Annotated in this window: 49 protein-coding genes, 2 pseudogenes and 2 riboswitches (2 of these 53 cut by a window edge); of the genes and pseudogenes, 20 read left to right on the top strand and 31 right to left on the bottom strand. The window is 70.9% G+C overall.

The annotated features are described in order from the left end of the window. The 7 genes from gatA to ACZ5XS_RS32475 all read right to left on the bottom strand — a co-directional run. Positions 1-469: the 5' end (the start) of an Asp-tRNA(Asn)/Glu-tRNA(Gln) amidotransferase subunit GatA gene (gene gatA, locus ACZ5XS_RS32445; RefSeq protein ID WP_468657362.1), read on the bottom strand. 1,034 nt of this gene lie to the left of the window's left edge; the window shows 469 of its 1,503 coding nt (coding positions 1-469); the start codon lies at positions 467-469; its stop codon lies beyond the left edge, outside the window. A 5-nt stretch (positions 470-474) separates the two neighbouring features. Beyond that, positions 475-771 (bottom strand): Asp-tRNA(Asn)/Glu-tRNA(Gln) amidotransferase subunit GatC, encoded by a 297-nt coding sequence (gene gatC, locus ACZ5XS_RS32450; protein WP_007384860.1) that lies wholly within the window; start codon positions 769-771, stop codon positions 475-477. A gap of 142 nt (positions 772-913) precedes the next feature. Further along, entirely contained in the window at positions 914-3,169 is a 2,256-nt protein-coding gene (locus ACZ5XS_RS32455) for a putative bifunctional diguanylate cyclase/phosphodiesterase (protein WP_468657364.1), read from the bottom strand. 279 nt (positions 3,170-3,448) lie between these two features. Beyond that, positions 3,449-5,641 carry an NAD-dependent DNA ligase LigA gene (gene ligA, locus ACZ5XS_RS32460; RefSeq protein ID WP_468657366.1) on the bottom strand — a complete coding sequence of 731 codons (2,193 nt, stop codon included), beginning with the start codon at positions 5,639-5,641 and terminating at the stop codon, positions 3,449-3,451. Between the two features lie 15 nt (positions 5,642-5,656). Then, complete coding sequence (locus ACZ5XS_RS32465) at positions 5,657-6,658, bottom strand: methionine synthase (RefSeq protein ID WP_468657368.1); 1,002 nt, start codon at positions 6,656-6,658, stop codon at positions 5,657-5,659. A 282-nt stretch (positions 6,659-6,940) separates the two neighbouring features. Beyond that, complete coding sequence (locus ACZ5XS_RS32470) at positions 6,941-7,639, bottom strand: SDR family oxidoreductase (protein ID WP_468657370.1); 699 nt, start codon at positions 7,637-7,639, stop codon at positions 6,941-6,943. Positions 7,640-7,656: 17 nt separating this feature from the next. Continuing rightward, entirely contained in the window at positions 7,657-8,196 is a 540-nt protein-coding gene (locus ACZ5XS_RS32475; protein WP_468657372.1) for an LOG family protein, read from the bottom strand. Between the two features lie 50 nt (positions 8,197-8,246). Between ACZ5XS_RS32475 and ACZ5XS_RS32480 the strand changes: the two genes are divergently transcribed. Together ACZ5XS_RS32480 and ACZ5XS_RS32485 are read left to right on the top strand one after the other, a co-directional pair. Continuing rightward, complete coding sequence (locus tag ACZ5XS_RS32480) at positions 8,247-8,570, top strand: DUF427 domain-containing protein (protein WP_468657374.1); 324 nt, start codon at positions 8,247-8,249, stop codon at positions 8,568-8,570. A gap of 37 nt (positions 8,571-8,607) precedes the next feature. Then, on the top strand, positions 8,608-9,387 hold the full coding sequence (locus ACZ5XS_RS32485; protein WP_468657376.1) for an alpha/beta fold hydrolase: 780 nt from the start codon (positions 8,608-8,610) through the stop codon (positions 9,385-9,387). 486 nt (positions 9,388-9,873) lie between these two features. Here ACZ5XS_RS32485 and mnmA read toward each other — a convergent pair whose 3' ends face one another. Then, entirely contained in the window at positions 9,874-11,004 is a 1,131-nt protein-coding gene (gene mnmA, locus ACZ5XS_RS32490; RefSeq protein ID WP_468657378.1) for a tRNA 2-thiouridine(34) synthase MnmA, read from the bottom strand. Between the two features lie 60 nt (positions 11,005-11,064). Here mnmA and ACZ5XS_RS32495 point away from each other — a divergent pair, with 60 nt between their 5' ends. Continuing rightward, positions 11,065-11,748, top strand: coding sequence for an N-acetylmuramoyl-L-alanine amidase (locus ACZ5XS_RS32495; RefSeq protein WP_468657380.1), 684 nt, complete (start codon positions 11,065-11,067; stop codon positions 11,746-11,748). Between the two features lie 30 nt (positions 11,749-11,778). Here ACZ5XS_RS32495 and ACZ5XS_RS32500 read toward each other — a convergent pair whose 3' ends face one another. From ACZ5XS_RS32500 to ACZ5XS_RS32510, 3 genes are all read right to left on the bottom strand, one after another. Continuing rightward, positions 11,779-12,948 carry a cysteine desulfurase family protein gene (locus ACZ5XS_RS32500; RefSeq protein ID WP_468657382.1) on the bottom strand — a complete coding sequence of 390 codons (1,170 nt, stop codon included), beginning with the start codon at positions 12,946-12,948 and terminating at the stop codon, positions 11,779-11,781. A gap of 96 nt (positions 12,949-13,044) precedes the next feature. Then, positions 13,045-13,311, bottom strand: a complete 267-nt coding sequence (locus ACZ5XS_RS32505) for a DUF4190 domain-containing protein (RefSeq protein ID WP_468657384.1) — start codon at positions 13,309-13,311, stop codon at positions 13,045-13,047. 43 nt (positions 13,312-13,354) lie between these two features. Next, positions 13,355-13,519 (bottom strand): hypothetical protein, encoded by a 165-nt coding sequence (locus ACZ5XS_RS32510; protein WP_217234760.1) that lies wholly within the window; start codon positions 13,517-13,519, stop codon positions 13,355-13,357. Between the two features lie 178 nt (positions 13,520-13,697). Here ACZ5XS_RS32510 and ACZ5XS_RS32515 point away from each other — a divergent pair, with 178 nt between their 5' ends. Further along, positions 13,698-14,324: a TetR family transcriptional regulator gene (locus ACZ5XS_RS32515; protein ID WP_468657386.1), complete on the top strand. Its 627-nt coding sequence runs from the start codon at positions 13,698-13,700 to the stop codon at positions 14,322-14,324. 45 nt (positions 14,325-14,369) lie between these two features. Here the strand turns inward: ACZ5XS_RS32515 and ACZ5XS_RS32520 are convergent, their stop codons facing one another. Together ACZ5XS_RS32520 and ACZ5XS_RS32525 are read right to left on the bottom strand one after the other, a co-directional pair. Continuing rightward, complete coding sequence (locus ACZ5XS_RS32520; protein WP_468657388.1) at positions 14,370-14,657, bottom strand: hypothetical protein; 288 nt, start codon at positions 14,655-14,657, stop codon at positions 14,370-14,372. Between the two features lie 327 nt (positions 14,658-14,984). Then, positions 14,985-15,836, bottom strand: a complete 852-nt coding sequence (locus ACZ5XS_RS32525) for a thioesterase family protein (RefSeq protein WP_468657390.1) — start codon at positions 15,834-15,836, stop codon at positions 14,985-14,987. 157 nt (positions 15,837-15,993) lie between these two features. Between ACZ5XS_RS32525 and ACZ5XS_RS32530 the strand changes: the two are divergent. Beyond that, a pseudogene (locus ACZ5XS_RS32530) lies at positions 15,994-17,345 on the top strand (alpha/beta hydrolase). On the opposite strand, the gene ACZ5XS_RS32535 reads toward ACZ5XS_RS32530, so the two are convergent. The 9 genes from ACZ5XS_RS32535 to ACZ5XS_RS32575 all read right to left on the bottom strand — a co-directional run bounded on the left by ACZ5XS_RS32535 (position 17,254) and on the right by ACZ5XS_RS32575 (position 27,119). Further along, complete coding sequence (locus tag ACZ5XS_RS32535; protein WP_468657392.1) at positions 17,254-17,910, bottom strand: trimeric intracellular cation channel family protein; 657 nt, start codon at positions 17,908-17,910, stop codon at positions 17,254-17,256. The pseudogene ACZ5XS_RS32530 and the gene ACZ5XS_RS32535 overlap by 92 nt on opposite strands. 64 nt (positions 17,911-17,974) lie before the next feature. Next, positions 17,975-19,186 (bottom strand): ABC transporter ATP-binding protein, encoded by a 1,212-nt coding sequence (locus tag ACZ5XS_RS32540; protein ID WP_468657459.1) that lies wholly within the window; start codon positions 19,184-19,186, stop codon positions 17,975-17,977. 17 nt (positions 19,187-19,203) lie between these two features. Continuing rightward, the gene (locus ACZ5XS_RS32545; RefSeq protein WP_468657394.1) at positions 19,204-20,301 is read right to left on the bottom strand and encodes an ABC transporter ATP-binding protein; all 1,098 of its coding nucleotides are present in this window, start codon (positions 20,299-20,301) and stop codon (positions 19,204-19,206) included. Beyond that, a complete protein-coding gene (locus ACZ5XS_RS32550) occupies positions 20,298-21,296 on the bottom strand; it encodes an ABC transporter permease (protein ID WP_468657396.1) in 999 nt (332 codons plus the stop codon). Before ACZ5XS_RS32550 ends, ACZ5XS_RS32545 begins: the two co-directional genes overlap by 4 nt. A 110-nt stretch (positions 21,297-21,406) precedes the next feature. Continuing rightward, positions 21,407-23,209, bottom strand: a complete 1,803-nt coding sequence (locus tag ACZ5XS_RS32555; RefSeq protein WP_468657398.1) for an ABC transporter substrate-binding protein — start codon at positions 23,207-23,209, stop codon at positions 21,407-21,409. A gap of 84 nt (positions 23,210-23,293) precedes the next feature. After that, on the bottom strand, positions 23,294-24,301 hold the full coding sequence (locus ACZ5XS_RS32560; protein ID WP_468657400.1) for an ABC transporter permease: 1,008 nt from the start codon (positions 24,299-24,301) through the stop codon (positions 23,294-23,296). A 309-nt stretch (positions 24,302-24,610) separates the two neighbouring features. Beyond that, a complete protein-coding gene (locus tag ACZ5XS_RS32565) occupies positions 24,611-25,423 on the bottom strand; it encodes an enhanced serine sensitivity protein SseB C-terminal domain-containing protein (protein ID WP_468657402.1) in 813 nt (270 codons plus the stop codon). Between the two features lie 149 nt (positions 25,424-25,572). Then, positions 25,573-26,376, bottom strand: a complete 804-nt coding sequence (locus ACZ5XS_RS32570) for an enhanced serine sensitivity protein SseB (protein WP_468657404.1) — start codon at positions 26,374-26,376, stop codon at positions 25,573-25,575. 68 nt (positions 26,377-26,444) lie between these two features. Then, positions 26,445-27,119 carry an AAA family ATPase gene (locus ACZ5XS_RS32575; RefSeq protein WP_468657461.1) on the bottom strand — a complete coding sequence of 225 codons (675 nt, stop codon included), beginning with the start codon at positions 27,117-27,119 and terminating at the stop codon, positions 26,445-26,447. 173 nt (positions 27,120-27,292) lie between these two features. Then, positions 27,293-27,392, top strand: a riboswitch (glycine riboswitch). Then, positions 27,393-27,505, top strand: a riboswitch (glycine riboswitch). Positions 27,506-27,542: 37 nt separating this feature from the next. On the opposite strand from ACZ5XS_RS32575, the gene gcvT reads away from it, so the two are divergent. The 6 genes from gcvT (at position 27,543) to ACZ5XS_RS32605 (ending at position 33,174) form a co-directional block, all read left to right on the top strand. Beyond that, positions 27,543-28,661 carry a glycine cleavage system aminomethyltransferase GcvT gene (gene gcvT, locus ACZ5XS_RS32580; protein WP_468657406.1) on the top strand — a complete coding sequence of 373 codons (1,119 nt, stop codon included), beginning with the start codon at positions 27,543-27,545 and terminating at the stop codon, positions 28,659-28,661. Positions 28,662-28,771: 110 nt separating this feature from the next. Next, positions 28,772-29,149 carry a glycine cleavage system protein GcvH gene (gene gcvH / locus ACZ5XS_RS32585; RefSeq protein ID WP_468657408.1) on the top strand — a complete coding sequence of 126 codons (378 nt, stop codon included), beginning with the start codon at positions 28,772-28,774 and terminating at the stop codon, positions 29,147-29,149. A gap of 15 nt (positions 29,150-29,164) precedes the next feature. After that, on the top strand, positions 29,165-30,427 hold the full coding sequence (gene glyA, locus ACZ5XS_RS32590; RefSeq protein ID WP_468657410.1) for a serine hydroxymethyltransferase: 1,263 nt from the start codon (positions 29,165-29,167) through the stop codon (positions 30,425-30,427). Positions 30,428-30,505: 78 nt separating this feature from the next. Further along, positions 30,506-31,888 (top strand): L-serine ammonia-lyase, encoded by a 1,383-nt coding sequence (locus ACZ5XS_RS32595; protein ID WP_468657412.1) that lies wholly within the window; start codon positions 30,506-30,508, stop codon positions 31,886-31,888. Between the two features lie 164 nt (positions 31,889-32,052). Then, positions 32,053-32,610, top strand: a complete 558-nt coding sequence (locus tag ACZ5XS_RS32600) for a glycoside hydrolase family 25 protein (protein ID WP_468657414.1) — start codon at positions 32,053-32,055, stop codon at positions 32,608-32,610. A 21-nt stretch (positions 32,611-32,631) separates the two neighbouring features. Continuing rightward, on the top strand, positions 32,632-33,174 hold the full coding sequence (locus ACZ5XS_RS32605) for an MOSC domain-containing protein (RefSeq protein ID WP_468657416.1): 543 nt from the start codon (positions 32,632-32,634) through the stop codon (positions 33,172-33,174). Positions 33,175-33,286: 112 nt separating this feature from the next. Here the strand turns inward: ACZ5XS_RS32605 and ACZ5XS_RS32610 are convergent, their stop codons facing one another. Together ACZ5XS_RS32610 and ACZ5XS_RS32615 are read right to left on the bottom strand one after the other, a co-directional pair. Further along, positions 33,287-33,499, bottom strand: a complete 213-nt coding sequence (locus tag ACZ5XS_RS32610) for an EF-hand domain-containing protein (RefSeq protein ID WP_468657418.1) — start codon at positions 33,497-33,499, stop codon at positions 33,287-33,289. A 50-nt stretch (positions 33,500-33,549) separates the two neighbouring features. Further along, a complete protein-coding gene (locus ACZ5XS_RS32615) occupies positions 33,550-34,464 on the bottom strand; it encodes a helix-turn-helix domain-containing protein (protein ID WP_468657419.1) in 915 nt (304 codons plus the stop codon). A 66-nt stretch (positions 34,465-34,530) separates the two neighbouring features. Between ACZ5XS_RS32615 and ACZ5XS_RS32620 the strand changes: the two genes are divergently transcribed. Continuing rightward, complete coding sequence (locus tag ACZ5XS_RS32620; RefSeq protein WP_468657421.1) at positions 34,531-35,202, top strand: GNAT family N-acetyltransferase; 672 nt, start codon at positions 34,531-34,533, stop codon at positions 35,200-35,202. On the opposite strand, the gene ACZ5XS_RS32625 is transcribed toward ACZ5XS_RS32620, so the two are convergent. From ACZ5XS_RS32625 to ACZ5XS_RS32650, 6 genes and pseudogenes are all read right to left on the bottom strand, one after another. Beyond that, entirely contained in the window at positions 35,156-35,758 is a 603-nt protein-coding gene (locus ACZ5XS_RS32625; protein WP_468657423.1) for an ADP-ribosyltransferase, read from the bottom strand. The genes ACZ5XS_RS32620 and ACZ5XS_RS32625 overlap by 47 nt on opposite strands. A 77-nt stretch (positions 35,759-35,835) precedes the next feature. Next, a pseudogene (locus ACZ5XS_RS32630) lies at positions 35,836-36,024 on the bottom strand (YncE family protein); the annotation flags it as partial. Positions 36,025-36,468: 444 nt separating this feature from the next. Then, entirely contained in the window at positions 36,469-36,972 is a 504-nt protein-coding gene (locus ACZ5XS_RS32635; protein ID WP_217234790.1) for an ATP-binding protein, read from the bottom strand. A gap of 264 nt (positions 36,973-37,236) precedes the next feature. After that, positions 37,237-38,004: an enoyl-CoA hydratase/isomerase family protein gene (locus tag ACZ5XS_RS32640; RefSeq protein WP_468657425.1), complete on the bottom strand. Its 768-nt coding sequence runs from the start codon at positions 38,002-38,004 to the stop codon at positions 37,237-37,239. 82 nt (positions 38,005-38,086) lie between these two features. After that, on the bottom strand, positions 38,087-39,349 hold the full coding sequence (locus ACZ5XS_RS32645) for a L,D-transpeptidase (RefSeq protein ID WP_468657427.1): 1,263 nt from the start codon (positions 39,347-39,349) through the stop codon (positions 38,087-38,089). A 177-nt stretch (positions 39,350-39,526) separates the two neighbouring features. Further along, positions 39,527-40,771 (bottom strand): L,D-transpeptidase, encoded by a 1,245-nt coding sequence (locus ACZ5XS_RS32650; protein ID WP_468657429.1) that lies wholly within the window; start codon positions 40,769-40,771, stop codon positions 39,527-39,529. A 151-nt stretch (positions 40,772-40,922) separates the two neighbouring features. Here ACZ5XS_RS32650 and glgX point away from each other — a divergent pair, with 151 nt between their 5' ends. From glgX to ACZ5XS_RS32690, 8 genes are all read left to right on the top strand, one after another. Further along, the gene (gene glgX / locus ACZ5XS_RS32655; protein WP_468657431.1) at positions 40,923-43,157 is read left to right on the top strand and encodes a glycogen debranching protein GlgX; all 2,235 of its coding nucleotides are present in this window, start codon (positions 40,923-40,925) and stop codon (positions 43,155-43,157) included. Positions 43,158-43,278: 121 nt separating this feature from the next. Beyond that, positions 43,279-45,087, top strand: a complete 1,809-nt coding sequence (locus ACZ5XS_RS32660) for an ABC transporter ATP-binding protein (protein WP_468657433.1) — start codon at positions 43,279-43,281, stop codon at positions 45,085-45,087. Continuing rightward, positions 45,084-46,943, top strand: a complete 1,860-nt coding sequence (locus ACZ5XS_RS32665; RefSeq protein ID WP_468657435.1) for an ABC transporter ATP-binding protein — start codon at positions 45,084-45,086, stop codon at positions 46,941-46,943. Before ACZ5XS_RS32660 ends, ACZ5XS_RS32665 begins: the two co-directional genes overlap by 4 nt. Before the next feature lie 52 nt (positions 46,944-46,995). Then, positions 46,996-48,753 (top strand): ABC transporter ATP-binding protein, encoded by a 1,758-nt coding sequence (locus ACZ5XS_RS32670; RefSeq protein WP_468657437.1) that lies wholly within the window; start codon positions 46,996-46,998, stop codon positions 48,751-48,753. Then, positions 48,750-50,531: an ABC transporter ATP-binding protein gene (locus ACZ5XS_RS32675; RefSeq protein WP_468657439.1), complete on the top strand. Its 1,782-nt coding sequence runs from the start codon at positions 48,750-48,752 to the stop codon at positions 50,529-50,531. Before ACZ5XS_RS32670 ends, ACZ5XS_RS32675 begins: the two co-directional genes overlap by 4 nt. 254 nt (positions 50,532-50,785) lie before the next feature. Next, positions 50,786-52,849: a M4 family metallopeptidase gene (locus tag ACZ5XS_RS32680; protein WP_468657441.1), complete on the top strand. Its 2,064-nt coding sequence runs from the start codon at positions 50,786-50,788 to the stop codon at positions 52,847-52,849. 227 nt (positions 52,850-53,076) lie between these two features. Then, positions 53,077-54,744, top strand: a complete 1,668-nt coding sequence (locus tag ACZ5XS_RS32685) for a M4 family metallopeptidase (protein WP_468657443.1) — start codon at positions 53,077-53,079, stop codon at positions 54,742-54,744. Positions 54,745-54,814: 70 nt separating this feature from the next. After that, positions 54,815-55,333: a DUF1990 family protein gene (locus ACZ5XS_RS32690; protein WP_468657445.1), complete on the top strand. Its 519-nt coding sequence runs from the start codon at positions 54,815-54,817 to the stop codon at positions 55,331-55,333. Positions 55,334-55,339: 6 nt separating this feature from the next. Here ACZ5XS_RS32690 and ACZ5XS_RS32695 read toward each other — a convergent pair whose 3' ends face one another. Next, positions 55,340-57,671, bottom strand: the 3' portion of a protein-coding gene (locus ACZ5XS_RS32695; protein WP_468657447.1) for a glycosyltransferase family 1 protein. The gene runs 287 nt beyond the window's last position; 2,332 of the gene's 2,619 nt are visible here — the last part of the coding sequence; its start codon lies off the right edge, out of view — the gene reads right to left on this strand; it ends in the stop codon at positions 55,340-55,342.

Consider the following 57,671-nt stretch of genomic DNA (forward strand, 5'->3'; position numbering starts at 1 on the left):
CGCCGGGGATCCTGGTGAGGTCCCAGGGGTTGCCGGTCGGGCCGTAGGCGCTGTTCTCCGTCGACGACCCCATGGCGAACTCGTCCATGTTGGTCTTGCCGAGGATGACGACGTCGGCGGCCTTCAGCTTCTTCGTGACGGTCGCGTCGTACGGCGGGATCCAGCCCTCGAGGATCTTCGAGCCGACGGTCGTCGGGATGCCCTCGGTGGTGAAGATGTCCTTGAGCGCGAGGGGAACGCCGGCCAGCGGACCGAGCTTCTCCCCCCTGGCCCGCTTCTCGTCGACGGCACGCGCCTGGGCGAGAGCGCCCTCGCGGTCGACGTGCAGGAAGGCGTGCACCTTCTCGTCGACGGCCTCGATGCGGGCCAGGTGGGCCTCGGTGACCTCGACCGCGGTGAGCTCGCCGGAGGCGATCTTCGCGGCGGTCTCGGCGGCCGTGAGCTTGATGATGGTGACGTTGTCCGTCATGGCGGTTAGTCCTCCCCCAGGATCTGCGGCACCTTGAAACGCTGCTGCTCCTGGGCCGGGGCGCCGGAGAGCGCCTGCTCGGGGGTGAGCGACGGACGGACCTCGTCCGCGCGCATGACGTTCGTCAGCGGGAGCGGGTGCGAGGTCGGCGGTACGTCTTGGTCGGCGACCTCACTGACGCGGGCGACCGCGCCGATGATGTCGTCCAGCTGTCCCGCGAAGTGCTCGAGCTCTTCGGGCTTCAGCTCCAGACGCGCCAGCCGGGCGAGGTGGGCGACCTCCTCGCGCGTGATGCCAGGCATGCAGCGATCCTCAGGGGTGAGTGAGTGTGGTTTGGGGCCAATCCTATGCGGCGGCGGCCTGTGGCCGTTAAACGGTTACGCGAGCGCTCGTCACCCGCCGTCTGCCGCCGACTTCCTGTGGCCGCCGAGGGTGCTCAAGAAGCTACTCCGCGGCCGGCAACGCCGCCCGCGGCCGCTGCCACCCCCGCGACCCCCGCGCCCGCAGCCACGCCGTCGTCTCCCCCGGCGGCATCGCGGCCGCGACCAGCCAGCCCTGTACGGCGTCACAGCCCATGTCCCGCAGCCGCTCCCAGGTCTCGTCGTCCTCGACGCCCTCCGCGACGACGAGCAGGCCCAGGGAGTGCGCGAGGTCGACGGTGCAGCGCACGATCTCCGCGTCCTCGGTGTCGACGGCCAGCCGGGCGACGAACGAGCGGTCGATCTTCAGTTCGCTGACGGGGAGCCGGCGCAGGTGGACCAGCGAGGAGTAGCCGGTGCCGAAGTCGTCCAGGGACATCTTCACGCCGTGGCCGGTCAGCGCGGCGAGGGTGTCGGCGGCGCGCTGCGGGTCCTCCAGGAGGACGTGTTCCGTTATCTCCAGTTGGAGCGCTCCCGCCGGGACGCCGTGTCGGGCCAGCCGGGCGGCCACCGAGCCCGCGAAGCCGGGCGTGTGGACGTCGCGCGGGGAGACGTTGACCGCGACCGGGACGAACAGCCCCTGTGAGCGCCACTCGGCGACCTGGGCGAGGGCCGTGTCCAGCACGTACTCGGTGAGGTGGGGCATCAGGCCGGACGACTCGGCGATGGCGATGAACTCGTCCGGCGGGACCTTGCCACGCTCGGGGTGCACCCAGCGGACCAGGGCTTCGAGTCCGGCCACCTGTCCGTCGAAGCGGACCTTGGGCTGGTAGTGCAGTTCGACCTCGCGCGCGTCGAGGGCCCGGCGCAGATCGCCCAGCAGTCCGAGCCGGTCCGGGGTGTTGGAGTCCCGCTTGGACTCGTAGACCTCGACGCCCGTACGGTCCCGCTTCGCCTGGTACATCGCGACGTCCGCCCGGCGCAGCAGCCCCTCGGCGTCCAGGGCGTGGTCCGGGAAGACGGCGACTCCGGCGCTGGCCTCCAGGACGAGGGTGAGGCCGTCGAGGTCGAGCGGGGAGCTGAGGGCGGCGACGAGGCCGCGGGCGACCCGGGTCGCGGAGGTCGTGGAGTCGGCGACCGGCAGTAAGACGGCGAACTCGTCGCCGCCGAGCCGGGCGGCCTCCGCACCGCGCGGCAGAGCCAGCCGGAGCCGGTCGGCTATCTGGAGGAGCAGCCGGTCACCGGCGAGGTGACCCAGTGTGTCGTTGACCGACCGGAAGCGGTCCAGGTCGATCAGCATCAGGGCGGAGCGGGCGCCGATGCGTTCGGCCTCGTCCAGGGCCGTCCAGATGCGTTCCAGCAGCCACTGGCGGTTGGGAAGCCCGGTCAGCGGATCGCGCAGCTGCTCCTCCGCCCGGGCCCGGGCTATCCACAGGGTGGAGTCGAGGGCGACGAGGGGAATGGCGAACATCGGCAGCAGGATGGGCTTGGCGCTGGCGACCACGCAGACCAGGGGGGCGATACCGAGCAGCGCGACCGCGACCAGGCCCTGCCTGACCAGGGCGGTGCGGGCGACGGTGGGCAGTCCGCCCGAGCGCGGGGCGTTCAGGTACCAGCCCAGGGTGCGGGTGACCGCGAGGTAGGCGACCGCGACCAGCACCACCTCGGGGGCGGTGTAGAGGGTCCAGGTCTCGGGGTCCCAGGGGTGCTCGACGGACGGCACCCGGCCGAACGCGCCCAGCACCAGCGCTCCGGCGCCGATGCCGAGGATGTCCACCGCGCCGTGCAGGACGCCCTCGCGCCAGCGTCCGCGGCGGGCCACGCCGACCAGCAGGACGACGGTGAGGCTGACCATTCCGGACGGCACCCAGCCGTAGAGCAGCAGGACGGCGAGGGTGAGGGCGGCGCCGGATCCGGTGCCGCCCCACCAGCGGGCCCGGCCGAGTGCGACCAGGTGGCCGACGATGACGCCGGTCAGCACGGCCAGCGACCAGCCGACGGTGCCGGACGGGAAGAGCGCGTGGCCGTCGGTGAAGGCCCGGTAGAAGCCGGCGCCCAGCACGAACCCGGCCGCCGCGACGACCGCCGTGGGCAGCGCGGGCCACGCCAGGTGCCGTTCCCCATCGGCGTCCCGCTGCCCGGATGTGTGTTCGCCGGCGTGCTGTGAGGGGCTGGGGCCGTCGGTCTGCGTGTAGGGTCCGGCCGGGTAGTGTCCGGCAGGGCGCCCCTCCGCGCCGGGACGCTCCGCGGGCCGCCCGCTCCGCATGCCCTCTCGCCATGCGCCGACCATCCGGCGCAGGCGCAGCCGTGAGTCCGGGGCGGCGCTCTCGCTCGGTTCCATTCCCGTCCCTCTCACAGCCGGCGGTGCCCACGCCACGCGGCCCGATGCCCGACAACACTCGACGGTGCCGCGTTGGAAAACCCTTCCCCGTGCTCTTCATGACTCTTCAAGAGCAAAGGGATGCCCCGACCGCAGCTGGGCACGGCAGGCGCACATCTCAACAGTAGGCCGCAGAAGGCTTCCACGGGCACCGGTCGTCGACGGTTGCCCGAATGCGCCCCGGCCACCCGTATGCATCTGGTATGCGCCGATCGGGTGGCCTTCAACCGCTGCTCCTCGCTACTCCTGAGCCGGAAGGGCGACTTCCGCCGCCGCCTCCGGTCCCTGTTCCAGCAGGACGTCGAAGCCGTCCTCGTTCAGCACGGGCACCTTGAGCTGCATCGCCTTGTCGTACTTCGAACCTGGATTGTCACCCACTACGACGAAAGACGTCTTCTTCGAAACAGAACCGGTCACTTTCGCGCCAAGAATTTGCAACGCCTCCTTGGCGCCATCGCGGGTGAAGCGTTCGAGTGTGCCGGTCACGACGACGGTGAGCCCTGCGAGCGGACGAGGGCCCTCGTCCTCGCCGGAGCCCTCCTCCTCCATCCGGACGCCGGCGGCCTTCCACTTGCGCAGGATCTCCTGGTGCCACTCCTCGGAGAACCACTCTTTGAGTGATTTCGCGATGATCGGGCCGACGCCGTCGGTGTTCGCGAGCTCCTCCTCGGAGGCCTGCTCGATGCGGTCGACGGAGCGGAACTCGCGGGCCAGCGCCTCGGCGGCGACCGGGCCCACGTGACGGATCGACAGGCCGGTGAGGACGCGGGCGAGCGGGCGCTGCTTCGCGGCCGCGATGTTCTCCAGCATGGCGAGCGCGTTCTTCCTCGGCTCGCCCTGCTGGTTGGCGAAGACGGTGGCGACCTTCTCCTCGCCGGTCTTCGGGTCACGCTTGGGCAGGCCGCTGTCCTGGTCGAGGACGTACGCCTTGATGGGCAGCAGCCGCTCGATGGTGAGGTCGAACAGGTCGCCCTCGTCGGACAGCGGCGGCTCGGCGGGCTCCAGCGGCTTGGTGAGGGCCGCGGCGGCGACGTACCCGAAGTGCTCGATGTCCAGCGACTTGCGGCCCGCGAGATAGAACAGACGTTCGCGCAACTGGGCGGGGCAGGTGCGGGCGTTCGGACAGCGGAGGTCGATGTCGCCCTCCTTCATCGGCCTCAGCGGTGTGTCGCACTCAGGGCACTTCGACGGCATGACGAAGGGCTCCTCGCTGCCGTCGCGCAGGTCGACGACCGGGCCGAGGATCTCCGGGATGACGTCACCTGCCTTGCGCAGCACCACGGTGTCGCCGATCAGCACGCCCTTGGCCTTGACGACGTCCTGGTTGTGCAGGGTCGCGAACTCCACCTCGGAGCCCGCGACGGTGACCGGTTCGACCTGGGCGTACGGAGTGATCCGGCCCGTACGGCCCACGCCCACGCGGATGTTGATGAGCTTGGTGTTCACCTCTTCGGGCGCGTATTTGTATGCGATCGCCCAGCGCGGGGCGCGCGAGGTGGAGCCCAGCCGGCCCTGGAGCGGGATCTCGTCGAGCTTGACCACGACCCCGTCGATCTCGTGCTCCACGGAGTGCCGGTTCTCGCCGTAGTACGCGATGAACTCCCGTACGCCGTCGAGGCCGTCGACCACCTTGTTGTGGCGGGACGTGGGCAGGCCCCAGGTCTTCAGCAGGTCGTAGCCCTGGGAGAGGCGGGTCATGCCGTCGAAGCCCTCCAGGGCTCCGATGCCGTGCACGACCATGTGGAGGGGGCGGGTGGCGGTGACGCGCGGGTCCTTCTGACGCAGTGAACCGGCCGCCGCGTTGCGCGGGTTGGCGAAGGGCTTGTCGCCCGCCTCGACCAGGCGGGCGTTGAGCTCCTCGAACTTCTCCATCGGGAAGTAGACCTCGCCGCGGATCTCCACCAGGTCCGGGACGCGGTCGCCGGTCAGACGGTCGGGGATCTCCGCGATCGTACGGACGTTGGGCGTGATGTCCTCGCCGGTGCGGCCGTCGCCTCGGGTCGCCGCGCGCGTGAGGCGGCCGTGCTCATACGTCAGGTTGACGGCGAGCCCGTCGACCTTGAGCTCGCACAGCAGGTGGTAGCCGGGCGCGCCGACGTCCTTGGCGACGCGCTCGGCCCAGGCCGCGAGCTCCTCGTCGCTGAAGGCGTTGTCGAGCGAGAGCATGCGGGAGCGGTGCTGGACCGCCGTGAACTCCGTCGCGTACGCCCCCGCGACCTTCTGGGTCGGCGAGTCCGGCGTGCGCAGCTCGTGGTGCTCCTCCTCCAGCGCCTCGAGGGTGCGCAGGAGCTTGTCGAACTCCGCGTCGCTGACGACCGGAGCGTCCTTCACGTAGTACCGGAAGCGGTGCTCCTCGATCTGCTCAGCGAGCTGCGCGTGCTTCTCCCGTGCCTCGGCGGGCACCGTCGTCTCCGCTTGCTCTTCGCCGGCCACCGTGTTGTCCTCCCGTTACTCTGGGTTGTCCGCGAGGGACCTCGCCGCCCGGACGCAGTGGGCGAGGGCCTCGCGCGCATACGCGGGGGACGCCCCCGCGAGTCCGCACGACGGCGTCACCGTGACCGCCTCCCCGAGAAGCCCCGGATGCAGCCCCAGCCTGCGCCACAACGTCCTGACACCCATGACGCTACCGGCAGGGTCTGACAACGAGCCGTCCGTGCCCGGCACGACACCGGCGAAGAGCCGGGTGCCGCCTTCCACCGCCTCGCCGATCACGTCGTCGTCACGCTCGGTGAGAAGCGAGAAGTCGAAGGAGACGGCCGCCGCGCCCGCCCGGCGCAGCAGGGCGAACGGGACGTCCGGTGCGCACGAGTGGACCACGACCGGCCCGCCGCCGTGAACCCCGATGACCTCCCGGAGCGTGGCCTCGACGGCCTGGCGGTCGGGGACGCGGTAGGTGCGGTAGCCGCTGGCCGTCCTCACCTGACCGCGCAATACGGCGATGAGGGAGGGTTCGTCGAGCTGCAGCACGATCTGGGCGCCGGGTACGCGGCGTCGCACGTCCGCGAGATGCTCGCGCAGTCCCTCGGTGAGCGAGCCGGCGAGGTCGCGGTAGGCGCCTGGGTCGGAGAGGACCGCCTCGCCGTTCTTCATCTCGAGGGCCGCGGCGAGGGTCCACGGCCCGACGGCCTGCACCTTCAGCTGCCCCTCGTAGCCCTGGGTGAACTCCTCCAGTGCGTCGAGGTCCTGGACGAGCCACGACCGGGCTCGCCTGGTGTCCCGTCCCGGGTGGTCGCCGAGCCGCCAGCCACTGGGCTCCACGCGCGCGTACAGCTCGACGAGCATCCCGGCGGTCCGGCCGATCATGTCCGCGCCGGGGCCGCGGGCGGGGAGCTCGGGCAGGAACGGGAAGTCGTCGAAGGATCCGGTGGCGGTCCTGGCGGCCTCCAGGGCGTCGCCGCCGGGGAGGGAGCCGATGCCGGTGGCGGGGGCGAAGCTGAAGGTTGCGGTCACGTGCAGAAGCCTACGTAGGTGGTGGTGGGGGGTGGTGCTCCGGTGCGGGGCGGTTTCTCGCCCCCGCCGCCCCTACCCGTCCCATCCTCCAGGGTCGCTGCCCCTTCGACCCCGTACCAGGGGGCTCCGCCCCCCAGACCCCCGGCCTTCGCCCACCCACCACCCGTCTCGGTGGGTTGAAAGGGTGACCTCTGAACCCACCGAGACGGGTGGTGGGTGGGCATAGGCCGGGGGTCCGGGGGCGGAGCCCTCAGGGGCGCGAACCCCCACGGCCGTCAGCCGTCAGCGGCCCGGGCGGACCGTCAGGTCGTTGATCTCCGCGTCCCTCGGCAGGTCCACGGCCAGCAGGATCGTCGCCGCCACCGACTCGGGGTCGATCCACTGCGACGGGTCGTACTCCTTGCCCTCCTGCTGGTGGACCTTGACCTGCATGGGGCTGGCCGTGCGGCCGGGATACACCGAGGTGACACGGACGCCGTTCGCGTGCTCCTCGTGGCGCAGCGCGTCCGCCAGGGCCTTGAGGCCGTGTTTCGACGCCGCGTACGCCGACCAGTCGGCGTGGGCGTTCAGGCCGGCGCCGGAGTTCACGAACACCACGTGACCGTGCGCGGCGCGGAGTTGGGGCAGGAAGTGACGGGTCAGCTCGGCGGGGGCGATGAGGTTGACGTTGAGCTGGTGGCGCCAGGACCTGGGGGTCAGCTCGCCCACCGGGCCCAGGTCGACGACCCCGGCGATGTGCAGCAGGGAGTCGACGCGGTCGGGAAGCGACTGGTGCGAGAAGGCCCAGGACAGCTTGTCGGGGTCCGCGAGGTCGCCCACCAGTGTCTTCGCGCCGGGGAACTCCGCGGCCAACTCCTTCGCGCGGCCGGCGTCGCGCGCGTGCAGCACGAGTTCGTCCCCGCGCGCGTGCAGGCGGCGGGCCACGGCCGCGCCGATGCCGGAGCCGGCTCCGGTGATCACATGAGTAGCCATGTCCGCCATGCTCGCATCAGGCCCCCTCAGGCCACGCCCCGGCTCTCCTCCAGGTACGCCAGCGCCCCCACCGGCTCCTCCGCGAAGAACACCAGGTCGCTCAGCGGGCGCGGCAGGAAGCCCTCGTCCTCCATGCGGCGGAACTGCTCCTTGAGGCCGTCGTAGAAGCCCGCGGTGTTGAGGAGCACCACCGGCTTGTCGGTGTGGCCGTGCTTCTTCAGTTCCAGGATGTCGGTCGCCTCGTCGAGCGTGCCGGTGCCGCCGACCATGATGACGACCGCGTCGGCGTTCTCCAGGAGGAGTCTCTTGCGCTCGGCCAGGTCGTGCGCGACGACCATCTCGTCGGCTCCCTGACGTGCCTTGGCCGCCAGGAACCGCACGGTGACGCCCAGCAGCCGGCCGCCCGCCTCGTGCACCCCGTCGGCGACCACCTTCATCAGCCCGACGTCGGATCCGCCCCACACCAGGGTGTGCCCGCCCTTGCCGATCAGCTTGGCGAACTCGCGCGCGGGGCGGGTGTACCGCTCGTCGAGGTCGGCCGCGGAGAGGAAGACGCAGATTCGCATGAAACCACCGTAGCCGGGAAGAACCGGCGGCCCGTGAGCGCTGTTCCGGTATGGCCCATGGACACACGATCACCATCGAGCAGGGCACGCAGCGCGTACGGGTCGTCCACGGCGACCGCGTGCTGGCGGAGACCGAACGGCCCCTCCTCCTACGGGAGACGGGCTGTCCGGTGCGGTACTACATCCCCCCTGAGGACGTACGGCTCGACCTGTTGACGCCCTCCGAGACGCACACGTACTGCCCGTTCAAGGGCACCGCCTCCTACTGGTCGCTGCCGGACGCGGCCGACCTGGTCTGGGCGTACCCCGACCCGAAGCCGGACGTGGCCGGCATCAAGGACCACCTCTGCTTCTACGAGGTGGAAGTGTCGTGACCGGTTAGTCCGGTGTCGTCCGGCAGTCTTCACAGGCATGGACAAGAAGACGACTTCACACGACGGCACCTCCCTCGCGTACGAGAGCACCGGTCAGGGCCCCGCGGTCATCCTGGTCAGCGGGGCCATGTCGACGGGAGCGACGGTGGCGCCGCTGGCCGTGCCGCTGTCCGGGGGTTTCCGCGTCGTCTGGTACGACCGCCGGGGCCGCGGCGCGAGCGGCGACACGCCTCCGTACGCGGTGCGGCGTGAGGTCGAGGACCTTGCGGCGCTGATCGAGGCCGCGGGCGGCGAGGCGTCGCTGTACGGCGTCTCCTCGGGCGGCGCGCTCGCGCTGCACGCGGCGGCGAGCGGGCTGCCGGTGCGCCGGGTCGCGGTGTACGAGCCGCCGTTCGCCGTGTACGAGGGCGGGGCGAAGGAACGCGCCGAGTACACCCGGGGTCTGACCGAGGCGCTCGCCCAGGGCCGGCCCGGCGACGCGGTGGAGCTGTTCCTGCGGCTCACCGGGCTGGCCGAGGAGATGATCCAGGGTGCCCGCCGGTCCCCCATGTGGCCCGGCATGGAGGCCGTCGCGCCGAGCCTCGCCCACGACAACGCCGTGATGGGCGACGGCCTGGTCCCCCGGGACCTGCTGGCCTCGATCACCGTCCCCGTCCTGGCCGTCGCGGGAGGGGCGAGCCCCGCCTGGCTGCGCGAGGGGGCGCAGGAGGTCGCCGAGGCGGCGCCGGAGGGCACGTACCGGGCGCTGGAGGGGCAGACCCACATGGTGGACCCGAACGCCCTCGCACCCGTGCTGGCGGAGTTCTTCGCCCGGTGAACCCGGGTGCCGGCCCGAGCAGGCCCCAGCCCGGCCGAGCCGGTCCGGGCCGGGCCGAGCCGAGCCGGGCCGAGCCGAGCCGGGCCGAGCCGGGCCGAGCCGGGCCGAGCCGGGCCGAGCCGGGCCGAGCCGGACCGAGCCGGGCCGAGCCGGACCGAGCCGGACCGAGCCGGACCGAGCCGGTCCGGTCCGGGCCGGGCCGGGCCGGGCCGGGCCGAGCCGAGCCGAGCCGAGCCGGACCGGGCCGGACCGGGCCGGACCGAGCCGGTCCGGACCGAGCCGAGCCGAGCCGAGCCGGGCCGGACCGAGCCGGTCCGGACCGAGCCGAGCCGAGCCGAGCCGGGCCGGACCGAGCCGGTCCGGACCGAGCCGGTCCGGACCGAGCCGAGCCGAGCCGAGCCGAGCCGAGCCGAGCCGAGCCGAGCCGAGCCGAGCCGAGCCGAGCCGGGCCGGGCCGGGCCGGGCCGAGCCCGGCGGCTCCTCCCGTTACGCCACGCCCGCCGTCGCCCGCACCGTGGACGCGATCGTCGCCGACCCCACCACGCGCGTGCCGTCGTACAGGACGATCGCCTGGCCGGGGGCCACGCCCCGGACCGGCTCCGCGAAGGTGACCTCCAGGGAGCCGTCGACGAGTTCGGCGGTGACCTCGGTCTCGCCGCCGTGGGCGCGCAGCTGGGCGGTGTAGGTGCCGGGGCCGGTCGGGGCGGCGCCGCACCAGCGCGGCTTGATGGCGGTGAGCGCGCTCACGTCCAGGGCGTCGGCCGGGCCGACCGTCACCGTGTTGTTCACCGGCGAGATGTCGAGGACGTAGCGCGGCTTGCCGTCGGCGGCGGGGGTGCCGATGCGCAGGCCCTTGCGCTGGCCGATGGTGAAGCCGTACGCGCCCTCGTGGGTGCCGAGCTTCGCGCCCGACTCGTCGACGATCTCGCCCTCGGCCTTGCCGAGACGGGAGGCGAGGAAGCCCTGGGTGTCGCCGTCGGCGATGAAGCAGATGTCGTGCGAGTCGGGCTTCTTGGCCACCGCGAGGCCCCTGCGCTCGGCCTCCGCGCGGATCTCGTCCTTGGTCGTCGTGGTGTCGCCGAGGGGGAACATCGCGTGGGCGAGCTGCCGGTCGTCCAGGACGCCGAGGACGTACGACTGGTCCTTGGCCATGTCGGAGGCGCGGTGCAGCTCGCGGGTGCCGTCGTCCCGCACGATCACCTGGGCGTAGTGGCCCGTGCAGACCGCGTCGAAGCCGAGGGCGAGGGCCTTGTCGAGCAGGGCGGCGAACTTGATCTTCTCGTTGCAGCGCAGGCAGGGGTTCGGGGTGCGGCCGGCCTCGTACTCGGCGACGAAGTCCTCGACCACGTCCTCGCGGAAGCGGTCGGCGAGGTCCCACACGTAGAACGGGATGCCGATGACGTCCGCGGCGCGGCGGGCGTCGCGCGAATCCTCGATGGTGCAACAGCCACGGGCGCCCGTGCGGAACGATTGCGGGTTCGCCGACAGGGCGAGGTGGACGCCGGTCACGTCGTGTCCCGCCTCGGCCGCGCGGGCGGCGGCGACGGCGGAGTCGACCCCGCCCGACATGGCGGCGAGGACGCGGAGAGGACGAGTGGGCTGCGTGGTGTCAGTCATAACCCTTCAAGAGTAAGGGGGCTCGGGAACCGCAGCCCACGAGTATCCGTTCACGATCACATGGGGGCCACAGGAGCAGGCAAGGACAGGACCGCCGGTGCGGACACGGACCGGCGGATCGGCCGGCGCGCACTGCTGATCGGCGGTACGGCGGCCGCGGCGGGCACGGCCGTGCTGGCCCGTGACGAGCTGGCACGCCTGTGGTGGCGGGCGCCCGGCGTGGAGAAGCCGCGCAAGCAGGGCGAGGTCGACTACGCCGGCGCGCGCTGGGTGGCCGCGTCCGACGCGAACTGGCGGCGCGCGGACCGCCCCGACGACTTCGGCATAGACATGGTGGTCATCCATGTCACCCAGGGCAGCTTCGACAGCGCGGTGAAGGTCTTCCAGGACCCCGGACACGGCGCGGCCTCGCACTACATCGTCCGCAAGGACGGGCACATCACGCAGATGATCCGCGAGCTGGACGTGGCGTACCACGCGGGCAACCGCGACTACAACGAACGCAGTGTCGGCATCGAGCACGCGGGCTTCGTCGACCGGCCGCAGGACTTCACGGACGAGATGTACGAGGCCTCGGCCCGGCTCACGGCCCGCATATGCGCGCGCTACGACATCCCGGTCGACCGCGAGCATGTCATCGGCCATGTGGAGGTGCCGGGGACGGACCACACCGATCCCGGGAAGCACTGGGACTGGGACCGGTACATGAAGCTCGTACGGCAGGCTCGTACGGCGGTGGCCTGAGCGGTCCCGGTAAGGCCCCGGGGGAGGGTCCTACGTCAGTCCCGCCGCGCGTGCCCGCTCCACCGCCGGGCCGATCGCCTTGGCGACGGCCTCGACGTCGGCCTCCGTGGAGGTGTGGCCGAGGGAGAAGCGGAGGGTGCCGCGGGCCAGGTCCGGGTCGGTGCCGGTGGCGAGGAGGACGTGGCTGGGCTGGGCGACGCCCGCGGTGCAGGCGGAGCCGGTGGAGCACTCGATGCCCTGGGCGTCCAGGAGGAGGAGCAGGGAGTCGCCCTCGCAGCCGGGGAAGGTGAAGTGGGCGTTGGCCGGCAGGCGGCCGCCGGGAGCCGGGTCGCCGCCCAGGATGGCGTCGGGGACCGCCTTGAGGACCTCCTCGACCAGGCTGTCGCGCAGGGTGCCGATCTCGCGCTCGAACCACTCGCGCTGTTCGGCGGCCAGCCGGCCGGCGACCGCGAAGGAGGCGACCGCGGGGACGTCGAGGGTGCCGGAGCGGACGTGCCGCTCCTGGCCGCCGCCGTGCAGGACGGGGACGGGGGTGTGCTCACGGCCCAGGAGAAGGGCGCCGATGCCGTACGGACCGCCGATCTTGTGGCCCGAGACCGTCATCGCGGCGAGGCCGGAGGCGGCGAAGTCGACGGGTACCTGGCCGAAGGCCTGGACGGCGTCGGCATGCAGGGGGACGTCGAACTCGGCGGCTGTTTCGGCGAGTTCACGGATCGGCAGGACCGTGCCGATCTCGTTGTTCGCCCACATGACGGTGGCCAGGGCGACGTCGTCGGGGTTGCGGGCGATGGCCTCGCGCAACGCGTCGGGGTGGACCCTGCCGTACGCGTCGACCGGCAGGTACTCGATCGTGGCGCCCTCGTGTTCGCCCAGCCAGTGGACGGCGTCCAGGACGGCGTGGTGCTCGACGGGGCTCGCGAGGACCCGGGTGCGGGCCGGGTCGGCGGCGCGGCGGGACCAGTAGAGGCCCTTGACGGCGAGGTTGTCGGCCTCGGTGCCGCCGGAGGTGAAGACGACCTCGCTGGGACGGGCGCTGAGCGCTTCCGCGAGGGTCTCGCGGGCCTCCTCGACGGTTCGCCTCGCTCGGCGGCCCGATGCGTGGAGGGAGGACGCGTTGCCGGTGCTGGCCAGGTGCGCGGTGAGTGCCTCGACTGCCTCGGGAAGCATCGGGGTGGTCGCGGCGTGGTCGAGGTATGCCATGGTGACGCCGATTCTACGGGGCCTGGGGCCGGGCCTCGGCGGGGCGTCTCGCGGTGGCGGACCGGGCGGCGCCGCGGTCACAGGCTCCGGCCGCGGTCAGAAGCTCCAGGAGACCGAGCTGTCCATCTGCATGAACGCCAGCAGGACCAGCAGGTCGGCGACCCCGAGCCCCATGCCCAGGTAGGCGCGGCCCTTGCGGGTCGTGCCACGCCACAGGGAGACGGCTGCCAGGACGATGGCGGTCGGGCCGAGCACGACGTTGAGGACGAGGAGGCCGAGAAGGCCGAGGACGAAGGATGCGACGGCCATGCCGTCGGCGTCGCGGATGCCGGTGCGGCGGGCGGCCGGTGCGGTGAGTTGCATGACGGGTCAGCTCCTGGAAGTCGCGGAAGTCACGGGACGTTGGTCAGTGGGTGGTTCCGCGGCGGCGGCCGTGGCGCTCGCGGATCGCGAAGATGCCGAGCCAGGCGGCGATCACGACGGCGGCGACGGCGGTGAAGCCGATCGGCGCGTGCGCGACGGTGCCGAGGACGACACCGAGCAGCAGGAGTGCGGCGACGAGGAACAGCATGGGTGGGACCCCCTCCGACGAGATGCCTCTCGATGCCTCTTGGCGGCGATCGATGACGACTCTCGTCACGTCTCATTGCGTTTCGGTGAACGGTTGTAGTTACACTTGTTCACTGACTTCCCAGTCTAGCGCCTCCTATGACTTTCCAATTACAGAGAACAGTTGTTAACTGCATGGCATGAGTCACACCCTCGGCATCCGGCAGGCACAGAAACAGAAGACCCGGCAGGCACTCCTCGACGCCGCGTTGGAACTGCTGGAGGAGCAGAGCCTGAGCAGTCTCGGCCTGCGTGAGGTCACCCGTGCCGTCGGCGTCGCCCCCACGGCCTTCTACCGGCACTTCCGCTCCACCGCGGATCTCGGCGTGGCCCTGGTCGAGGAGGCGGTGGGCGGCCTGCACCCGATGATCCGGACGACGGTGTCCGGGGCCGACGACCACGACCAACGCATCACCCGTGCCGTCCAGTTGATCGCCGGTCATGTGGCCGAGCACCCCGCACATGTCCGCTTTATCGCCCGCGAGCGACACGGCGGAGTCCAGCCGGTGCGGGAGGCGATACGCGGCCAACTGGCCCGGTTCGGCGAGGAGGTGAGGGCCGAGCTGGCCAAGGACCCCGAGTCGGCGGGCTGGAGCGAGGACGACCTCCTCATGCTGGCCAACCTGTACGTCGACCAGATGCTGATCACCGCCTCCCTGTTCCTGGAGGCGCTGGAGGCCACCGAGGAGGAGCGCGAGCGGGTCGTCCAGGTGGCGACCCGGCAGCTGCGCCTGATCAGCATCGGCCGTGATCACTGGCTGGACTGAGCCCGGGCGTCGGTGCTACGACCTCCGGGCTCGGCCCTGCTTCGCCTACTGGCTCGGGCTGCCGCTCGGCAGTGCGCCACCGCCACCACCCGGACCACCACAGCCACCGCCCTGACCCCCGCCGGGGCCGCCCTGCCCGCCGGTTCCGCCGGAAGGCCCGCCGCTCGGCATGCCGGAGGGGGTGCCGGACAGCTTGGCGGACGGTGGCTGACAGCTCTGCTGCCCGGAGTTGCCACTGTTCGAGGACGAGGAGTCGCCCGCACCGCAGGCCACGAGGGCGAGGGGCGAGAGCGCCAGCAGGGCGACGGCGGGAGCGAGACGCACACGCTTCATGAGGAACAACTCCAGGAAGGATGAGGGAGTCCTGAGGCGGGCACTCAACCAACGTCTCCTGGGGCTTCGTTGGGCCCGCCCTGTCCCCGGCCTGTGCGTAAGGCGAAGCGCGGCCAACGAGACGCGTGTGACCTGGGGTTTCTCTCCCGGCCCGTCACCTGCTCGCTGGTACAGGTCCGTGACAGAGGCGGCCGCGCATGCCGGTTTCCTCGTACGCTTCTGGCGGGGAAAGGACCTCCACCCGGTGGGCGAACCGAAGCAGTTGGCGGGCCTCGCCGACCGTACGGCCCGCGCACGTGGAGCGTTCGGCCTGCCGGACCGGACCCCTCAGCCGAGCCTGGCCCTGGCCAGCTGCCGCGACTGCGCGACCAGCCGGTCGGCGCTGTCCCAGACCTCGGCGTCCTCCTCCAGGAATCCGCCGGCGAGGTTGCGGGTGGTGATCGAGACGCGCAGCGGGCCCGGGGCCGGGCGGCACCGGATGTGGACCGTCAGTTCGACCGTGGGCACCCAGCCCGACAGGCCGATCTCGAAGGCGGTCGGCGGCAGCGCGTCGACCGCGAGGAGCAGCGAGAAGGGGTCGGCGTCACGGCCGTCGGCGAGCCCGAACCAGGCCCGCATCTCCCCCTTGCCGGAGGGCGCTCCGAGCGCCCAGCCCAGCGTCGACGGGTCGAGCTTCAGCATCAGCCGGTCGGCGATCGCCGAGCTGCCGTCGACGGGGGCGGGGCCGTCCTCCGGTCCGAAGCACTGGTCCAGGGGCGGGAAGGCGGGTGGCTCGGCCGCGGTGCGGACGTCGTCCGGCAGCGAGTCCAGGTCGCCGTAGGAGGCGAGGACACGGATGCGTTCGACCTCGCGGCCCTGGTCGTCGTACTGGAAGAGGGAGGCCTGACCGGTCGACAGCGTGCGGCCGGTGCGGACGACGTCCGTGCGGACGACCGCCGGGCCCGGCTGGGACGCGGTCAGGTAGTGCGCCGAGATGGTGAACGGGTCGGCGTGCGGCAGGGCGTCGGCGAGCGCGCGGCCCAGGACGGCGAGCAGGTAGCCGCCGTTGACGGCGCTGATGATCGTCCAGCCGGCGGAGAGGTCGATGTCGTAGACCCCGGGTTCGCGCAGGGTGACCGCGGTGTCCCGGTCGAACTCGCTGTCGCCGATGACGGCGCGCACGGTAGCTGTCTCTGGCATGCCTGAACGGTACAACAGGTGATTACTAAGCGGTAGCTTTGGCTGTTACGGCGGTATGACGTCGATCGCGGCGCCTCAGGTGAGGCGAGGGAAATTTTTCGGTAAGTGTCACCACACATCCGTCAACCCGGACCCTCGGCGGGCCCTCTCCTCAGACATGAGCCTCACCGGGACTTCGTTCCTCTACACCCTGATCGCGATGGCCGTCGCCGCCCTCGCGCTGCCGCTCGTCCTGTGGTCACGGATGCGGGGACCCCGGGCCCTGCGCGTCTCGGCCCGGGTGCTGATGCTGCTGTTCGCGCAGGGCACGGCGGTCGCCCTGGTCTTCACGCTGGTCAACAACCAGAACAACCTCTACGACAACTGGGCCGACCTCCTCGGCACCGGCGACCACGTCCAGCAGGCCGTCGACCTGGGCGCCGACGGCACCGGCGGGATCGCGCTGCAGCGGCTGCCCAGGGTCCGCCAGACGTTCACACCGGCCGGCGGCGTACGCGTGACGCAGCTCAAGGGCCGGGTGTCGGGCGTGAACGCCGAGGTCTACGTCTGGCTGCCGCCGCAGTACGGCGAACCCGCCTACCGGCACCACAGATTCCCGGTCGTCGAGCTGCTGTCGGGCTATCCCGGCTCGGCGAAGGCCTGGTTCGGGTCCCTGCACGCCGACGAACAGCTGCTGCCGCTGATGCGCCACGGCGAGGTGGCGCCGTTCATCCTGGTCGCCCCGCGCACCAACCTGCTGGCCGGCGTGGACCCGGGCTGCGCCAACATCCCCGGCACGGTGAACGCGGACAGCTGGCTCAGCGTGGACGTGCCGAGAATGGTCATGGACAACTTCCGTACCCAGTCCGCCCCCGCGGGCTGGGCGGTGGCCGGGTACTCGGCGGGCGCGCACTGCGCGGCGAAGCTCGCCGTCGCGCACCCCGACCGCTACCGGGCCGCGGTCAGCCTGTCCGGCTACAACGACCCGATCGGCGAACGCGGCTCGCTGGCCGCCCAGAACCCCGTCCTGCGCGACGCGAACAACCCCTACCTGGTGCTGCGCGAGGCCCGCACCCCTCCCGCGATCGCGCTCTATCTCTCCGGGCAGCCGCACGACGGCTACGAGGATGCGGTGGCCCTCGCGCAGATCGCGAAGGCGCCGACGACCGTGCACGTCGTCTACATCCCGAAGAGCGCGGGCGGCCACACCATGGCGCTGTGGCGGCCGCAGGTGGTGCCCGCCTTCCGCTGGCTGACCGAACAACTGGGCTTCGGAGCCGGTGCCGGGATTCATTCGCAGCGCCGGAGCCTTCAGGCCGGGTGAAGCGAGTCTGTCATTGTGACGCGGAGCGTCAGGGGCCCGATCCGGCCGTGCCGCGTAGCGGCACAGCAACGGACGAGAAGGCCGGAATCCTCGAGCTTCGGCCCGAGGAGCAAGTCAATCCTCCCGTACGGTCGACCGGCGGTTCCACGCACGCGGCGCTCGCCAGTGGAACCGCATGGCGAGCAGCCGCAGCACGAAGGCGGTGACGACCGCGAGCGTGCTGGTGAGCGGGTTGAGGACGTCGTAGTGGATGCACAGGACGACCAGGGTGGCGCCGACCATCGCCGGGACGGCGTACAGGTCGCGGTCCCAGCGCAGCAGCGAGGGCACCTCATTGGCGAGCACGTCCCGCAGCACACCGCCGCCGACCGCGGTGGCGAGCCCGAGGGCCGCCGACTGGGTCAGGCCGAGCCCGTACTCGTACGCCTTCGTCGTGCCGGCGACGCAGAACAGGCCGAGGCCGGCCGCGTCGAAGACGTTCACGCCGGACTGGATGCGCTCCACGTGCGGGTGCAGGAAGAAGACCAGGAGGGCGGCCAGCAGCGGGGTGACGAAGTACCCGAGGTCGGTGAAGGCGGCGGGCGGTACGGCCCCGATGATCAGGTCGCGGAACAGCCCGCCGCCCAGCGCGGTGACCTCGGCGAGGACGGCGATGCCGAAGACGTCGAAGTTCTTGCGCACGGCCAGCAGGGCGCCGGAGATCGCGAAGACGAAGATGCCGATCAGGTCGAGCGTGTGCTGAACGGACGGGCTGAACAGTTGCTGAAGCACCCTTCCATTCTTACGCATAACTGAGCCCCCGCCTTGCGATGGAAGGCGGGGGCTCGGTTACGGGCTACTTGCCGTTGGTGTCCTTGGTGACGTCGGTCTCCTTGGCGACCTCCGCCGCCACCGCGGCCGACGTCTCCGCCGACTCCGCCAGCACCTCGTCCGCGACCAGTTCGGCCGCCTCCTTGGCCACCGTGAGCAGCACGGTGTCCTGCGGGGCCTGGTCCTCGAAGTTCTCCGGGTGGTGACAGGCGACCTGCTGGCCGGGCTTCAGCTCCGCGAGCGGCGGCTCGGTCGTCCTGCAGATCTCCGTCGCCTTCCAGCACCGGGTGTGGAAACGGCAGCCGCTCGGCGGCGAGATCGGCGAGGGCACGTCGCCCTTGAGCAGGATGCGCTCGCTCTTGGCCGACTTGCGGCGCGGGTCCGGGATCGGCACCGCCGACATGAGCGCCTTGGTGTACGGGTGCATCGGCGCCCGGTACAGCGCGTCGCGGTCGGCGAGCTCCACGATCTTGCCGAGATACATCACGGCGATACGGTCCGAGACATGGCGTACGACGGACAGGTCGTGCGCGATGATCACGTACGTCAGGCCCAGCTCCTGCTGGAGGTCGTCCAGGAGGTTCACGACCTGCGCCTGGATCGACACGTCCAGAGCCGAGACCGGCTCGTCCGCCACGACCAGCTTCGGGTTCAGCGCGAGCGCGCGGGCGATGCCGATGCGCTGGCGCTGGCCGCCGGAGAACTCGTGCGGGTAGCGGTTGTAGTGCTCGGGGTTGAGGCCCACGACCGACAGCAGCCGCTGCACCTCCTTCTTGATGCCGCCCTCGGGCTCGACGCCCTGCAGCTTGAAGGGAGCGCCGACGATCGTGCCGATGGTGTGGCGCGGGTTCAGCGAAGAGTACGGGTCCTGGAAGATCATCTGCACGTCGCGGCGCAGCGGGCGCATGCCGCTCACCCCGAGGTGCGTGATGTCCTTGCCCTCGAACTCGACCTTGCCCGCGGTCGGTTCGAGCAGCCGGGTGATCAGCCGGCCCATCGTGGACTTTCCGCAGCCGGACTCGCCCACGACGCCGAGCGTCTCGCCGGAGCGGACCTCGAAGTCGATGCCGTCGACCGCGTGCACCGCGCCGACCTGCCGCTGGAGCAGACCCTTCTTGATCGGGAAGTGCTTCTTCAGCCCGGTCACCTTCAGCAGGACCTCGCCGGGGGCGGGGTCCTTCGTGAGGGTCGCGGCGCCCTCCTCCTGAGGCGCACCGCCCTGCGCGGGAATGGTCACCGCTTTCTCGTCGTCACTCACAGCTTCGGCGCAATCTCTTCGGTCCAGATACGCTCCCGCTGCTCCGTGCCCAGGTGGCAGGCGGCCCAGTGCCGGCTGCCCACTTCGGCGAGCTCGGGGCGGACGGTGCGGGTGACGTTGTCCTTCGGGAGGTCCGCGTACGGGCAGCGCGGGTTGAAGGCGCAGCCCGACGGGATGTTGATCAGCGAGGGCGGGGAGCCCTTGACCGGGATCAGACGCTCCTGCTGCTCACGGTCCAGGCGCGGCATCGAGCCGAGCAGACCCCAGGTGTAGGGATGCCGGGGCTCGTAGAACACCTTGTCGGCCGGGCCCCGCTCGACGCAGCGGCCGCCGTACATCACCAGGATGTCGTCGGCCAGTTCGGCGACGACGCCCAGGTCGTGGGTGATGACGATGACCGCGGAGCCGAACTCCTTCTGCAGATCCCGGATCAGGTCGAGGATCTGCGCCTGGACGGTCACGTCCAGAGCGGTCGTCGGCTCGTCCGCGATCAGCAGCTCGGGGTTGTTGACCAGCGACATCGCGATCATCGCGCGCTGGCGCATACCGCCGGAGAACTCGTGCGCGTAGCTGTCGACCCGCTTGTCCGGCTGCGGGATGCCCACCCGGTCGAGCATCTCGACCGCGCGACGCTTGGCGGTCTTCTTGTCGACGTCGTGGTGGATCCGGTACGCCTCCACGATCTGCTGGCCGATCGTGTAGTACGGGTGCAGCGCCGACAGCGGATCCTGGAAGATCATCGCCATCTCGCGGCCGCGCAGCTTGCGCACGTAGTCCGGGTCGGCGGACAGGAGTTCGGTCCCGTCCAGCCAGATCTCGCCGGAGATCTGGGCCTTGCGCTTGCCGTACTGGCCGGCGGTGTGCAGGCCCATGATGCCGAGCGAGGTCACCGACTTGCCGGAGCCGGACTCGCCCACGATGCCGAGGGTCTTGCCCTTCTCCAGCTGGAAGCTGAGCCCGTCGACGGACTTGACCAGGCCGTCGTCGGTCGGGAAGTGCACCTTCAGGTCGCGCACTTCCAGGAAGGAGGTCGGGGCGGGCGAGGAACCGGTGGGCTCGCCCACGGCCGCTCCGCTCTTGCTGAGTTCGGTCATGTGAGCCTCACTCGGGGGTCGATCACGGCGTACAGGATGTCCACCACGAGGTTGGCGACGAGCACCGCGAGGGATGTGATCAGGGTGACGCCCACGATGATGGGCAGGTCCTGGTTGCGGATGGCGTCCAGTACGGCCCGGCCGAGGCCGGGCAGGTTGAACGTGGACTCGGTCAGGATCGCGCCACCGATCAGGGCCCCGAGGTCCATCCCGAGCATGGTCAGGATCGGCGTCATCGTCGAGCGCATGGCGTGCTTGCCGATGACGGTCTGTTCCTTGAGGCCCTTGGCGCGGGCGGTGCGGATGTAGTCCTCGCCCAGGATCTCCATCATGGTGGCGCGGGTGATCCGGGCGTACATCGCCGCGTAGAGGAACGCCAGGGTGATCCACGGCAGGATCATGCCGCCGAACCAGCCGCCGAAGCTCTCCTCCAGGGGCACGTACTGCGCGTCGATCCATTTCAGCCCGAAGGCGAAGATCGCCAGGCTGAGCATGCCGGTGAAGTAGATGGGGAGGGAGACACCCGCGAGGGCGACGACCATCGCACCGCGGTCCCACAGGGTGCCCCGCTTGAGCGCGGAGAGCACACCCGCCGCGACACCGAAGACCAGCCACAGCACGGCCGCACCGAGCGCGAGACCCAGGGTCACCGGGAATCGGTCGGTGAGCACCGGCCAGACGGCCTGCTCGCTGCGGAAGGAGTAGCCGAAGCACGGTGCGGAGCAGTGGATCGTGTCGCCGCCGCCCGTGTAGGTGCGGCCGGCGAAGATGCCCTTGAAGAACTCCCAGACCTGGGCGTAGATCGGATCGCCCAGGCCGAGCTTCTCGCGCACGCCCTCGACGGCGGCAGGGTCGGCCTGCTTGCCCACGAAGCTCAAGGCGATGTCTACGCCCGCCCACTTCGGGACGAGGAAGAAGATGCCGAAGACCACCATGATGATGACCACGAGCATCACTGCGGCGGCGAACAACCGCCTGATGAGGTAAGCGAGCACAGCTCTCGGCCCGCCGCGGACCGCGGGCCACCGGAGGTCTTCCGGTGGCCCGCGATCACGCTGCGCCGGCCTTCACCTGCCTTTCGTGCCGTTCGGCGGGTGTGCCGGGATTACTTCTTCGGGTTCTTCAGACCGAGGTTGACGAAGTCGTACTGACCGCTGTATCCGTCGGTCGTGTAGACGTTCGCCAGGTTGCTCGAGCGCCAGTTGATGAACTTCTCGTAGACGAAGGGCAGGTAGTACGCGCCCTCCATCACCTTGTGGTTGATCTCCGTGGCGATCTTTTCCTTGCCGGCGTCGTCCAGGGTCGTGACGTACGAGTCGAACAGACCGTCGATCGTCTTGTCGTCGATGAGCGCGTAGTTGTTGTTACCGCTCTCCTGGATGTACTTGCTGCTCCACAGCGGCAGACCGAAGCCCTGGACGGACGGGAAGTCCGGACCCCAGCCCATGATGATGATGCCGTAGTTCTTCTTCTTCACGTTCGCCGGGCTGCCGATGATGCCGGCGGTCTGCGAGCCGTCGTACTGGTCGATCTCGGCGGTGATGCCGATCTTCTTCAGCGACGCCTGCAGCGACTGGGCGGTGGCCACCTCGACCGGCTTGTTGTTGCGGACGGCGATGGTGGTCTTGAAGCCGTTCGGCTGACCGCAGGCCTTCAGCTCTTCCTTGGCCTTGGCGATGTTGCCGTCCTTGTTGGCACCGGCGAGCTCGTACGGGTCGTACTTCTGGCCCTCGGAACCCGGGACGGACGGCGGCAGCATGTTGGTGCCGATGTCACCACCGGCGATCGGGCCACCGCGAGCGGTCTGCAGCGACACGTGGTCGGCACCGTAGATGACGGCCTTGCGGCACTCGATCTTGTCGAACGGCTTCACGCTCTGCGGGAAGACCGCGTAACGGATGTAGCCGGAGACCGGGTTGTCCAGGTTGGCCTTGTGCTGCTTGAGGGCGGTGGTGCGGCCCTGCGGCGACATGCCGGTCTGGTTCAGGTCGAGGTCCAGGTCACCGTTGAGCAGGCGCTGGTCCAGCTGGTTGGCGTCCGAGAAGAACTGGATGGTGATCTTGTCCGGGTAGGCCTTGCGGATGGGGTCCGAGGCCTGCTTCCACTCGGTGTTGCGGACCAGGGTGAGGTCCTTGCCCGGGTTGTAGGACTGGAACTTGTACGGGCCGGAGGAGAACGGGTGCAGGCCGTACTTGCCCTTGGTGTCCTTGTCCTGGCGGACCGGCGAGGCCGAGACCAGGGCCAGCATCTCCTCGAAGTCCGAGTTGGCCTGCGGCAGCTTGAAGACGATGGTCTTGTCGTCCGGCGTCTCGATGGCCTTCAGACCGAGCTTGTCGGCGGAGGTGTCCTTGTACGGGCCCTTGTACTCGCCCTTGGGGTCGAGCACGTCCTTCAGGTACGTCGGACCGCCGGACAGCACGTCCTGCGCCCACACACGCTCGATGCCGTACTTGACGTCCTTCGAGGTGATCGGCTTGCCGTCCTCCCACGTACTGCCGTCGCGCAGCGTGTACGTGTAGGTCTTGCCGTCGTCCGTGACCTTGGCGGTCGAGGTGGCGAGGTCCGGAGTGATCTCGGCACCGGCCGCGCCCGGCTCCGCCTTGTTCGTGACGAGCTGGCGGCTGTAGTAGCGGGCGAAGTTCCACATCATGCCGTAGTAACCGCGCGTGGTGTCCCACGAGTCGGCGTCCTGGGCACCACCGAACTTCAGAGTGCCGCCCTTCTTGGCGGCGGAGGCCTGGGCGACCTTGTTGTTCGCGGCGTCGAAGCCGGCGGCGCCGGTGCTCGAGCCCTTGTCGCCGTCGTCTCCACCGCCGCCGCCGCACGCCGCCGTGGTCAGCAGCGCGGCGACCGCGGCGACAGCGGCAAACGCCTGCTTCCGCCGCCCTGAGGTGCGTTGGGTAGTCACGATCTCGGATCCTCCGGATTTGATGAGAGACCCCGTGTGAGTGCCACGGGACAGTTGGGGTGCCGCGCTTGGACGGTCAGCGGTTCAACGGGAAGCCTTCGGGTCCAGCGCGTCCCGGACGCCGTCGCCGAAGAGGTTGAAGGCCAGCACGGTGATGAAGATCGCCACGCCTGGGACCACCATGTACATGGGGTCCGACTCGTAGTAGTCGATCGCACTCGAGAGCATCTGCCCCCACGAGGCCGTGGGCGGCTTGACGCCCACGCCCAGGAAGCTGAGCGCCGCCTCGGTGAGGATGTTGGTGGGGATCATCATCGTCGTGTACACGACGATCGGGGCGACGAGGTTCGGCAGCAACTCCTTGAACAGGATGTACAGCCGCCCCGCGCCCAGCGATCGGGCCGCCTCGACGTACTCGCGCTCACGCAGCGAGAGCGTCTGGCCGCGCACGACGCGTCCGATGTAGGGCCAGCCGAAGAAACCGATGACGAGGATCATCACGAAGACACGCACGCTCGAACCGGTCAGCCCCAGCATGTCGTTCGGCATGACGGAGACCAGCGCGATGATGAACAGCAGCTGCGGGAAGGCGAGCAGACCGTCCATCACCCGGCTGATCACGGAGTCGACCCAGCCGCCGAAGAAGCCGGCGAGGATGCCCAGCACCGTTCCGAGGATCACGGCCACCAGCGCGGACAGGAAGCCGACCAGCAGCGAGATCCGGGCGCCGTAGAGGATGCGGGCGAGGATGTCGCGGCCGTTGACCGGCTCGACGCCGAGCAGGTGTTCGCCGCTGATGCCGCCCAGAGAGCCCGTAGGCGTACCGAACAGCGGGTCGATGAGGTTCTCGTGGTACTCGTTCGGGTCCTGCCCGAGGATCCCGGTGATGACCGGGGCGAGCAGCGCGAGCAGCACGAGGAAGAGAACCACGACGCCACCCGTCAGGGCGAGCTTGTCCCGCTTGAGGCGCTCCCAGGCGATCCGGCCCAGGGAGCGTCCCTGAACGGCCTTGGCATCGGCGCTGACCAGCGCCGCTTCTTCGGCCGCACTCGGGGCCGCTTCCGCGGTCGGCTCGTGCAATGGTGCCGTCATCTGGCAGGGACCCCTCTCAACCGGCGGTAGCCGGCCCGCACTTGCCGCTGTGGCGGCATTGATCAGTCCGTCGTACACAGGGACGAAAGGTCCCTGGTGCCGGAGTCTTCAACGCTTTGGCGATCTGTTGCCAGACTTGGCGGTGAAAGGATGCATAAACGTGATGCGGGCTGGAGGGTTCCGTTATCCGGACGCCGGGTAACGCGGGGCGGACGCAGACCAGTTGGGACATTCGCGGCGAATACGGACGATCCACCCTGTTCTACGCGCGAAGATGTGCCGGGCTCTCAGGGCCGGGCAGTCGTTCGGTCAGTATCCGCCGCGAGCCGGCGGATAGCCGTATCCGGCCGCCGGAGCCTGGACCGAGGAGGGGGCCGGGGCGGGCGCCGCATGGGCCTCACGGTCGTAGAACGGGCGGGCGCTCGCCCGCATCCACAGCGCCACCGGGTCGTACTCGTCGGACATCGCCACGGTCGACACCGGCAGCCCGTCCGGGACCGCTCCGATCGACTGCTGCATCATCGCGCGCACCGAGTCGACGGCCGGCGGACTGGTGTCGTACACGTCGAGACCGATGGCCAGATACGGCGCCCCGAGCGCGGGTTGCACCCAGGCCCGGCGCAGGGAGCGGACGGCCGGGGTGCGGTGGGCGTTCTGCGCCATCAGGGCGTAGAACTGCGGGATTTCGATACCGGGCTCGGACAGCCGGAGCGGACCGGCGGGCTGGCGCTCCAGGCCGGTGGCGATGCGGCGCAGATCGAGCCACGGGATGCCGACGCCACCACCGGGGGCGTGCGGGTTCAGCCACAGGCCGTAGTGGTCCGGGTAGAGGGTGCGGGCGACGTCGATTCCGTCGACGACCTCGTAGGAGCGGTTCCAGCCGCTGGCCGAGAGTTCCTGGGCCGAGGTGACGCACGGGGCGTAGCCGTAGCCGTCGACCTCCATGTTTCCGTACTGGGCGTCGGGGGAGCCTGCCTGGCCGTGCCACAGGAGCATCCAGATCTGGCCGGAGGAGGGGGTCGCGAGCGCGCGCAGGAGTGCCTCGTAGGCGTCGTAGCGCCCGGGCGTCACCTGGCGCAGCATGTGCTCGACCTGACCGGCCGCGATGCCGCTGGCGCTCACCTGTACCGCCCCTTCGTGAAGTTCCTCGATATGAAACCAGCTTATGTGGCGGCGCCGACAGCAGCCGCCCAGGAGCTCGGGACTTGTTCGCCGTCGGCCGGTGCAGGTGGTGGGGGCCGGTCGTGCGGTTCCCGAGCCCTTGAAATACCTCAGTAGCCGTACTGATAGAAGGGCCGGACCTGCTCGCGCATCCAGTGGCCCACCGGGTCGTCCGCCACGTCCAGGAGGACCAGGTTGACCGGCCAGGGGGCCGGGGCGCGGCCCAGGGCCCTCGCCAGGGCGTCCATGGGGACCGTACGCAGGTCGGGGGCCTCCCCGTGGGAGAGCTCCACGCCCACGAACATCACCGGGTCCGCGGTCTCGATCGCCGCCAGGCAGCGGCGGGCCGTGAGGATGACGCCTGTCGACGCGAACTCGGCCGAGGCGGCGGCGAGGAAGTCGACGGGGTCGTTCTGCCAGTCCGGCTCGTAGAGCTTGACGCGTCCGCCGCTCGCCGGGCCGTACAGCGGGGTGCGGCCGGAGCGGCACAGGTCGGCCACGGCGGCCGGGGGCAGCGGGACGCCGACCGTGCCGTCCGGGTTCACGGCGATGCCGATCTGCGGGGGCAGGCCGCGGGCGAACTCCACCGCGGGCGCGATGGTGTACGACAGGTGCGAGCCGACGACCTGGCGGAACTGCTCCTCGGAGCTGAAGACCGGCACGTAGGCCTGGCCGTCGATCTCCAGGGTGGGGAGGTCGAGCGGACCGCTGTGCGGGCCGCCGCCGCCTGGCAGCGGCACCCACACGAAGCTGCGGCCGAGCACCTCGATGATCCGCCCGCCGGCTCCGGGGATGCCGAGGGAGGCGGAGAGCACCTCCTCCAACTCGTTGCCGGGCCATCCGCCGTGCGAAGGGGGGTGTGCCTGTGCCGGGAACTCCGAGAAGCCCGCTGGGAGATCCGCCGGGAAGTCCATCTGCTGCCTACCGCCTGCCGAGTACCGCTGCTGTGGCTGAAAGGCTAGCGGGTACGGACCGGTGGGGGTCAGCCCGTGAAGCCGATCCGGCGCAGGACGTTCGCCGCGTCCCGGTCGATCAGGACCGCCGAGTCGCAGCCCTGGGGCAGATCGCCCTTCTCCACGGAGCTGATCAGACGGGAGGCCGCGCCGCGGTGGCGCAGGAACGCGTACCGCGAGACTCCGCGGCCGCGCTCGCGCTGGCCGGCCAGGGCCGTGTCCGGGGGGACGTCGAGCAGCAGCAGGTGCAGGATGCCGCCGCGGCGGCGGGCCTCGCGGGCCAGCCAGCCGCGCACCCAGGCCTGCGTACCGCAGTCGTGCACGACGACGCCTCCGCCGGAGCGCAGGGCGCGGCGCAGCCCCGCGTAGTGGGCGAGGCGGACGAGCGGGCGGTAGACCCCGTACGGCAGGAAGCGGGACAGCCGGCCGTCCCAGTGGTCGCGGGTGTCCTGGGAGTCGATCCGCACGCCCTTGACCGTGCGCCGCATCAGCGTGGACTTGCCGCTGCCCGGCAGGCCGGTGATCACGACGAGGTCGCGGGGTCCGAAGAGCAGTGCGTGCGGGCTGTGGCCCGCGCGCTCGCGCAGGTCGCGGAGGACGGGTCCGGGGCGCGTTCCGCACGCCTGACGGGCCTTGGCCGCGGGCTGCTCGGGCAGCGCGACGGCCGAGGTCGTGGCGTACGCCGTGGTCCTGTTCACCGTGATCGTCCTCCCCTGGGGCGGGTCACGAGTTCCCCTCCCCGTCGAGTGTAAAGAGAAGGTAATACGCGGCGTCTCCTGTTTTCATGCGCTTACTGCCACAGGCCGGTTACAGATGCGGCCTGCCGCGCACCGAAGATGCGTGCGATGATGTGCGCGCCAACTGCATACCGGCCGTTTGAATCCGCGCGGGAGAGTCCCCAGCCGTACGTCGCTGGGGCGCCGAAGGAGCAAGTCCCTCCCTTGAATCTCTCAGGTCCCCGTTACCGCGCGGGCGAGGCACATCTGAAAAGCGGGCCGCTGCCACAGTGGCTCCACCCAAGGTGCAAGTCGTGACCACCGTTCGCGGGGTCACGTCGAACCTCTCAGGTTCCGATGACAGATGGGGAGGAACGACCTCGCCGTCATGCCTTGGGAGACGACCGTCCGATGAGCAGCACCGCACCCCGTCACACCGCGCTCGATGCCCTGCATCGCGCGCTCGGCGCCACGATGACCGACTTCGCCGGCTGGGACATGCCCCTGCGCTACGGCTCCGAACGCGACGAGCACCAGGCCGTGCGCACCCGGGCCGGTCTCTTCGACCTCTCGCACATGGGCGAGATCACGGTCACCGGGCCGCAGGCCGCGCAGTTCCTGAACCACGCACTGGTCGGCGACATCGCGGCCGTGAAGGTGGGCCGCGCCCGCTACACGATGATCTGCGTCGAGAACGGCGGAATCCTCGACGACCTGATCGTGTACCGGCTGGCCGAAGACGAGTACATGATCGTCGCCAATGCCTCCAACGCCCAGAACGTCGTGAACGAGCTCGGCAACCTCGCTGAGGAGTTCGAGGTCGAGGTCCGCGACGACCGCGATCGCTACGCGCTGATCGCCGTCCAGGGGCCCGAGTCCCCCGGCATCCTCAAGTCGCTCACCGACGCCGACGTCGACGGCCTCAAGTACTACGCCGGCCTGCCCGGCACCGTCGCCGGCGTCCCCGCGCTCATCGCCCGCACCGGCTACACCGGCGAGGACGGCTTCGAGCTGTTCGTGAAGCCGGAGCACGCCGTGGAGCTGTGGCAGGCCCTGACCAAGGCGGGCGAGGGCGTCGGCCTGGTCCCCTGCGGCCTGTCCTGCCGGGACACGCTGCGCCTGGAGGCGGGCATGCCGCTGTACGGGCACGAGCTGTCGCTGTCGTTGACTCCGTTCGACGCCGGGCTCGGCCGGGTGGTGAAGTTCGGGAAGGAGGGCGACTTCGTGGGCCGCGAGGCGCTGGCCGAGGCGGCCGCCCGTGCACAGGCGAACCCTCCGCGCGTCCTCGTCGGCCTGGTCGCCGAGGGGCGTCGCGTCCCGCGCGCCGGGTACGCGGTCGTCGCCGGCGGCGAGGTGATCGGCGAGGTCACCTCCGGCGCGCCCTCCCCCACGCTGGGCAGGCCGATCGCGATGGCGTACGTCGACGCCGCGCACGCGGCGCCGGGCACGCCGGGTGTCGGCGTGGACATCCGGGGCAGCCACGAGCCGTACGAGGTCGTGGCGCTGCCGTTCTACAAGCGCCAGAAGTAGACACTTGAGCGGTTCGTGCGCGTGACCCTGCGCACATTTCCGCTGCTCACGTGCGTTTCCAGCAGTCTCCCATTCACCAGCACTCCCCCGCGTACAGGAGAATTCAGGCCATGAGCAACCCCCAAGCGCTGCGCTACAGCAAGGAGCACGAGTGGCTGTCGGCCGCCGCGGACGGCGTCTCGACGGTCGGCATCACGGAGCACGCGGCCAACGCGCTCGGTGACGTCGTCTTCGTCCAGCTCCCGGAGGTCGGTGCCTCGGTGACCGCGGGCGAGACCTGCGGCGAGCTGGAGTCGACCAAGTCGGTCAGCGACCTGTACTCCCCGGTCAACGGCGAGGTCACCGAGGTCAACGAGGACGTCGTCAACGACCCGTCCCTGGTGAACTCCGCGCCCTTCGAGGGCGGCTGGCTGTTCAAGGTGCGCGTCGCCGAGGAGCCGGGCGACCTGCTCTCCGCCGACGAGTACACCGCCTTTTCCGCCGGCTGAGGAGTCGTACACCCGATGTCCGTTCTGAACACGCCCCTGCACGAGCTCGACCCGGAGATCGCCGCCGCGATCGACGCCGAGGTCGGCCGCCAGCAGTCCACCCTCGAGATGATCGCCTCCGAGAACTTCGCGCCTCTCGCGGTGATGGAGGCGCAGGGCTCGGTCCTGACCAACAAGTACGCCGAGGGCTACCCCGGCCGCCGCTACTACGGCGGCTGCGAGCACGTCGACGTCGCCGAGCAGGTCGCGATCGACCGGGTCAAGGAGCTGTTCGGCGCCGAGTACGCCAACGTGCAGCCGCACTCCGGTGCCTCCGCCAACCAGGCCGCCCTGTTCGCGCTGGCCAAGCCCGGCGACACCATCCTCGGCCTCGACCTGGCGCACGGCGGCCACCTCACCCACGGGATGCGGCTGAACTTCTCCGGCAAGCAGTTCAACGTGGTCGCCTACCACGTGGACGAGGCCGGGCTGGTCGACATGGCCGAGGTCGAGCGGCTCGCCAAGGAGCACCGGCCGAAGGTGATCATCGCGGGCTGGTCGGCGTACCCGCGGCAGCTGGACTTCGCCGAGTTCCGCCGGATCGCGGACGAGGTCGAGGCCTTCCTGTGGGTCGACATGGCGCACTTCGCGGGTCTGGTCGCGGCGGGCCTGCACCCGAACCCGGTCGAGTACGCCGATGTCGTCACCTCCACCACCCACAAGACGCTGGGCGGCCCGCGCGGCGGCATCATCCTCGCCAGGAAGGACTTCGCGAAGAAGCTCAACTCGTCCGTCTTCCCCGGCTTCCAGGGCGGTCCCCTGGAGCACGTGATCGCGGCCAAGGCGGTCTCCTTCAAGGTCGCCGCCTCTGAGAACTTCAAGGAGCGTCAGCGCCGTACGGTCGAGGGCGCGCGGATCCTCGCCGAGCGCCTCACCGCGCCGGACGCCCGTGAGGCCGGCGTGAACGTCCTGTCCGGCGGCACCGACGTGCACCTGATCCTGGTCGACCTGCGCGAGTCCGAGCTGGACGGGCAGCAGGCCGAGGACCGCCTCCACGAGGTGGGCATCACGGTCAACCGCAACGCCGTCCCGAACGACCCGCGCCCGCCGATGGTCACCTCCGGCCTGCGGATCGGTACGCCCGCCCTCGCCACCCGCGGCTTCACGGCCGAGGACTTCACCGAGGTCGCGGACGTCATCGCCGAGGCGCTCAAGCCGTCCTACGACGTCGAAGCCCTCAAGACCCGGGTGAAGGCGCTCGCCGACAAGCACCCGCTGTACCCCGGTCTGAACAAGTAGTTCCTTTTTGTGGCGTGCCCCGCACACTCGTGAGTGTGGGGCGCCCACCCCCTGCACCACCCGTACTGAGGAGTTCCCGTGGCCATCTCGGTCTTCGACCTGTTCTCGATCGGCATCGGCCCGTCCAGCTCCCACACGGTCGGCCCGATGCGCGCGGCCCGCATCTTCGCCCGCCGCCTGCGCAACGAGGCCCTGCTGGAGTCGGTGGTGTCGGTGCGGACCGAGCTGTACGGCTCCCTCGGCGCGACCGGCCACGGCCACGGCACGCCCAAGGCGGTGCTGCTCGGCCTGGAGGGCGACTCGCCCCGCACCGTGGACGTGGAGAAGGCCGACCAGCGGGTGGCGGACATCAGGGAGGCGGGCCGGCTGCGGCTGCTCGACGAGCACGAGATCGGCTTCGACTTCGACAAGGACCTCGTCCTCCACCGCCGTAAGACCCTCCCGTACCACGCCAACGGCATGACCCTGTGGGCGTACGACGCCTCGGGGGCGGAACTGCTCACGAAGACGTACTACTCGGTGGGCGGCGGCTTCGTCGTCGACGAGGACGCGGTGGGCGCGGACCGCATCAAGCTCGACGACACGGTGCTCAAGTACCCCTTCCGCACGGGCGACGAGCTGCTGCGCCTGACACGGGAGACCGGCCTGTCGATCTCCGCGCTGATGCTGGAGAACGAACGGGCCTGGCGCACGGAGGAGGAGATCCGCGCGGGGCTGCTGGAGATCTGGCGGGTGATGCAGGCGTGCGTGTCGCGCGGCATGGCCCGCGAGGGCATCCTGCCGGGCGGGCTCAAGGTCCGCCGCCGGGCCGCCATGTCGGCACGTCAGCTCCGGGCGGAGGGCGACCCGTTGGCGCACGCGATGGAGTGGATCACGCTCTACGCGATGGCGGTGAACGAGGAGAACGCGGCGGGCGGGCGCGTGGTGACCGCGCCGACGAACGGAGCGGCCGGCATCATCCCCGCGGTGCTCCACTACTACATCAACTTCGCGGCGGGCGCAGCCTCCGAAGGAGAAAAAGAGGACGGCGTGGTCCGCTTCATGCTCGCCGCCGGCGCGATCGGCATGCTCTTCAAGGAGAACGCCTCCATCTCCGGCGCCGAGGTCGGCTGCCAGGGCGAGGTCGGCTCCGCCTGCTCGATGGCGGCGGGCGCGCTCGCCGAAGTCCTCGGCGGCTCCCCGGAACAGGTCGAGAACGCCGCCGAGATCGGCATGGAACACAACCTCGGCCTCACCTGCGACCCGGTCGGCGGCCTCGTCCAGATCCCGTGCATCGAGCGCAACGGCATGGCCGCGGTGAAGGCGGTCACGGCCGCGCGGATGGCGATGCGCGGAGACGGCACACACAAGGTGTCCCTGGACAAGGTCATCAAGACGATGAAGGACACCGGCGCCGACATGTCCGTCAAGTACAAGGAGACGGCCCGGGGCGGGCTGGCGGTGAACATCATCGAGTGCTGAGGGCGGGGTCCGAAAGGTTCTCGACGTCCTCGGTCATGTCGCGGTGGGATCGCCCGCTGCCGAGAATGCGGGATTTCGCGTGCCGCGCGCGGATCACCCGTGCCAAGGTGGGCCTGCAGTCAGCAACCAACCCGTGTCCCCCACAGGCACTGCAGGGAGCCACCATGCTGCGCGGCATCGACGTGAGCGCCTACCAGTCCGCCACCTACGACACGGACGGCCTCTCCTTCGTCTTCATCAAGGCGACCGAGGGCCGCTCGTACGTCAACCCGAAACTCGCCGCCCAGACGAAGCGGGCCCGCGAGGCCGGCCTGGTCGTCGGCTTCTACCACTTCCTCTGGCCCGGCAATCTGGCGGCCCAGGCGGAGTACTTCGTCGGCAAGGCCCCCGAGAAGGCGGGCGACATCCTGGTCGTCGACTGGGAGACGACCGGCGACGGCAGGCACGCCAGCAACGCGCAGAAGGACAGCTTCCTTCGCAAGGTGAAAGCACTACGGCCGAACAACAGAGTGATCTTGTACTGTAATAGGAACTATTGGCTGACCGTCGACACCACCTCGTACGCCGGCGACGGCCTGTGGATCGCGGACTACGTGACGGCCGGCGAGCCCCGCATCAAGGCGAAGTGGCGCTTCCACCAGTACACCGACGACCCGCTGGACAAGAACGTGGCGGACTTCGCGAGCAAGGCGGCGCTGCGCGAGTGGGCCGAAGGTGCCTGACACTTGGGAGAGCTTCGGGTCATGGATGGGTCGGTCAGCGCGGTCAGCAGCAACGGGACGTACTCGTTCACCAAGCCGAACCGGGAGAGCATCAGGCTGATCGCCGGGCTCGGGGTGGAGGGGGACGTGCATGCCGGGGCGACGGTGAAGCACCGGTTCCGGATGAAGAAGGATCCCTCGCAGCCGAATCTTCGGCAGGTGCACCTCATACATGAGGAGCTGTTCGAGGAGGTCAGGGGCGCCGGGTTCGAGGTGGCGGCCGGGGAGCTCGGGGAGAACGTGACCACGCGGGGGATCGATCTGCTGGGGCTGCCGGTCGGGACCCTGCTGCATCTCGGGGGCGAGGCCGTCGTCGAGGTGACGGGGCTGCGGAATCCCTGTACGCAGATCGACACGTTCCAGAAGGGGCTGATGAAGCAGGTCGTCGGGCGGGACGCGGAGGGCAGGGCCCGCTTCAAGTCCGGGATCATGAGCGTCGTCGTCGCCGGGGGTCTGGTGCGGGCCGGGGACCTCGTGAAGGTCGTCCTGCCGGACGGGCCGCACCTGCCCCTCGAGATCGTCTGACCCAGGGCCTGTCCGGCTGCCGGCGCCCGGAGTCGTCGAGGCCGCCCTTTCGGACACCGAACGGACCAGAAAAGGGGGGCACCCCATGGGCGCCCCCCTTTCACCGCACGCGTCACTTGTCCAGGTAGGCCCAGAACTCGTCGAACGACAGCAGCTTGTCCGCGTTGAGGTCGCGGGACTTGATGACGGCCTCGGCGACCGACTCGGTGACGTTCCAGTCGCCCTGCTGGGCCAGGGCGGTCTTGAACTCGGCGGCGGTGATGAAGCCGTCACCGTCAGTGTCGATCCGCTGGAAATCCTTACGTGCTTCTTCGATGTCCGCCACCGATTCGCCCCTTTATCTCGTACCTTGCTGTCCCGTTGACGAAGGTCAGATTAACCGGCCGCCCGTGCCTCCAGTGCAGCGACCACCCACGCGAACTCCTCCCGGTGCGCCGCCACCGCCCCGTGGCCGTTCACGATCCCCAGCAACTCCCGGTAGCGGGCGACCTTGTCGTTCGTCGTGGACCTCAGGCGTTCCAGTACGTCCGCCGGGTCGGCGTTCCCGAGCAGGTCCCGCAGCACCTGCCCGGCCTCCTCGGACTCGGGCGCCACGCCCCGCTCCCGCGCCTCGGCCCCCCGCTGCACCAGCCGCCGGGCGAACCACAGGGACGCCCCGTCGGGGGTGTCGTGTCCGCGGTCGGCGGCGTTGAACTCGGCCGCCTCCCGCATCCGCGCCCGGAACTCCGGGTCCTCCAGCAGTTCGGCCAGCTCCACCCACGCGTCCACCTGCTCGGGCGTCGGCTCGTCCGGGAGGTTCGCGGTCGTCGCACGCATCCGCTCCCGGATCACCGGATCCGCGGTGTCCAGACCCCGGAACGTCTCCTCCACGAACTCCTCCAGGATCCGGCTCCGCTCGGCCGCCGACAGCCGTGCCAGCTTGTTCATCAACGTCATCTCCCCTGCGGTCGAACCGCGTCGCGCCACGGTCGACAGCACCGCACGGGTCACCTTCAGCGACCGGATCTGTGCGTCCAGCGCGGCCACGTGGGCTGCCGCCACCTCCGCGACCGTGGTCTCCCCGGCCAGCACCCTGCGTACGTCCGCCAGGCCGAGGCCCAGTTCGCGCAGGGTGCGGATCAGCTCCAGGCGGGCCATGGACGCGCCGTCGTACAGCCGGTAACCGCCCGCCGACCGGGTCAGCGGGGGCAGGGCGCCCTCGTCGGACCAGTAGCGGATGGTGCGCACGGTCAGTCCGGTGGCCCGCGCCAGCTCGCCGATGGTGAGAAGTCCGGTGCCGTCGTCGATCATGTCTGCGAGTCTGGGCCTTCCAGTGGGTGGAGACTCAAGGGCGAGAAGGGCGCGATGGGGGCGGTCGTGGCGGAGACCTTGCGGGACATTCTCGACGCGGCGGCGCGGGGCGTCTTCCCACCGGCGGACGGCCGTACGACGGTCGTGGCACAGGCGTCCCCCCGGGACGCGGGCGTCCTCGCCTTCACCGGGCACTCGGTCGTCTTCACGGACGAGGATCCGCGCTGGGTGTACGACACGCTGGACGCCGTACCGTGCGACGCCCTGGCGGCGACGATGAACGCGCGGTTCCTGGCGGCCTTCATGGAGCGGACGGGGCGTACGGCCGAGACGATCGACGCGATGCTGGTCGGCTCACCCCTGCCGGGCGAGCCGCCCCTCGCGCTGCAGCAGATCGCGGACGCCGGGCATCCGCGGATCGTGTACGCCCGCGGGCGGCGCGACGACGTGCGCGCGTGGACGGCCGACGGCGGTGTGGTGGTGATCGGGCGGGGGATCGCCGGGCGGGCGGAGGTCTCCGTCGAGGTGGACGAAGAGGTGCGGCACCGAGGGCTGGGCCGGGCCCTGGTGAGGGCGGCCCGGCATCTCGTCACGGAGCCGCTGTGGGCGCAGGTGGCGCCGGGGAACGCCCGCAGCATGCGGGCGTTCCAGGGGGCCGGTTACCGGCCGGTGGGCGCGGAGGCGCTGCTGCTCAGTGCCACGGCTCGTAGTGCGGGTTGCTCTCGCAGTCGCTCATGATCTCGGTCTTGGTCTTCTTGTCGACCGGGCAGACCCCGATGACGTACTCCCGCGCGATACCGCCGGGGAAGGCCACCTCGACCTGGTCGGCCCACTTGTGGGTGTCGCCGATGGTCTTGTTGACGTCCACGCCGCCGGGGGCGTCGATGTAGTAGTTGTAGCCGGCCTTCCACCACGTCTTGTACAGGTCGTGGTCGTACGTCGTGGACACGTACGGGGAGGGCTGGTTGACCAGGACGTACTTCTCGATGTCGTACTGGCCGTTGATGGCGTCCTTCGGGTGGAAGCCCTGCTGGAAGACGACGTCCGGGCCGCGGCCGTCGCTGCGGTAGAGCGTGCCGCAGGTTGTGCGCCAGACCGGGTCGGGGGTGATCCTGCCGACGTCGACGCGGTGGTCGACGGCGGCCTTGACCGGGTCGTCGAACTGGGGGCAGGCCGGGGCGGCGGCCTTCGTGGGGGTGGTCGTGGAGGGAGCGGTGGCGGCCGTCGTCGCGAGGATCGCGGTGAGGGACAGGGCGGCGGCAGCGGCCCGCCGCCGCAGACGAGTTGTGATCATGAGGAGCACAATTCCGGTTCCACGGCGGCAGGTTGGGGATCATCACTCGATCGGCGGCGTGTCCACGGTCGCGTCCGTCAGCGGAAGACGCCCGTGTGCCCCAGCGAGTAGCGGCCCGGCTGCGGGTAGACCGCGAGGCCGTGCGGTCCGCTGCCGACGGGGATGCGGGCGAGCTGGGCGCCGGTGCGGGTGTCGATGGCGTACACCTCGGCGTCGTAACACCCCGACAGCCACAGGACCTTGCCGTCGGCGGCGACGCCGCCCCCCGGGCGGTGGCGGGGTCGCCGCCGCCGTGGAAGGTGAGGGCGACGCGGGGGTGGGTGCGGGGGCCGTGGGTGAGTTGGGCGGGGTGCGCGCGGTGGTGGCGGGGTGCGGGCGCTCTGGCGGCGGAGCGCCGGGTGGCGGGGGCCGGGTGGGCGACGGCGCCGTGGGTCGCGCACCCGGCGGCGAGGGCACCCGCGGTGACGAAGGCGGCGCCTGCGCGGAGCGCCGTACGGCGGTCGTTGGTGGCCACGCGCACCATTTAAGGCGGGTTACGGCGGAAAGCGGGCGATTCGCCCGAACGGCGGCCGGAGCGGGTCGCAGCGGTGATCAAGGGACTCCGCCCCCCGGACTCCCGGACCTTTGCCCTCCCGCCACCCGTCCCGCCGGGCCGAGAGGCGGAGCTCGCAGCCCCCGGTAGGCGCCCGCACCCGCGCGGGGCGCCGCGTTCAGCGGTCCGCCACCCTCATCTCGAACCACGTCGTCTTGCCCCTGGGCAGCAGGTCGACCCCCCACCGGTCGGACAGCTTGTCCACCAGGAACAGTCCCCGGCCGCTGATGTCCATCTCCTGGACCGGCATCAGGCACGGCAGGCCTCGGGACGGGTCGCGGACCTCGACGCGGATCCAGCCGCGGCGCCGGCGCATCCGGAGGCCGAAGACGCGGGCGCCGGTGTGGCGTACGGCGTTGCCGACGAGTTCGGAGACGAGTAAGACCGCGTCTTCCGTCATCTTGGGGGTGAGTCCCCACTGGCGGAGGACGACGACCTGGGCCAGTCGGCGGGCGGTGGCGGCGGACTCGGGGCGGGACGGCAGCGGAACCTCGGCGTCCGTGGGGTTACCGAACAGTTCGAGTACCTTGAGTGCGTGTTCGTCCTCGACCGTCGGAGACCAGCGCGCCGCGGTCGCACGGCTCTCTCCCCGCGGCTGTTCGATACCCTCCAGCCCCGCCATGCCCCCATCATGGCCGCCCGGACCGCCCCCCGGGGCCGTTCCTGACGAATACGCCCCCCGGAATCGGTCATTCCGAACAGGTCGTCCGGCATATGCCGATGGCACTTCAGAAGCTCGAACAGCCCGCCTGACCTGCGAGGAAGGCTCCCTGGGCGGCAATCGGCGGACTCCCTCGACAAGGCAGGCTTAAGGTTGCGTTAAGGCTCCCATAAACCGCCCCATCGAGGGACTCACGGATCAGACACCGCGTCAATTGCAAGCGATTCAGAGGAACTTCGCCTTGCCGGGGCCTTCTTCGACGAAACTCTTCATTCCGCGCTCGCGGTCCTCGGTGGCGAACAGACCCGCGAACCAGTTCCGTTCGACGGCCAGGCCGGTATCGATGTCCGTCTCCAGCCCCGTGTCGATCGACTCCTTGGCGGCACGCAGGGCGATCGCCGGTCCCTGCGCCAGCTTCGCCGCCCACGCGTGCGCCTGCGTGTACACCTCGTCGGCGGGCACGACCCGGTCCACCAGACCCATGCTCAGCGCCTCGTCGGCCTTCACCATGCGGCCCGTGAAGATCAGGTCCTTGGCCTTGGAAGGGCCGACGAGCCGGGACAGGCGCTGGGTGCCGCCCGCGCCCGGGATCAGGCCCAGCAGGATCTCCGGCTGGCCCAGCTTGGCGTTGTCCGCGGCGATCCGGAAGTCCGCGCACAGCGCCAGCTCGCAGCCGCCGCCCAGGGCGTAGCCCGTGACGGCCGCGACCACCGGCTTGGGGATGCGGGCCACCGCCGTGAACGCGTCCTGCAGGTCACGGGCGCGCAGGACCATCGCCGTGTGGTCCATGGCCTGCATCTCCTTGATGTCCGCGCCGGCCGCGAACACCTTCTGGCCGCCGTAGATCACCACGGCCCGCACGTCGTCCCGGCGAGCCGCCTCCTCGGCGAGCTCCTTGAGCCGGTCCTGCGTGGCGATGTCCAGCGCGTTCATGGGCGGGCGGTCCAGGCGGATCGTGCCCACGCCCTCGGCTACTTCGAGATTCACGGTCATGCGGGTCAGGTTAACGGCGACTAACGGCAACGGTCCCGGTGCCGTACCTCACACCGCGGCCGTACCTCCGCGGAAGGCCGTCCTACGCCTTCCACTTCTCCCACGACATGTTCCAGCCGTTGAAGCCGTTGTCCGGCGCGACCGTCGCGTCGTTGGAGTTCTTCACGGTCACCACGTCACCGATCATCGAGTGGTTGAAGAACCACGCGGCCGGCACCCCGCTGTCGTAGCCGCCACGCACGTCGCGCAGGCCGATGCAGCCGTGGCTGGCGTTGTAGTTGCCGAAGGCGCCGCCGCCCCAGTAGTTGCCGTGGATGAAGGTGCCGGAGGTGGTCAGGCGCATGGCGTGCGGCACGTCCTTGATGTCGTACTCGCCCTTGCCGTCGGCGTCGGTGTAGCCGACCGTCGCGCCGTTCATCCGGGTCACCGTGAGCCGCTCGCTGATGACCATCTGGCCGTTCCAGGTCTCCATGCCGGGCTTGCCGGTGGTGACGGGGATGGTCTTGACGACCTTGCCGTCCTGCATGACCTTCATCGTGAGCTTCTTGACGTCGACGACGGAGACCTGGTTGCGGCCGATGGTGAAGGAGACGGTCTTGTCCTGCTTGCCGTAGACGCCGTCGCGGCCCTCGACACCGTCGAGGTTGAGGGCGACGGTGACCTTGGTGCCTTCCTTCCAGTACTCCTCGGGGCGGAAGTCCAGGCGGTCGTTGCCGAACCAGTGGCCCTCGACCTCGACGGCCGGCTCGGTCTTGATGCTGATGGCCTTCTCGACATCCGCCGGGTTGGTGATGCCCCGGGTGAAGCGGATGGAGAACGGCATTCCGACGCCGACCTTCGAACCGTCCTCGGGGGTGAAGTTGCCGCTGAACGTGTTCTCGGGCGTCAGGGTGGTGAAGCTGGAGTCCTCGGCGGCCTCGCGGCCCTCGGAGTCCTTCGCGACCGCGTGCACCGTGTACGTGGTGGCGGCGGCGAGGTGTGTGGTCGGTGTCCAGGTGGTGCCGTTGCCGGTGATCTTCCCGGCTATCCTGCCGCCCTTGGCGTCCTTGACCTCGACCTTGGTCAACTCGCCCTTGGCGGCGCCGACCTCGAGGGCGCCGCTGGTGTCGACGGACTTGGCGCCGTCCTTCGGGGCTATGGAGACGACGGCCTGCGACTGCTCGGTCTCCGCCCGGGAGGACTCCTTGCCGTTTCCGTCCTCGGAGCCGGAGCCCGGATCGGAGCCGCCGCCTGAGCCGCACGCGGTGACGGCCAGCAGCAGGACGCCGAGTATCAGCGCCGGCAACCTCCTGCCGCCTCGCCCCCGCGCGTCAACCGACGCCCCCGATATCGGTCGCACGTTCAAGTCTTCTCCCCTCGCGGGGCCTGGTCCGGCCCCCGCTCCCCGTCGCGCCCCACCGCGCGCACCGGCGCATCGTAACCACAAGGTCAGGGGCGTCGGCGGCTCATGATTGTCACTGTTCCGTACCGACTTCAACGGAACGTTCAACGGCGAGTCGGGGGAAAGCGCCTCCCTGCCGGGCTACTTCACCGCGCTGCCCGCCTTCCACTCCTTCCAGTCCATGTTCCACCCGCCGAGCCCGTTGTCGGGAGCGACCTTTTTGTCATTGCTGTGGACGACCTCGACGACGTCCCCGACGAGGCTGCGGTCGAAGAACCAGCCCGCGGGCGTGTCCGAGCCGCCGCCCTTCACGTCCCTCAGCCCCACGCAGCCGTGGCTGACATTGACCCGTCCGGGAGCGTCCGGCGCCCAGTAGTTGCCGTGCAGGAAGGTGCCGGAGTCGGTCAGGCGCATGGCGTGCGGGACGTCCGGAATGTCGTACTCGCCCTTGCCGTTCTTCTTCTTGAAGCCGACCGTCGCGCCGTTCATCCGGGTCACCTCGAACATCTCGGTGACGACCATCCTGCCGTTGTACGTCGTCGTCTTCGGGGCGCCGGCCGTGATCGGCACGGTGGCCAGCAGGTCGCCGTCCCGCCGGACCTCCATGGTGTGCTTGGCCGCGTCGACCAGGGAGACCTGGCTGCGGCCGATGGTGAAGGAGAACGTCTTGTGCTGGAGGCCGTACACGCCAGGGGCTCCTTCGACGTCCCTGAGCCGCAGGGAGACGGTGACCCGGGTGCCCGGCTTCCAGTACCGCTCGGGGCGGAAGTCCAGGCGGCCGTCGCCGAACCAGTGCGGGCGGATCTCGACGGGCGGCTGTGCGGTGACGCGGACGGCCCGCTCGACGGCCGCACGGTGCTTGATCTCCCGGTTGAACTCCAGGGAGACGATCATTCCGGTGCCGACGGTGGAGCGGTTCTCCGGTGTGACGTATCCGATGAAGCGCTCATCGGGGACGTCCGTCGTGAACGTGGTGTGCCGGGCCGACCGGCGGCCGTGGGCGTCCAGGGCGACCGCGTCGATCGTGTACTTGGCGGCCAGGGCGAGCCTGTGCTCGTCGGGTTCCCAGGTCAGGCGGTTGTCGGAGAAGTGCCCCGGCACCGTGATCTCCTGCGCGTCCTGCGAGGTGACGACCTTGACCGACTCCAGGCGCCCGTCGGGGACCCGCACCCGGAGCTTCTCCTCGGGCCGCACCCCCCGGGCGCCGTCGTCCGGCGAGATCCGGATGACGTCCTCGGGTGCCGGGGGTGCGCCGAGCCCTCCGATGTCGATGCCGCCCTTGCCGTCGGTAGTACAGCCGGTGGCCCCGGCCAGCAGTCCTGCCCATGTCAGTACGGCGGCCAATGCGACCCCCACGCGCCGTGCGCGCCCAGTTACGTGCCTCACGCGGTACCCAACGACCGGGCCTGCTTCTGGGAAACGTGAGTGCGACCCAAGCTCTGGGCAGAACAGTGGGGAGAACGACGCGAGGGGGTGTGGCGGCCGGGGCGCCGCACACCCTTCCCAGGTCGTTCCACGAACCGTGGGAGGCTGACAGGTGTCCAGCGCAGCCGAGCAGGAGGCGGTGGCCGAGGACGGGCGCACCGCCACCGTCGTGAACGGCGCGCGCCGCACCGCGCCACCGCCGGCCGTACCCGTGCGGCCCGGGGCGCCGACGCCGTTGGGCGCCCGCTTCCGGGTCGGTCCGGACCAGGTGGCGGGCACCAACTTCGCGTTGTGGGCGGGCGGGGCCGAGGCCGTCGAGCTGTGCCTGTTCGACGAGACCGGCAAGGAGACGCGGGCCCGGCTCACCGAGCTGACCCACGAGATCTGGCACGGCTTCGTGCCCGGCGTGATGCCCGGCCAGCGCTACGGCTACCGGGTGCAGGGCCGCTGGGACCCGTGGACCGGCGGTCGCTGGAACCCGGCGAAGCTGCTCCTCGACCCGTACGCCCGCGCGGTGGACGGCGACTTCAGCCTCCCCCCGGAGGTGTACGGGCACGTCCGCGACTGGCCCCAGCAGCACGTCGCGGACACCGTGCGCGACGACCGGGACTCGGCGCCGTTCGTCCCGAAGGGTGTCGTGGTCCACGACGACGACGACTGGGCGGACGACCACCGGCCGAAGACGCCGTGGGCGGACTCGGTGATCTACGAGGTGCACGTCCGGGGCTTCACCCAGCTGCACCCGGGCATCCCGCAGGAGCTGCGGGGCACGTACGCGGGACTGGCCCATCCGGCGGCCGTCGAGCACCTGGTCAAGCTGGGCGTGACGGCCGTCGAACTGCTCCCCGTCCACCAGTTCGCCCACGAGGACCACCTGCTGCGCAAGGGCCTCAAGAACTACTGGGGCTACAACTCGATCGGCTACTTCGCGCCGCACGCGGGCTATGCCGCCTCCGGGACGACGGGACAGCAGGTCGGCGAGTTCAAGCGCATGGTGCACGCGCTGCACGAGGCCGGCATCGAGGTCATCCTCGACGTGGTCTACAACCACACGGCGGAGGCGGGCGAGCTCGGCCCCACCCTGTCCCTGAAGGGCATCGACAACCGGGGGTACTACCGGTTGCAGTCGGACGCCCGGCGCTACGCCGACTACACGGGCTGCGGCAACACCCTGCACGTGGTGCAGCCGCACGTCCTCCGGCTCATCACCGACTCGCTGCGCTACTGGGTGACCGAGATGGGCGTGGACGGCTTCCGCTTCGACCTGGCCGCCGCGCTGGCCCGCTCGATGCACGACGTCGACATGCTGTCGCCGTTCCTGGCCGTGATCGCGCAGGACCCCGTGCTGCGGCGGGTGAAGCTGATCGCCGAGCCGTGGGACGTCGGCTCCGGCGGCTACCAGGTCGGGGCCTTCCCGCCCCTGTGGACCGAGTGGAACGACCGCTACCGCAACGCCGTACGGGACTTCTGGCGGGGCGCCCTGCCGGACGTGCGCGACCTGGGCTACCGCCTGTCGGGATCGAGCGACCTGTACGCCTGGGGCGGGCGCCGGCCCTACGCCTCGGTCAACTTCATCACCGCGCACGACGGTTTCACCCTGCGCGACCTCGTCTCCTACGAACGCAAGCACAACGAGGCCAACGGCGAGGGCAACCGGGACGGCACGGACGACAACCGGTCGTGGAACTGCGGGGCGGAGGGGGAGACGGACGACGAGCGCGTACGGTCCCTCAGGCGCCGCCAGTTGCGGAACCTCCTGACGACCCTGCTGCTGTCGACGGGCGTGCCGATGCTGGTCGCGGGCGACGAGCTGGGCCGCACCCAGCGCGGCAACAACAACGCCTACTGCCAGGACAACGAGATCAGCTGGGTGGACTGGAGCCTGCTGGAGGACCCCGACTGGAAGCCCCTGTTCGACCTGACCGCCCGCCTGATCGACCTGCGCCACCGCCACCCCGTGCTCCGCCGCCGCGCCTTCTTCTCCGGCCGGGCGCACTCCGCGGACGGCCTGCGGGACCTGGCCTGGTTCACCGCCCGGGGCACCGAGATGACCGAACGGGACTGGTACGCCCCGGCCGGCACCCTCGGCATGTACCTCTCCGGCCGGGACATCCCCGGGCGCGACGAGCGCGGCGACCCCATCCTCGACGACAGCTTCCTCGCCGTCCTGCACGCCGGGGACCGGCCCGCGAGCTTCGTGCTGCCGGGGCCGCCGTGGGCGGAACGGTACGAGGTGCTCGTCGACACGGGACGGGAGGAGCAGGGGGAGGCACCCGGGGTCGTCCACCGGGCGGGGGCGACCATCACGGTGCCGGCGCGGGCCGTGCTGCTGCTGAAGGTGGGCTGAATGTGGGCTGAGAGCGGGCCGTACGACTCCTCGAACACGCAGGTCGTAGGACCAGCGGCCGATCCGGGTCCGGCCAAAACTCGGTGGGCGTTGTCAGTGCCGATCCGTAGGCTCGCTGCTGATGGCGACGACATCTGAAACCACCGAGGAACCCGGAAAACGCCGCGACCGGTCGGCCGTACGCACACTGCTGCGGCTGTGGCCGTACGTCCGGCCCGTGCGCGGGCGGCTGTTCACCGCCGCGTTCGTCGCGGTGCTCGCCTCGTGCGCGGGGCTGGTGATTCCGCTCGTACTGAAGTGGATGGTGGACGGGCCGGTCGCCGACCGGGACTCCGCCGGGGTGTGGCTCGGGGCGCTGTTCCTGCTGCTGCTCGGGCTCACGGAGGCGTTGCTGTTCGGGCTGCGGCGGTGGCTGGTGGCGCGCCCGCTCGCGGGCGTCGAGGCGGGGATGCGGGCCGATCTGTACCGGCATCTCCAGCGGCTGCCGGTGGCCTTCCACGACCGGTGGGCGTCGGGGCAGCTGCTGTCCCGGGGGACCACGGACCTGATGCTGCTGCGCATGTTCCTCGCGTTTCCGCTGACGTTCCTGCTGGTCAACGGGGTGACGATCGTCATCGGCGTGGTGATCATGCTGATCCAGGACTGGACGCTCGGGCTGGTGATCCTCGGTCCGGCGATCCCGGTGATCGTGACCTGCGTGGTCTTCGAGACGCGGTACACCGAGGTGGCGCGGCGGGCCCAGGACCAGGTCGGGGATCTGACGACGGTCGTCGAGGAGAGCGTGCTCGGCATCCGGATCATCAAGGGGTTCGGCCGGCACCGGAGCCAGGCACGGGCGTTCCGGGAACTGTCACGGACCCTGCGGGGTACGGAGCTGCGCAAGGCGGGGCTGCTGGCGACGATCTGGGGTGTCATCGTGACGCTGCCGGAGGTGGCGATCGGGGTGGCGCTGGTGCTGGGGGCCGTGCAGGTGGCCGACGGTTCCCTTTCCGCCGGGACCCTGGTCGCGTTCCTGTCCACGGCACTCGCGCTGCGCTGGCCGGTGGACTCCATCGGCTTCCTGCTGGCGATGAGCCAGGAGGCGGCGACCGCGACCGAGCGGTACTTCGAGGTGATGGACGCGGAGCCGGAGTCGCGGACCACGGGTGCCACGACCCGGACAGGCGCCACCACACGGACCGAGGACAGCGGTCTCCGGTTCCACAACGTGTCGTTCCGCTACCCCGACGCCCCCGCCGGCTCCCCACCCGTCCTCGACCGGATAGACCTCCACATCCGCCCCGGCGAGTCCATGGCCCTCGTCGGAGCCACCGGCAGCGGCAAGACCACCCTCACCGCGCTCGTGCCCCGCCTCCACGAGGTGACCTCCGGGCGGATCACGCTGGACGGCGAGGACATCACGGCGATGTCCCGTGAGGAGCTGCGCTCGAAGGTGGCGGTGGCCTTCGAGGAGCCGACCCTCTTCTCCGCCGGGGTCGGTGACAACGTCCTCATGGGGGCGCACGGCACCGCGGGACAGGCCGAGCTGGAGCGGGCGCTGGCCGTCGCGCAGGCCGACTTCGTGTACGCGCTGCCGCAGGGCACGGACACCCAGGTCGGCGAGCAGGGGCTCAGTCTCTCGGGCGGGCAGCGGCAGCGGCTCGCGCTGGCCAGAGCCGTGGTCGGCCGGCCCAGGTTCCTCGTGCTCGACGACCCGTTGTCCGCGCTGGACGTGCACACCGAGGCCGCCGTCGAGGCCGCGCTGCGGGACGTCCTGGCCGAGACCACGGGTCTGATCGTGGCCCACCGCCCGTCGACCGTCCTGCTCGCCGACCGCGTCGCCCTGCTCTCCGGCGGCCGGATCGTCGCCGTCGGCACCCACCAGGAACTGCTGCGCACGAACGCCGAGTACGTCCATCTGATGGCCGGGACCGAGGAGGCAGACCGATGACGGCGCCGGCGACCACGACCACCAAGCCCGGCCAGGAGCGCCCGGCCGGGGAACCCGCCCGGCAGGACGACGACTTCGACCGCGACGTCCTGCCCACTCCCCCGGGCGCCACCGCCGCCCTGCTGCGTTCCCTGCTCGCCCCGATGAAGGCCCGCGTCGCCGTCACCACGCTGCTGCTGCTGCTCCAGCAGGCGGCCACGCAGGCCGGCCCGCTGCTGGTGGCGTACGCCATCGACAGCGCCGTACCCGCGTTCCGCGACCACGACAACGGCCCCCTCGTCGCGGTGGGCGTCTGCTATCTGCTGTGCGCGCTCGCCTCCGGCGCCCTGCAGTCCACGTTCGTGATCGCCGCGGCCCGCGTCAACCAGGACGTGCTGCTCGATCTGCGCGGCCGTATCTTCCGCCACGCGCAGGCCTTGAGCGTCGACTTCCACGAGCGCTACACCTCGGGCCGGCTCATCTCCCGCTCCACCACGGACGTGGAGTCGCTGCGCGAGCTGCTGAACGAGGGCCTGCAGGAGCTGGTCGGGGTCGTCCTGTCCTTCGCCTACATCTCGGCGCTGCTGCTCTGGCTCGACCTGGGGCTCGGCGCGGTGGCGGTGGCGTCCCTCGGGCCGCTGTATCTGCTCATCCGGCTCTACCAGCGGCGGGCGAAGCGGGTGTACCGGGCCCGGTCGACGGCCATCGCGGCCGTGATCGTGAAGTTCGTCGAGACGATGAACGGTATCCGGCCGGTGCGCGCGTTCCGGCGCGAGGCGGTCAACGACGCCGACTTCCAGGTGCTGAACGCCCGGCACGAGCGGACCAACGGCGACGCGCTCCTCGAGATGGCCCGCTATGTGATCGGCTCCCGGCTGGTCGCCAACACGGCGGTCGCGGTGATCGTGCTGTGGGGCGCGCACCGGGTGGCCGACGGTTCGCTGGAGCTGGGCGTGCTGGCGGCCGCGGTGCTGTATCTGCGGCGGCTGTACGACCCCATCGACCGGCTCGGCATGTTCCTGAACTCCTACCAGTCGGCGGCGGCCTCCCTGGAGAAGATCGCCGGACTGCTCGCCCAGACGCCGTCCGTCCCGGAGCCCGCGACGCCCCGGCAGCTGCCGCCCCTCGCGTCCGAACACCCCGGCCGCGAGGTCGTCTTCGACGGGGTCCGCTTCGCGTACCGCACCGGGGGCGAGGTGCTGCCCCGCTTCGACCTGACGCTGCCCGCCGGACAGACGGTCGCGGTCGTCGGCTCGACCGGCGCGGGCAAGTCGACCCTGGCCAAGCTGCTCGCCCGGTTCTACGACCCCTCCGAGGGCCGGGTCCTCCTGGACGGCGTCGACCTGCGCGACCTGGCCGGGCCCGAGCTGCGGCGCGGAGTCGTCATGGTGACGCAGGAGGCGTTCCTGTTCTCCGGCACGGTCGCCGAGAACATCGCGATCGGCCGCCCGGACGCCACCCGTGAGGAGATCGAGGAGGCCGCGAAGGCGATCGGCGCCCACGACTTCGTCACCGCGCTGCCCGACGGCTACGACACGGACGTACGCAAGCGGGGCGGCCGCATCTCCGCCGGGCAGCGCCAACTGGTCGCCTTCGCCCGGGCGTTGCTCGCCGACCCGGCCGTGCTGATCCTCGACGAGGCGACCAGCTCGCTCGACATCCCGGGCGAGCGGGCGGTGCAGCGCGCGATGGCGACGGTGCTGAAGGGGCGTACGGCCGTGGTCATCGCGCACCGGCTGTCGACCGTGGAGATCGCGGACCGGGTGCTGGTCATGGAGCACGGGCGGATCGTCGAGGACGGCAGCCCGGACCAACTCGTCGCCGGCACCGGCCGGTTCGCGGATCTTCACCGGGCGTGGCGGGACAGCCTGGCGTGAGCGGGGCAGCCTGACGTGAGGCGGGACGGTCCGGCGTGAGAAGCGGAGAGCGATGATCGACGCGTACGAGGATCCCGGCACGCCCGACTGTCGTGGCGGCGGCCGGTATCTGTGGTGGCTGGTGAGGTGCCAGCCGGGCCGGGCCGCCGCCGGTGCGCTGCTGGGCAGCACCTGGATGGTCCTGCTGGCGGCGACGCCGTATCTGATGGCCCGGGCGATCGACGACGGTCTGGAACCGGGCCGCATGGGTGCGCTGGCGGGCTGGAGCGTCGCCCTGTTCGCGGTGGGGTCGTTCAACGCCTGGCTGAGCATCATGCGGCACCGCACGATGACCCGGGTGCGGATGGACGCCAACTTCCGCACGGTCAAGGTCGTCGTCGGGCAGGCGGTCCGGCTGGGCGCCGCGCTGCCTGGGCGGGCGGGTGCCGGGGAGGTCGTCACGATCGGTGTGGGCGACGTGCAGACGATCGCCCAGTCCCTGACCGTCGTCGGGCCCGGGGTGGGCGCGGTCGTCGCCTATCTGGTGGTCGCCGGGCTGCTGCTGTCGGTGTCGACGCTCATCGCCGTGGTGGTGCTGCTCGGCATCCCGGTGATCGTCCTTCTCGTCGGGCCGCTGCTCACCCGCCTCCAGGGCACCGAGACGGAGTACCGCGAGCGGCAGGGCGTGCTCACCGCCCGGATCGCCGACCTCGCGGGCGGGCTGCGGGTCCTCAACGGCCTGGGCGGCAAGGGGCTGTTCGCCGACGCCTTCCACCGTGACTCGCAGCGGCTGCGGTCCCAGGGCTACCGGGTCGGGGCGGTGACCAGCTGGGTGCAGGCACTCGGCGTGGGACTGCCGACGCTGTTCATGGCCGTCGTGACCTGGCTGGCGGCCCGGCTCGCCGCCCAAGGTGCCATCACCGTCGGCGAGTTGGTGTCGGTGTACGGCTATGTGGCGGTCCTGGTGGGGCCGGTGGCGTTCTGGGTGGAGTGCGGCTACCAGATCAGTCGCGGTCTGGTGGCGGCCCGGCGGGTCGTACGGTTCCTGCGCCTGGAGCCGATGGCGGACACCGGCATCCGCGACGCGCCCGCGGAGCCCTCCGTGCTGTACGACCCGGTGTCGGGCGTGCGGGTGCTGCCGGGGCGGCTGACCGCGCTGGCCGGCGCCCGCCCCGCCGACACCGCGGCCGTGCTCGACCGCCTCGGCCGGTACGTCCCGTCGGCGGCGACCTGGGGCGGGGTACCCCTCGACGAGATCGCGCTGGCGCAGGTCAGACAGCGGATCCTGGTCGCCGACCACGAGGCCGACCTGTTCGCGGGCACCCTGCGCGAGCTGGTCGGCGGCGGGGACGAGCAGCGCATCGGGCGGGCCGTGCACACGGCCGTCGCCGACGACATCGTGCAGGGTCTGCCGGACGGGCTCGACTCGGCGATCGACGCGCAGGGCCGCAACCTGTCCGGCGGCCAGCGCCAGCGCGTGCGGCTGGTCCGGGCGCTGCTCGCCGACCCCGAGATGCTGCTGGCCGTCGAGCCGACCTCGGCGCTGGACGCCCACACCGAGGCGCGGGTGGCCGAGCGGCTGGGGGCCGCGCGCGAGGGCCGTACGACGGTGGTCACCACCACGTCCCCGCTGGTGCTGGACCACGCGGACACCGTGCTCCACCTGGTCGACGGCAAGGTCTCGGCCACCGGCAGCCACCGCGAGCTGCTGGACCGGGAGCCGGGATACCGGGCGCTGGTGGCACGGGACGCGGCCATCACCGACAGCACGGACACCGCGGACGCCATGGACACCGCGGACACCACAGACGCCGAGGAGGCCGTACGGTGACCGGCTCGACTTCTGCCGGGCCGCTGCCCGTCGCCGGACCCGCCGACGTGCGGCGGGCCTCCGTGCGGCTGGTGAAGGCCGACCGGCGGGCCTTCGCGGCCGCACTCGCGCTGAACGCGCTGGCCGCTGTCGCCGGGCTCGCCGGTCCGTGGCTGCTGGGGCGGATCATCGACGACGTGCGGGGCGGGGGCGGGGTGTCGGCCGTGGACCGGCTGGCGCCGGCCCTGCTGGTGTGCGCGGTGGCGGAGTTGCTGCTGGCCCGGTGGGCGCGGTACGTCGGGCACCGGTTCGGGGAGCGGACGCTGGCGCGGGTGCGCGAGGAGTTCGTGGACCGGACACTGGCGCTGCCCGCGTCGGTGGTGGAGCGGGCCGGCACCGGCGATCTGACCGCGCGCGGCACGGCCGACGTGGCCACCGTCGGCACCACGCTGCGCGACGCCGGCCCCGAACTGCTCATCAACGGTGTGCAGTTCCTGTTCGCGCTGGTCGCGGTGTTCGTCATCGACCCGCTGCTCGGCGCGGTCGGCGTGCTGGGCCTGACGCCGATCTGGTTCGCCCTGCGCTGGTATCTGCGCCGGGCGCGGGACGGCTATCTGGCGGAGGGGGCGGCCAACTCGGAGGTCGCCGAGGTCGTCGCGGCGACCGCGTCGGGCGCGCGCACCGTCGAGGCGCTTCGCCTGGAGGAGCGGCGGATCAGGGCGAGCCGAAGGGCCCTGGAGACGTCCCGCCGCACCCGTTTCCACACCCTCCACCTGCGCACGGTGTTCTTCCCGGCGGTGGAGGTGTCGTACCTGATCCCGGTGGCCGGGGTGCTGGTGATCGGCGGGATGCTGCACGCGGACGGCGCGATGAGCCTGGGCGCGGTGGTGACGGCGGCGCTGTACCTGCGGCAGATGAGCGATCCCCTGGACCAGATCCTGATCCGGGTGGAGCAACTGCAGAGCAGCGGCGCCTCGTTCGCCCGCGTGGAGGGGCTGGCCCGGGCCCCGCGCTCCGACGCGGCCGACGCCCCCGTCCCGGCGGACGACCTGATCGAGGTGACCGGCGTGCGCTACGCCTACGACCGGGGCGGCGAGGTTCTGCGGGGCGTGGACCTGACCGTGCGCCCCGGGGAACGGCTCGCGGTCGTCGGGCCCTCGGGCGCCGGCAAGACCACTTTGAGCCGACTGCTGGCGGGCGTGGACGCGCCCGCCACCGGCACGGTGACGGTGGGCGGGGTGCCGGTCGTCGGCCTCGGCCCCGAACAGCTGCGCCGCCAGGTCGTCCTGGTCACCCAGGAGCACCACGTCTTCCTCGGCACGGTCCGCGACAACCTCCTGATCGCCGAACCCGCCGCGACGGACGAGGATTTGTGGGCCGCGCTGGCGGCGGTCGGCGCGGACACCTGGGTACGGGAGCTGCCCGACGGCCTCGACACCACGCTGGGCGAGGGCGGTTGCCGTACGGACGGCTCCCAGGCCCAGCAACTCGCCCTTGCCCGGGTCGTCCTGGCCGACCCGCACACCCTGATCCTCGACGAGGCCACGGCCCTGCTCGACCCGACCACCGCCCGTCACACCGAGCGCGCCCTGGCCGCCGTACTCGAAGGCCGTACGGTCATCGCCATCGCCCACCGCCTGCACACCGCCCACGACGCGGACCGCGTGGCGGTCATGGAGGACGGCCTGCTGACCGAACTCGGCACGCACGAGGAACTGGTGGCGGCCGAGGGGGCGTACGCGGCGCTGTGGGGGTCGTGGCACGGGGACCGGCCGACTTCCCCGGAGACCTCCGCCTGACCCCATCCAGTCCGTATACCGAACATGAATTTCCGGGCAACGGACGATTTCTGGCCAACTTCCTGACGCGCTCCTGACAGAAACCGTCATCTCCTGCGACTCTTCCCACGGCCGCTTCACAGCAACCCCACAGCGCGAACGTGTGGCGCGGCCGCACGTGGTTCTGCCGCACCGCCCTGTTCTGCCCGGACGGCCCACCCGCCGACCGGTCTCCCCTGGCCGTGCGATCCGCGGCCACGCAGAAGGAGTCAGTGTTGAGAGACAGTTCCTCCCACAGACGCACCTCCCACACCCCCACCACCACCCAGCGCAGGGTCGCCGCCGTGGCCCTCGTCGGCGTGTCCGCCCTGATCGCCGCGGCCGTCCAGTCGGGCGCCGCCACCGCAGCCCCGGAGAAGGCACCGTCGGCCGCGGGCAAGGTCATACCGGGCGCGGAGTCGGTCAAGCTGACCCCCGCCCAGCGCGCCGCGCTGCTCCGCACGGCCGAGGCCGCCAAGGCGAAGACCGCCGAGGAACTGGGCCTGGGCGCCAAGGAGAAGCTGGTCGTCCGTGACGTCCTCAAGGACGGCAACGGCACGATCCACACCCGCTACGAGCGCACCTACGACGGCCTGCCCGTCCTGGGCGGCGACCTGGTCGTGGAGAGCACGAAGGCCGACGCGACCGACGCCGTCGTCAAGGCCACCCGCGCCGCCATCAAGCCGGCGACCACGACGGCCAAGCAGTCCGCCGCCAAGGCCAGGACCCAGGCCGTCGCCGCGGCGAAGGCCGAGGACGCCAAGAGCCCCGAGGTCAACCGCGCCCCGCGCAAGGTGATCTGGGCGGCGGACGGCAAGCCGGCCCTCGCCTACGAGACGGTCGTCGGCGGCTTCCAGCACGACGGCACCCCGCAGGAGCTGCACGTCGTCACGGACGCGACGACCGGCGCGAAGCTGTACGAGTGGGAGGCCATCGAGACCGGCACCGGCAACACGGTGTACAGCGGCACGGTCACCCTCGGCACCACGCAGTCCGGGTCGGCCTTCAACCTCACCGACGGCGCGCGCGGCAACCACAAGACGTACAACCTCAACCGCGGCACCTCCGGCACCGGCACGCTGTTCTCCGGCCCGGACGACATCTGGGGCAACGGCACCCCCTCGAACCTGGAGTCGGCCGCCGCCGACGCCCACTACGGGGCCGCGCTGACCTGGGACTACTACAAGAACGTGCACGGCCGCAGCGGCATCCGCGGCGACGGTGTGGGCGCCTACTCCCGGGTCCACTACGGCAACAACTACGTCAACGCGTTCTGGTCCGACAGCTGCTTCTGCATGACGTACGGCGACGGCTCGGGCAACGCCAACCCGCTCACCTCGATCGACGTGGCCGCGCACGAGATGACCCACGGGCTCACCTCCAACACGGCGGGGCTCAACTACAGCGGCGAGTCCGGCGGTCTGAACGAGGCGACCTCCGACATCTTCGGCTCGACCGTCGAGTTCTACGCCAACAACTCCTCCGACGTAGGTGACTACCTCATCGGCGAGGAGATCGACATCAACGGCGACGGCACGCCGCTGCGCTACATGGACCGGCCGAGCCAGGACGGCTCGTCCAAGGACAGCTGGTACTCCGGCATCGGCTCGATCGACGTGCACTACTCCTCGGGCCCCGCGAACCACTTCTTCTACCTGCTGAGCGAGGGCAGCGGCACCAAGACCATCAACGGGGTCACCTACAACTCGCCCACCGCGGACGGTCTCGCGGTCACCGGCATCGGCCGGGACAAGGCGGAGAAGATCTGGTTCCGCGCGCTGACCACGAAGTTCACCTCGACCACCAACTACGCGGCTGCCCGCACCGGCACCCTCGCGGCGACGGGCGAGCTGTACGGCACCACGAGCGCCGAGTACAAGGCCGTGCAGGACGCCTGGGCGGGTGTCGCGGTCGGTGCCCGCTCGGACGGTGGCGGCGGAGGCGGTGGCGGCACCTCCTTCGAGAACGCGGCCGACGTATCGATTCCGGACAGCGGGGCGGCGGTCAACTCGTCGGTCACCGTGTCCGGGCGGACGGGCAACGCGCCGTCGAACCTCGCGGTGGCGGTCGACATCGTCCACACCTACATCGGTGACCTCCGGGTGCAGCTGATCGCCCCCGACGGCACGGCGTACACGCTGAAGGCGTACGGCACCGGCGGCAGCGCGGACAACCTCAACACCACCTACACGGTGAACGCCTCCTCCGAAGTCGCCAACGGGACCTGGCAGTTGAGGGTTCAGGACAACGCGGCCCAGGACACCGGGTACATCAACTCCTGGAAGCTCACCTTCCCGTAGCCCCGCACCCTCGGAGGGCCCAAGGCCCCTCCGAGGACAAGGACAGGGCGCCGCCCCGGTGGTTCGACTCCCCGGGGCGGCGCCCTCATTCACATGCCCGAAACATTTACCGGCCAGTCGACTTTCGGCCAACATCACCTGGAGGCATGACATGTACGCGGCACCAATGTCACTCTTCCCTCACCCGCCGCACAACTTCCCAGCAGCCCCCCACCGAAGGAGTTTGTGTGTCCTCCGTCTACGCGCGTCACAAGCGCACCACGCTGGCCATCGCCACCACCGTCGCCGCCGGCGCCCTGCTGGCCACCGGGCTCACCACCGTCAGCGCGTCCGCCCAGACCCCGGTGGACGCCGCCGGTGCCGCGAAGCCCCTCGCCGCCCCCACCACGCTCTCCCCGGCCGCGCGCACCGCGCTCATCCGGCAGCAGCAGGACACCGTGGCCGGCACCGCCCAGGAGATAGGCCTCGGCGCCAAGGAGAAGCTGGTCGTCAGAGACGTCGTCAAGGACGCCGACGGCACGGTCCACACCCGCTACGAGCGCACCTACGACGGCCTGCCCGTTCTCGGCGGCGACCTGGTCGTCCACGCGTCGAAGGCCGGCGCCACCCAGGGCGTCACCAAGGCGACGAAGGCCACCATCGAGGTCGCCTCGCTCAAGCCCGCGATCGCCGCGGCCAAGGCGGAGAAGCAGGCCCTGACCGCCGCCGAGTCGGCCGGCTCGGAGAAGACCGAGGCCGACGCGGCGCCCCGCAAGGTGATCTGGGCGGGCAACGGCAGCAGGCCGACCCTCGCCTACGAGACGGTCGTCGGCGGCCTCCAGGAGGACGGCACCCCGAACCAGCTGCACGTCATCACCGACGCGGCCACCGGCAAGAAGCTCTTCGAGTACCAGGGCATCGAGACCGGCAGCGGCAAGAGCCTCTACTCCGGCACCGTCACCCTCGGCACCTACCTGTCGGGCTCGACGTACCAGCTGTACGACACCGCGCGCGGCGGCCACAAGACGTACAACAAGGCGCACGGCACCAGCTCGTCGGCCGGCACCCTGTTCACCGACGCCGACGACATCTGGGGCACCGGCGTCGCCTCCAGCGCGACCACCGACCAGACCGCGGCCGTCGACGCCGCCTACGGCGCGCAGACGACCTGGGACTTCTACAAGAGCACCTTCGGCCGCAGCGGCATCAAGAACGACGGCAAGGCCGCCTACTCCCGCGTCCACTACGGCAACGCGTACGTCAACGCGTTCTGGGACGACAGCTGCTTCTGCATGACGTACGGCGACGGCGAGGGCAACACCCACCCGCTGACGTCACTGGACGTGGCCGGCCACGAGATGACGCACGGCGTCACGTCGAACACCGCGGGCCTGAACTACAGCGGGGAGTCCGGCGGCCTCAACGAGGCCACGTCCGACATCTTCGGCACGGCGGTCGAGTTCTACGCGGCGAACTCCAACGACGTCGGTGACTACCTCATCGGCGAGAAGATCGACATCAACGGCGACGGCACCCCGCTGCGCTACATGGACCGGCCCAGCAAGGACGGCGGTTCGGCCGACTCCTGGTCGTCGACGCTGAAGAACCTGGACGTGCACTACTCCTCCGGCCCGGCGAACCACTTCTTCTACCTGCTCAGCGAGGGCAGCGGCAGCAAGACCGTCAACGGCGTCAGCTACAACTCGCCGACCTCCAACGGCTCCACCGTCACCGGCATCGGACGCGCCAAGGCCGTCCAGATCTGGTACAAGGCGCTGACCGAGTACTTCACGTCGACCACCACGTACGCGGGCGCCCGCACCGGCACCCTGAGCGCGGCGTCGGCCCTGTACGGCTCCACGAGCACCGAGTACAAGGCGGTCGCGGCGGCCTGGTCGGCGGTCAACGTCGGCTGACGTTTCACCGGTCGAGACGGCGGCCCCCGGGACGAAGGCATCCCCGGGGGCCGCCCTACTCTTGGGTCCCATGCCCTTGACGGACTTCACGTACGACCACGTCGGCGCCACCCGGCAGGACGGCTTCTGCCCGCCCGGCTTCCACCTCCTGCACGTGCGCGCACGCATCGGCGAGGGGCGGGAGGTCTTCAGCAGAGCCTCCGAGGCGGTCCTCACCTGGGAGATGCACCGCGAGCTCGGCGTCGGCATCGACGCCGGCGCGGACCGCGCCGCCCCCGAGGTCGACGTCACCGTCACGCTCGCCGGGCTGATAAAAGCCCCCTGCCGCGTGGTCTGGACGGTCGAGGAACCCCGCCGCGCCGGCTGGGCGTACGGCACGCTGACCGGCCATCCCGAGAGCGGCGAGGAGTCCTTCGTCGTCGACCGCACCGGCGACGGCACGGTCTGGCTGACGATCTCCGCGTTCAGCCGGGGCGCCAAGTGGTACGCCCGCGCCGGCGGCCCGGCGACACGCGGGCTGCAGCACGCGTACGCGAAGCGGTGCGGCGCGGTGCTGCGACGGCTGTGCGCCCCGGTCGAGAAGATCTGAGCGGGCTCAGCGCAGCAGCACCCCCGCGGTCTCCACCACCTCCTCCGACGGCAGAGCCACGAGCCCCGGCTCCGCGCCGGACGCCAGCAGACGGTGGGCGGGCAGGACGCGGACCGTGTAGCCGTAGGGGCCCGTCCGGTCCAGGGACAGCGGGCCCTCGTACACCCACCGGCCCTCCGGATCCGGGCCGCCCACCGGTTTCAGGGGGACGGTCGTGGCGTCGGTGATGCGGTCCTCCTCGTCGACCCGGCCGGAGACCGCCTGCACCTCGACGTCCTCGGGCGCGAGCCCGCCGAGGCCGACGCGGACCCGCAGACCCAGGGTCGTGCCGAGTTCGGCGGTGGCGGTGGCCGCGGTCGTCTCGACGTGGTCGACGGTCACCCCGTGCCAGGCGGAGCGCAGCTTGGACTTCCACTCCGCCAGTTCGCGGGCGGCGTCGGGGACCATCGTGCGGTGGGCGTGCGCGGCCGGGGCGTAGAGCCGCTCGACGTACTCCCGGACCATGCGCCCGGCCAGCACCTTCGGGCCGAGCAGGGTGAGGGTCTGGCGGACCATCTCGATCCAGCGGTCGGGCAGCCCGCCCTGGCCGCGCTCGTAGAAGCGCGGGGTGACCCGCTGTTCGAGCAGGTCGTAGAGGGCGTCGGCCTCTATGGCGTCCCGCCGGTCGGCATCGGTGCCGACGCCGTCGGCGGTGGGGACCGCCCAGCCGAAGTCGGGCTGGAACCACTCGTCCCACCAGCCGTCCAGCACGGAGAGGTTGAGACAGCCGTTCAGCGCGGCCTTCATCCCGGACGTGCCGCACGCCTCCAGCGGCCGGAGCGGGTTGTTCAGCCAGATGTCGCAGCCCGGGTAGAGCTTCTGCGCCATCGCCATCCCGTAGTCGGGCAGGAACACGATCCGGTGCCGGACCCGCGGATCGTCCGAGAACCGCACCAGCTCCTGCACCAGCCGCTTGCCCCCGTCGTCCGCCGGGTGCGCCTTGCCCGCGACCACGATCTGGATCGGCCGCTCCGGGTGCAGCAGCAGGTCCATCAGCCGGTCGCGGTCGCGCAGCATCAGCGTCAGGCGCTTGTACGAGGGGACGCGCCGCGCGAACCCGATGGTGAGAACGTCCGGGTCGAGCACCCCGTCGATCCAGCCCAGCTCGGCCGTACCGGCACCGCGCTGCCGCCAGGACGCGCGCAGCCGCTCCCGCACCTCCGTCACCAGCTGCTCGCGCAGGTTGCGGCGCAGCTCCCAGATGTCCTGGTCGGCGATGTCCGCGACCGCGTCCCAGCGGTCCGAGCCGCCGACGGTCATGGCGTCCTCGGTGCGCTGGGCGCCGACCTGCCGGGCGCCGAGCCGGAAGACCTCCGGGGCGACCCAGGTCGGGGCGTGCACACCGTTGGTCACGGAGGTGATCGGCACCTCCTCGGCGTCGAATCCCGGCCACAGTCCCGAGAACATCTCCCGGCTGACCTTGCCGTGCAGCAGGGAGACGCCGTTGGCGCGCTGGGCCAGGCGCAGGCCCATCACGGCCATGTTGAAGAGGTTGGGTTCGCCGCCGGGGTAGGTCTCCATGCCCAGTTGCAGGACGCGCCCGACGTCGATGCGCGGGAGCTCCGCGTCGGGGCCGAAGTGGCGGGCGACCAGCTCACGGTCGAAGCGGTCGATGCCGGCCGGGACGGGGGTGTGGGTGGTGAAGACGGTTCCGGCCCGGACCGCTTCGAGAGCGGAGTCGAAGTCCAGACCTTCCGCGCACAGTTCGGCGATCCGCTCCAGGCCGAGGAAGCCGGCGTGGCCCTCGTTGGTGTGGAAGACCTCGGGCTCGGCGTGGCCGGTGAGCCGGCAGTACGTCCGTACGGCCCGCACTCCTCCTATGCCGAGCAGCATCTCCTGCAGCAGCCGGTGCTCGCTGCCGCCGCCGTAGAGCCGGTCGGTCACCCCGCGTTCGCCGAGGTCGTTCTCCTCGACGTCCGAGTCCAGCATCAGCAGCGGGACCCGCCCGACCTGGGCCAGCCAGATCCGGGCGTGCAGCTGTTTGCCGCCGGGCAGCGCCAGGGAGACCTGGGCAGGGGTGCCGTCGGGCTCCCTGAGCTGGGCGACGGGCAGCTCATTGGGGTCGAGGACCGGATAGTGCTCCTGCTGCCAGCCGTCCCGGGACAGGGACTGCCGGAAGTAGCCGTGCCGGTAGAGCAGCCCGACACCGATCAGCGGTACACCGAGATCGCTGGCCGCCTTCAGATGGTCGCCGGCGAGGATGCCGAGGCCGCCGGAGTACTGCGGCAGGGCGGCCGTGACGCCGAACTCGGGCGAGAAGTAGGCGACGGCGGCCGGCAGGTCGGCCGTCTGGGCCTGG

This window comes from Streptomyces sp. NPDC033131 (assembly GCF_055578365.1).

Bases quoted from the DNA above. Each gene is read 5' to 3' on its own strand.
- gatC (WP_007384860.1), bottom strand. From the start codon at position 771: ATGCCTGGCATCACGCGCGAGGAGGTCGCCCACCTCGCCCGGCTGGCG.
- ACZ5XS_RS32455 (WP_468657364.1), bottom strand. From the start codon at position 3,169: ATGGAACCGAGCGAGAGCGCCGCCCCGGACTCACGGCTGCGCCTGCGC.
- ACZ5XS_RS32470 (WP_468657370.1), bottom strand. From the start codon at position 7,639: ATGGCGGACATGGCTACTCATGTGATCACCGGAGCCGGCTCCGGCATC.
- ACZ5XS_RS32475 (WP_468657372.1), bottom strand. From the start codon at position 8,196: ATGCGAATCTGCGTCTTCCTCTCCGCGGCCGACCTCGACGAGCGGTAC.
- ACZ5XS_RS32480 (WP_468657374.1), top strand. From the start codon at position 8,247: ATGGCCCATGGACACACGATCACCATCGAGCAGGGCACGCAGCGCGTA.
- ACZ5XS_RS32485 (WP_468657376.1), top strand. From the start codon at position 8,608: ATGGACAAGAAGACGACTTCACACGACGGCACCTCCCTCGCGTACGAG.
- mnmA (WP_468657378.1), bottom strand. From the start codon at position 11,004: ATGACTGACACCACGCAGCCCACTCGTCCTCTCCGCGTCCTCGCCGCC.
- ACZ5XS_RS32495 (WP_468657380.1), top strand. From the start codon at position 11,065: ATGGGGGCCACAGGAGCAGGCAAGGACAGGACCGCCGGTGCGGACACG.
- ACZ5XS_RS32500 (WP_468657382.1), bottom strand. From the start codon at position 12,948: ATGGCATACCTCGACCACGCCGCGACCACCCCGATGCTTCCCGAGGCA.
- ACZ5XS_RS32505 (WP_468657384.1), bottom strand. From the start codon at position 13,311: ATGCAACTCACCGCACCGGCCGCCCGCCGCACCGGCATCCGCGACGCC.
- ACZ5XS_RS32510 (WP_217234760.1), bottom strand. From the start codon at position 13,519: ATGCTGTTCCTCGTCGCCGCACTCCTGCTGCTCGGTGTCGTCCTCGGC.
- ACZ5XS_RS32515 (WP_468657386.1), top strand. From the start codon at position 13,698: ATGAGTCACACCCTCGGCATCCGGCAGGCACAGAAACAGAAGACCCGG.
- ACZ5XS_RS32520 (WP_468657388.1), bottom strand. From the start codon at position 14,657: ATGAAGCGTGTGCGTCTCGCTCCCGCCGTCGCCCTGCTGGCGCTCTCG.
- ACZ5XS_RS32525 (WP_468657390.1), bottom strand. From the start codon at position 15,836: ATGCCAGAGACAGCTACCGTGCGCGCCGTCATCGGCGACAGCGAGTTC.
- ACZ5XS_RS32545 (WP_468657394.1), bottom strand. From the start codon at position 20,301: ATGACCGAACTCAGCAAGAGCGGAGCGGCCGTGGGCGAGCCCACCGGT.
- ACZ5XS_RS32560 (WP_468657400.1), bottom strand. From the start codon at position 24,301: ATGACGGCACCATTGCACGAGCCGACCGCGGAAGCGGCCCCGAGTGCG.
- ACZ5XS_RS32570 (WP_468657404.1), bottom strand. From the start codon at position 26,376: ATGGACTTCCCGGCGGATCTCCCAGCGGGCTTCTCGGAGTTCCCGGCA.
- gcvT (WP_468657406.1), top strand. From the start codon at position 27,543: ATGAGCAGCACCGCACCCCGTCACACCGCGCTCGATGCCCTGCATCGC.
- gcvH (WP_468657408.1), top strand. From the start codon at position 28,772: ATGAGCAACCCCCAAGCGCTGCGCTACAGCAAGGAGCACGAGTGGCTG.
- glyA (WP_468657410.1), top strand. From the start codon at position 29,165: ATGTCCGTTCTGAACACGCCCCTGCACGAGCTCGACCCGGAGATCGCC.
- ACZ5XS_RS32600 (WP_468657414.1), top strand. From the start codon at position 32,053: ATGCTGCGCGGCATCGACGTGAGCGCCTACCAGTCCGCCACCTACGAC.
- ACZ5XS_RS32605 (WP_468657416.1), top strand. From the start codon at position 32,632: ATGGATGGGTCGGTCAGCGCGGTCAGCAGCAACGGGACGTACTCGTTC.
- ACZ5XS_RS32615 (WP_468657419.1), bottom strand. From the start codon at position 34,464: ATGATCGACGACGGCACCGGACTTCTCACCATCGGCGAGCTGGCGCGG.
- ACZ5XS_RS32625 (WP_468657423.1), bottom strand. From the start codon at position 35,758: ATGATCACAACTCGTCTGCGGCGGCGGGCCGCTGCCGCCGCCCTGTCC.
- ACZ5XS_RS32635 (WP_217234790.1), bottom strand. From the start codon at position 36,972: ATGGCGGGGCTGGAGGGTATCGAACAGCCGCGGGGAGAGAGCCGTGCG.
- ACZ5XS_RS32640 (WP_468657425.1), bottom strand. From the start codon at position 38,004: ATGACCGTGAATCTCGAAGTAGCCGAGGGCGTGGGCACGATCCGCCTG.
- ACZ5XS_RS32660 (WP_468657433.1), top strand. From the start codon at position 43,279: ATGGCGACGACATCTGAAACCACCGAGGAACCCGGAAAACGCCGCGAC.
- ACZ5XS_RS32665 (WP_468657435.1), top strand. From the start codon at position 45,084: ATGACGGCGCCGGCGACCACGACCACCAAGCCCGGCCAGGAGCGCCCG.
- ACZ5XS_RS32670 (WP_468657437.1), top strand. From the start codon at position 46,996: ATGATCGACGCGTACGAGGATCCCGGCACGCCCGACTGTCGTGGCGGC.
- ACZ5XS_RS32690 (WP_468657445.1), top strand. From the start codon at position 54,815: ATGCCCTTGACGGACTTCACGTACGACCACGTCGGCGCCACCCGGCAG.